Source organism: Agromyces sp. GXS1127 (assembly GCF_050565425.1).
Lineage (GTDB): Bacteria > Actinomycetota > Actinomycetes > Actinomycetales > Microbacteriaceae > Agromyces.
The window spans coordinates 113,323-167,760 of record NZ_JBOCIG010000005.1 but is presented as its reverse complement, the minus strand read 5'-3'; the positions used below and the strand labels follow the sequence as shown (position 1 = coordinate 167,760).

At 72.3% G+C, this 54,438-nt stretch carries 59 protein-coding genes, 2 tRNA genes and 1 pseudogene (2 of these 62 cut by a window edge); 30 read left to right on the top strand and 32 right to left on the bottom strand.

The window, feature by feature from the left end; all coding sequences use genetic code 11:
* The 4 genes from ACQ393_RS11060 to ACQ393_RS11045 form a co-directional block, all read right to left on the bottom strand.
* Positions 1-182, bottom strand: partial view of a glycoside hydrolase family 13 protein gene (locus tag ACQ393_RS11060; RefSeq protein WP_430646877.1) — the 5' end (the start) only. 1,594 nt of this gene lie to the left of the window's left edge; the window shows 182 of its 1,776 coding nt (coding positions 1-182); it begins with the start codon at positions 180-182; its stop codon lies beyond the left edge, outside the window.
* Between the two features lie 185 nt (positions 183-367).
* Positions 368-1,375, bottom strand: coding sequence for a LacI family DNA-binding transcriptional regulator (locus ACQ393_RS11055; protein ID WP_430646876.1), 1,008 nt, complete (start codon positions 1,373-1,375; stop codon positions 368-370).
* Positions 1,376-1,417: 42 nt separating this feature from the next.
* A complete protein-coding gene (locus ACQ393_RS11050) occupies positions 1,418-2,347 on the bottom strand; it encodes an NAD(P)-dependent oxidoreductase (RefSeq protein WP_430646875.1) in 930 nt (309 codons plus the stop codon).
* 382 nt (positions 2,348-2,729) lie between these two features.
* The gene (locus ACQ393_RS11045; RefSeq protein WP_430646874.1) at positions 2,730-3,701 is read right to left on the bottom strand and encodes an EamA family transporter; all 972 of its coding nucleotides are present in this window, start codon (positions 3,699-3,701) and stop codon (positions 2,730-2,732) included.
* Positions 3,702-3,788: 87 nt separating this feature from the next.
* Here ACQ393_RS11045 and ACQ393_RS11040 point away from each other — a divergent pair, with 87 nt between their 5' ends.
* Entirely contained in the window at positions 3,789-4,136 is a 348-nt protein-coding gene (locus ACQ393_RS11040) for a hypothetical protein (protein WP_430646873.1), read from the top strand.
* Positions 4,137-4,197: 61 nt separating this feature from the next.
* On the opposite strand, the gene ACQ393_RS11035 is transcribed toward ACQ393_RS11040, so the two are convergent.
* Complete coding sequence (locus ACQ393_RS11035; RefSeq protein ID WP_430646872.1) at positions 4,198-5,742, bottom strand: FAD-dependent monooxygenase; 1,545 nt, start codon at positions 5,740-5,742, stop codon at positions 4,198-4,200.
* Positions 5,743-5,882: 140 nt separating this feature from the next.
* On the opposite strand from ACQ393_RS11035, the gene ACQ393_RS11030 reads away from it, so the two are divergent.
* Positions 5,883-6,458 (top strand): RBBP9/YdeN family alpha/beta hydrolase, encoded by a 576-nt coding sequence (locus ACQ393_RS11030; protein ID WP_430647022.1) that lies wholly within the window; start codon positions 5,883-5,885, stop codon positions 6,456-6,458.
* Here the strand turns inward: ACQ393_RS11030 and ACQ393_RS11025 are convergent.
* Positions 6,421-7,272 carry a DNA/RNA non-specific endonuclease gene (locus tag ACQ393_RS11025; RefSeq protein WP_430646871.1) on the bottom strand — a complete coding sequence of 284 codons (852 nt, stop codon included), beginning with the start codon at positions 7,270-7,272 and terminating at the stop codon, positions 6,421-6,423. The genes ACQ393_RS11030 and ACQ393_RS11025 overlap by 38 nt on opposite strands.
* A gap of 138 nt (positions 7,273-7,410) precedes the next feature.
* Between ACQ393_RS11025 and ACQ393_RS11020 the strand changes: the two genes are divergently transcribed.
* Positions 7,411-7,629, top strand: a complete 219-nt coding sequence (locus ACQ393_RS11020) for a hypothetical protein (protein ID WP_430646870.1) — start codon at positions 7,411-7,413, stop codon at positions 7,627-7,629.
* Positions 7,630-7,642: 13 nt separating this feature from the next.
* On the opposite strand, the gene ACQ393_RS11015 is transcribed toward ACQ393_RS11020, so the two are convergent.
* On the bottom strand, positions 7,643-8,626 hold the full coding sequence (locus ACQ393_RS11015; protein ID WP_430646869.1) for an acetylxylan esterase: 984 nt from the start codon (positions 8,624-8,626) through the stop codon (positions 7,643-7,645).
* A gap of 134 nt (positions 8,627-8,760) precedes the next feature.
* On the opposite strand from ACQ393_RS11015, the gene ACQ393_RS11010 reads away from it, so the two are divergent.
* Positions 8,761-9,639: a carbohydrate kinase family protein gene (locus ACQ393_RS11010; protein WP_430646868.1), complete on the top strand. Its 879-nt coding sequence runs from the start codon at positions 8,761-8,763 to the stop codon at positions 9,637-9,639.
* 63 nt (positions 9,640-9,702) lie between these two features.
* Here the strand turns inward: ACQ393_RS11010 and ACQ393_RS11005 are convergent, their stop codons facing one another.
* From ACQ393_RS11005 to ACQ393_RS10990, 4 genes are all read right to left on the bottom strand, one after another.
* Entirely contained in the window at positions 9,703-10,125 is a 423-nt protein-coding gene (locus ACQ393_RS11005) for a pyridoxamine 5'-phosphate oxidase family protein (RefSeq protein WP_430646867.1), read from the bottom strand.
* A gap of 74 nt (positions 10,126-10,199) precedes the next feature.
* The gene (locus tag ACQ393_RS11000) at positions 10,200-11,654 is read right to left on the bottom strand and encodes an MBL fold metallo-hydrolase RNA specificity domain-containing protein (RefSeq protein WP_430646866.1); all 1,455 of its coding nucleotides are present in this window, start codon (positions 11,652-11,654) and stop codon (positions 10,200-10,202) included.
* Positions 11,655-11,657: 3 nt separating this feature from the next.
* On the bottom strand, positions 11,658-12,494 hold the full coding sequence (locus ACQ393_RS10995; protein ID WP_430646865.1) for a universal stress protein: 837 nt from the start codon (positions 12,492-12,494) through the stop codon (positions 11,658-11,660).
* Between the two features lie 136 nt (positions 12,495-12,630).
* Entirely contained in the window at positions 12,631-13,548 is a 918-nt protein-coding gene (locus tag ACQ393_RS10990; protein ID WP_430646864.1) for a DNA-3-methyladenine glycosylase family protein, read from the bottom strand.
* 86 nt (positions 13,549-13,634) lie between these two features.
* Here ACQ393_RS10990 and ACQ393_RS10985 point away from each other — a divergent pair, with 86 nt between their 5' ends.
* From ACQ393_RS10985 to ACQ393_RS10970, 4 genes are all read left to right on the top strand, one after another.
* A complete protein-coding gene (locus tag ACQ393_RS10985; protein ID WP_430646863.1) occupies positions 13,635-14,789 on the top strand; it encodes a trans-sulfuration enzyme family protein in 1,155 nt (384 codons plus the stop codon).
* Positions 14,790-14,853: 64 nt separating this feature from the next.
* Positions 14,854-15,381, top strand: coding sequence for a hypothetical protein (locus ACQ393_RS10980; RefSeq protein ID WP_430646862.1), 528 nt, complete (start codon positions 14,854-14,856; stop codon positions 15,379-15,381).
* A 109-nt stretch (positions 15,382-15,490) separates the two neighbouring features.
* Complete coding sequence (locus tag ACQ393_RS10975; protein WP_430646861.1) at positions 15,491-16,498, top strand: hypothetical protein; 1,008 nt, start codon at positions 15,491-15,493, stop codon at positions 16,496-16,498.
* Between the two features lie 9 nt (positions 16,499-16,507).
* Positions 16,508-17,752 (top strand): DNA polymerase domain-containing protein, encoded by a 1,245-nt coding sequence (locus ACQ393_RS10970; protein ID WP_430646860.1) that lies wholly within the window; start codon positions 16,508-16,510, stop codon positions 17,750-17,752.
* Here ACQ393_RS10970 and ACQ393_RS10965 read toward each other — a convergent pair.
* The 5 genes from ACQ393_RS10965 to ACQ393_RS10945 all read right to left on the bottom strand — a co-directional run bounded on the left by ACQ393_RS10965 (position 17,713) and on the right by ACQ393_RS10945 (position 20,831).
* A complete protein-coding gene (locus ACQ393_RS10965) occupies positions 17,713-18,063 on the bottom strand; it encodes a PRC-barrel domain-containing protein (RefSeq protein ID WP_430646859.1) in 351 nt (116 codons plus the stop codon). The genes ACQ393_RS10970 and ACQ393_RS10965 overlap by 40 nt on opposite strands.
* Positions 18,050-18,430, bottom strand: a complete 381-nt coding sequence (locus tag ACQ393_RS10960; protein WP_430646858.1) for a hypothetical protein — start codon at positions 18,428-18,430, stop codon at positions 18,050-18,052. Before ACQ393_RS10960 ends, ACQ393_RS10965 begins: the two co-directional genes overlap by 14 nt.
* A gap of 8 nt (positions 18,431-18,438) precedes the next feature.
* The gene (locus ACQ393_RS10955; RefSeq protein WP_430646856.1) at positions 18,439-19,668 is read right to left on the bottom strand and encodes an NRAMP family divalent metal transporter; all 1,230 of its coding nucleotides are present in this window, start codon (positions 19,666-19,668) and stop codon (positions 18,439-18,441) included.
* On the bottom strand, positions 19,665-20,099 hold the full coding sequence (locus ACQ393_RS10950) for a hypothetical protein (protein ID WP_430646855.1): 435 nt from the start codon (positions 20,097-20,099) through the stop codon (positions 19,665-19,667). The genes ACQ393_RS10955 and ACQ393_RS10950 overlap by 4 nt, the downstream gene beginning before the upstream one ends.
* A 144-nt stretch (positions 20,100-20,243) precedes the next feature.
* On the bottom strand, positions 20,244-20,831 hold the full coding sequence (locus ACQ393_RS10945; RefSeq protein ID WP_430646854.1) for a TetR/AcrR family transcriptional regulator: 588 nt from the start codon (positions 20,829-20,831) through the stop codon (positions 20,244-20,246).
* A 75-nt stretch (positions 20,832-20,906) separates the two neighbouring features.
* On the opposite strand from ACQ393_RS10945, the gene ACQ393_RS10940 reads away from it, so the two are divergent.
* The 3 genes from ACQ393_RS10940 to ACQ393_RS10930 all read left to right on the top strand — a co-directional run bounded on the left by ACQ393_RS10940 (position 20,907) and on the right by ACQ393_RS10930 (position 23,402).
* A complete protein-coding gene (locus ACQ393_RS10940; protein ID WP_430646853.1) occupies positions 20,907-21,998 on the top strand; it encodes an SDR family NAD(P)-dependent oxidoreductase in 1,092 nt (363 codons plus the stop codon).
* Between the two features lie 116 nt (positions 21,999-22,114).
* Positions 22,115-23,131, top strand: a complete 1,017-nt coding sequence (locus ACQ393_RS10935; RefSeq protein ID WP_430646852.1) for an SDR family oxidoreductase — start codon at positions 22,115-22,117, stop codon at positions 23,129-23,131.
* 100 nt (positions 23,132-23,231) lie between these two features.
* Complete coding sequence (locus ACQ393_RS10930) at positions 23,232-23,402, top strand: hypothetical protein (protein ID WP_430646851.1); 171 nt, start codon at positions 23,232-23,234, stop codon at positions 23,400-23,402.
* A 63-nt stretch (positions 23,403-23,465) separates the two neighbouring features.
* Here ACQ393_RS10930 and ACQ393_RS10925 read toward each other — a convergent pair whose 3' ends face one another.
* Positions 23,466-24,650 (bottom strand): low temperature requirement protein A, encoded by a 1,185-nt coding sequence (locus ACQ393_RS10925; protein WP_430646850.1) that lies wholly within the window; start codon positions 24,648-24,650, stop codon positions 23,466-23,468.
* Between the two features lie 159 nt (positions 24,651-24,809).
* Between ACQ393_RS10925 and ACQ393_RS10920 the strand changes: the two genes are divergently transcribed.
* The gene (locus ACQ393_RS10920) at positions 24,810-25,469 is read left to right on the top strand and encodes a DUF305 domain-containing protein (RefSeq protein WP_430646849.1); all 660 of its coding nucleotides are present in this window, start codon (positions 24,810-24,812) and stop codon (positions 25,467-25,469) included.
* A 108-nt stretch (positions 25,470-25,577) separates the two neighbouring features.
* Here the strand turns inward: ACQ393_RS10920 and ACQ393_RS10915 are convergent, their stop codons facing one another.
* Positions 25,578-27,350: an LVIVD repeat-containing protein gene (locus tag ACQ393_RS10915; protein ID WP_430646848.1), complete on the bottom strand. Its 1,773-nt coding sequence runs from the start codon at positions 27,348-27,350 to the stop codon at positions 25,578-25,580.
* Positions 27,351-27,628: 278 nt separating this feature from the next.
* On the opposite strand from ACQ393_RS10915, the gene ACQ393_RS10910 reads away from it, so the two are divergent.
* Positions 27,629-28,351, top strand: a complete 723-nt coding sequence (locus ACQ393_RS10910; RefSeq protein WP_430646847.1) for an SOS response-associated peptidase — start codon at positions 27,629-27,631, stop codon at positions 28,349-28,351.
* Between the two features lie 32 nt (positions 28,352-28,383).
* On the top strand, positions 28,384-28,773 hold the full coding sequence (locus ACQ393_RS10905; protein ID WP_430646846.1) for a DUF2255 family protein: 390 nt from the start codon (positions 28,384-28,386) through the stop codon (positions 28,771-28,773).
* A 43-nt stretch (positions 28,774-28,816) separates the two neighbouring features.
* Here ACQ393_RS10905 and ACQ393_RS10900 read toward each other — a convergent pair whose 3' ends face one another.
* Positions 28,817-29,134: an SHOCT domain-containing protein gene (locus ACQ393_RS10900; RefSeq protein WP_430646845.1), complete on the bottom strand. Its 318-nt coding sequence runs from the start codon at positions 29,132-29,134 to the stop codon at positions 28,817-28,819.
* A gap of 149 nt (positions 29,135-29,283) precedes the next feature.
* Between ACQ393_RS10900 and ACQ393_RS10895 the strand changes: the two are divergent.
* Positions 29,284-29,664 (top strand): annotated as a pseudogene (locus ACQ393_RS10895) (oxygenase MpaB family protein); the annotation flags it as partial.
* Here ACQ393_RS10895 and ACQ393_RS10890 read toward each other — a convergent pair.
* Positions 29,583-30,200: a hypothetical protein gene (locus ACQ393_RS10890; RefSeq protein WP_430646844.1), complete on the bottom strand. Its 618-nt coding sequence runs from the start codon at positions 30,198-30,200 to the stop codon at positions 29,583-29,585. The pseudogene ACQ393_RS10895 and the gene ACQ393_RS10890 overlap by 82 nt on opposite strands.
* 83 nt (positions 30,201-30,283) lie before the next feature.
* Positions 30,284-30,359 (bottom strand) — tRNA-Gly (locus ACQ393_RS10885).
* Positions 30,360-30,507: 148 nt separating this feature from the next.
* Here ACQ393_RS10885 and ACQ393_RS10880 point away from each other — a divergent pair.
* Positions 30,508-30,744 (top strand): ribbon-helix-helix protein, CopG family, encoded by a 237-nt coding sequence (locus tag ACQ393_RS10880; RefSeq protein WP_430646843.1) that lies wholly within the window; start codon positions 30,508-30,510, stop codon positions 30,742-30,744.
* A gap of 4 nt (positions 30,745-30,748) precedes the next feature.
* A complete protein-coding gene (locus ACQ393_RS10875) occupies positions 30,749-31,177 on the top strand; it encodes a TA system VapC family ribonuclease toxin (RefSeq protein ID WP_430646842.1) in 429 nt (142 codons plus the stop codon).
* A 40-nt stretch (positions 31,178-31,217) separates the two neighbouring features.
* On the opposite strand, the gene ACQ393_RS10870 is transcribed toward ACQ393_RS10875, so the two are convergent.
* From ACQ393_RS10870 to ACQ393_RS10860, 3 genes are all read right to left on the bottom strand, one after another.
* The gene (locus tag ACQ393_RS10870) at positions 31,218-32,315 is read right to left on the bottom strand and encodes a hypothetical protein (RefSeq protein WP_430646841.1); all 1,098 of its coding nucleotides are present in this window, start codon (positions 32,313-32,315) and stop codon (positions 31,218-31,220) included.
* A 9-nt stretch (positions 32,316-32,324) separates the two neighbouring features.
* Positions 32,325-34,097 (bottom strand): substrate-binding and vWA domain-containing protein, encoded by a 1,773-nt coding sequence (locus tag ACQ393_RS10865; protein WP_430646840.1) that lies wholly within the window; start codon positions 34,095-34,097, stop codon positions 32,325-32,327.
* Positions 34,098-34,262: 165 nt separating this feature from the next.
* Complete coding sequence (locus ACQ393_RS10860; protein WP_430646839.1) at positions 34,263-34,943, bottom strand: phosphatase PAP2 family protein; 681 nt, start codon at positions 34,941-34,943, stop codon at positions 34,263-34,265.
* 106 nt (positions 34,944-35,049) lie between these two features.
* On the opposite strand from ACQ393_RS10860, the gene ACQ393_RS10855 reads away from it, so the two are divergent.
* Positions 35,050-35,589: a YaeQ family protein gene (locus tag ACQ393_RS10855; protein ID WP_430646838.1), complete on the top strand. Its 540-nt coding sequence runs from the start codon at positions 35,050-35,052 to the stop codon at positions 35,587-35,589.
* A 66-nt stretch (positions 35,590-35,655) separates the two neighbouring features.
* On the opposite strand, the gene ACQ393_RS10850 is transcribed toward ACQ393_RS10855, so the two are convergent.
* A tRNA-Leu gene (locus ACQ393_RS10850) sits at positions 35,656-35,742 on the bottom strand.
* Positions 35,743-35,962: 220 nt separating this feature from the next.
* Here ACQ393_RS10850 and ACQ393_RS10845 point away from each other — a divergent pair.
* The 9 genes from ACQ393_RS10845 to pknB all read left to right on the top strand — a co-directional run bounded on the left by ACQ393_RS10845 (position 35,963) and on the right by pknB (position 48,232).
* Complete coding sequence (locus ACQ393_RS10845) at positions 35,963-36,835, top strand: HAD family hydrolase (RefSeq protein ID WP_430646837.1); 873 nt, start codon at positions 35,963-35,965, stop codon at positions 36,833-36,835.
* Complete coding sequence (locus ACQ393_RS10840; RefSeq protein ID WP_430646836.1) at positions 36,832-39,354, top strand: glycoside hydrolase family 65 protein; 2,523 nt, start codon at positions 36,832-36,834, stop codon at positions 39,352-39,354. Before ACQ393_RS10845 ends, ACQ393_RS10840 begins: the two co-directional genes overlap by 4 nt.
* Positions 39,355-39,452: 98 nt before the next feature.
* Positions 39,453-40,202 carry an FhaA domain-containing protein gene (locus tag ACQ393_RS10835; RefSeq protein ID WP_430646835.1) on the top strand — a complete coding sequence of 250 codons (750 nt, stop codon included), beginning with the start codon at positions 39,453-39,455 and terminating at the stop codon, positions 40,200-40,202.
* Positions 40,199-40,735 carry an FHA domain-containing protein FhaB/FipA gene (locus tag ACQ393_RS10830; RefSeq protein WP_430646834.1) on the top strand — a complete coding sequence of 179 codons (537 nt, stop codon included), beginning with the start codon at positions 40,199-40,201 and terminating at the stop codon, positions 40,733-40,735. The genes ACQ393_RS10835 and ACQ393_RS10830 overlap by 4 nt, the downstream gene beginning before the upstream one ends.
* A 3-nt stretch (positions 40,736-40,738) precedes the next feature.
* Positions 40,739-41,971, top strand: coding sequence for a PP2C family protein-serine/threonine phosphatase (locus ACQ393_RS10825; RefSeq protein ID WP_430646833.1), 1,233 nt, complete (start codon positions 40,739-40,741; stop codon positions 41,969-41,971).
* Between the two features lie 61 nt (positions 41,972-42,032).
* Positions 42,033-43,364 carry an FtsW/RodA/SpoVE family cell cycle protein gene (locus tag ACQ393_RS10820; RefSeq protein WP_430647021.1) on the top strand — a complete coding sequence of 444 codons (1,332 nt, stop codon included), beginning with the start codon at positions 42,033-42,035 and terminating at the stop codon, positions 43,362-43,364.
* On the top strand, positions 43,361-44,815 hold the full coding sequence (locus ACQ393_RS10815; protein WP_430646832.1) for a peptidoglycan D,D-transpeptidase FtsI family protein: 1,455 nt from the start codon (positions 43,361-43,363) through the stop codon (positions 44,813-44,815). Before ACQ393_RS10820 ends, ACQ393_RS10815 begins: the two co-directional genes overlap by 4 nt.
* Entirely contained in the window at positions 44,812-46,503 is a 1,692-nt protein-coding gene (locus ACQ393_RS10810) for a serine/threonine-protein kinase (protein WP_430646831.1), read from the top strand. The genes ACQ393_RS10815 and ACQ393_RS10810 overlap by 4 nt, the downstream gene beginning before the upstream one ends.
* 52 nt (positions 46,504-46,555) lie before the next feature.
* Positions 46,556-48,232 carry a Stk1 family PASTA domain-containing Ser/Thr kinase gene (gene pknB, locus ACQ393_RS10805; protein WP_430647020.1) on the top strand — a complete coding sequence of 559 codons (1,677 nt, stop codon included), beginning with the start codon at positions 46,556-46,558 and terminating at the stop codon, positions 48,230-48,232.
* Between the two features lie 7 nt (positions 48,233-48,239).
* Here the strand turns inward: pknB and ACQ393_RS10800 are convergent, their stop codons facing one another.
* The 3 genes from ACQ393_RS10800 to ACQ393_RS10790 are packed head-to-tail and all read right to left on the bottom strand — an operon-like array spanning position 48,240 to position 49,806.
* Positions 48,240-48,878 carry an anthranilate synthase component II gene (locus ACQ393_RS10800; RefSeq protein ID WP_430646830.1) on the bottom strand — a complete coding sequence of 213 codons (639 nt, stop codon included), beginning with the start codon at positions 48,876-48,878 and terminating at the stop codon, positions 48,240-48,242.
* Positions 48,875-49,033 (bottom strand): hypothetical protein, encoded by a 159-nt coding sequence (locus ACQ393_RS10795; RefSeq protein ID WP_430646829.1) that lies wholly within the window; start codon positions 49,031-49,033, stop codon positions 48,875-48,877. The genes ACQ393_RS10800 and ACQ393_RS10795 overlap by 4 nt, the downstream gene beginning before the upstream one ends.
* 2 nt (positions 49,034-49,035) lie before the next feature.
* On the bottom strand, positions 49,036-49,806 hold the full coding sequence (locus ACQ393_RS10790; protein ID WP_430646828.1) for a class E sortase: 771 nt from the start codon (positions 49,804-49,806) through the stop codon (positions 49,036-49,038).
* 79 nt (positions 49,807-49,885) lie between these two features.
* Between ACQ393_RS10790 and ACQ393_RS10785 the strand changes: the two genes are divergently transcribed.
* Complete coding sequence (locus ACQ393_RS10785) at positions 49,886-50,125, top strand: cell division protein CrgA (RefSeq protein WP_430646827.1); 240 nt, start codon at positions 49,886-49,888, stop codon at positions 50,123-50,125.
* 311 nt (positions 50,126-50,436) lie between these two features.
* Here the strand turns inward: ACQ393_RS10785 and ACQ393_RS10780 are convergent, their stop codons facing one another.
* Positions 50,437-51,294 carry a rhomboid family intramembrane serine protease gene (locus tag ACQ393_RS10780; RefSeq protein WP_430646826.1) on the bottom strand — a complete coding sequence of 286 codons (858 nt, stop codon included), beginning with the start codon at positions 51,292-51,294 and terminating at the stop codon, positions 50,437-50,439.
* Between the two features lie 19 nt (positions 51,295-51,313).
* Positions 51,314-51,853, bottom strand: coding sequence for a peptidylprolyl isomerase (locus ACQ393_RS10775; protein WP_430646825.1), 540 nt, complete (start codon positions 51,851-51,853; stop codon positions 51,314-51,316).
* A gap of 120 nt (positions 51,854-51,973) precedes the next feature.
* Here ACQ393_RS10775 and ACQ393_RS10770 point away from each other — a divergent pair, with 120 nt between their 5' ends.
* Complete coding sequence (locus tag ACQ393_RS10770) at positions 51,974-52,513, top strand: hypothetical protein (protein ID WP_430646824.1); 540 nt, start codon at positions 51,974-51,976, stop codon at positions 52,511-52,513.
* Positions 52,514-53,060: 547 nt separating this feature from the next.
* Entirely contained in the window at positions 53,061-53,297 is a 237-nt protein-coding gene (locus ACQ393_RS10765; protein WP_430646823.1) for a hypothetical protein, read from the top strand.
* Between the two features lie 88 nt (positions 53,298-53,385).
* Here the strand turns inward: ACQ393_RS10765 and ACQ393_RS10760 are convergent, their stop codons facing one another.
* Together ACQ393_RS10760 and ACQ393_RS10755 are read right to left on the bottom strand one after the other, a co-directional pair.
* Positions 53,386-53,829, bottom strand: coding sequence for an NUDIX hydrolase (locus ACQ393_RS10760; RefSeq protein ID WP_430646822.1), 444 nt, complete (start codon positions 53,827-53,829; stop codon positions 53,386-53,388).
* A gap of 53 nt (positions 53,830-53,882) precedes the next feature.
* Positions 53,883-54,438: the 3' portion of a hypothetical protein gene (locus ACQ393_RS10755; RefSeq protein ID WP_430646821.1), read on the bottom strand. The gene runs 242 nt beyond the window's last position; only the last 556 of its 798 coding nucleotides appear in the window; the start codon falls outside the window, past its right edge; its stop codon occupies positions 53,883-53,885.

The window sequence follows — 54,438 nt, the reverse complement described above, 5'->3', positions numbered from 1 at the left end:
CCGGTGCCGTCCCCGTCGGAGTCCGCGAAGCTGCGGACGTACACCTGGTAGATCACGGCGCTCCGCCACCAGAGCGGATCCGCCGTGAGCGCCGTCGGCGCCGGCGCCGGCTCGGTCGTCGCCGGTTCGGCCTGCGGCGCGTTCGCCGGTGCGTCGGCGGCCTCGGTGAGGGGCGTGGTCACGGCGGTCGTGCTCCTGTCGTCGGCTGGTGGCGCGCCGCGTCCAGGAGGACCACGGCGTCGATGCCCGTCAACGTAATGAGAGCAACAGGATGATGCAACTTTTCAACATCTGGACAAAAGTTTGCGACGACTTGCGAGCGATTGCGGGAATCGCTTGCGAGAACCGCGCGAGCATCGCGTGCGGATCAGCGCGGGGCGGGGGCCGTCGAGGCGCGCACGACGAGCTCGGGTGCGAAGAACACCTCGTCGCCCGTCCCGCCGTCGCTCGTCATCTGCCGCATGAGCAGCTCGATGATCATCTTGCCCATCGACTCGATCGGCTGGCGCACGGTGGTGAGCGGCGGCTCGGTGCAGTTCATGAGCGCCGAGTCGTCGTAGCCGATGACCGACACGTCCTCGGGCACGCGCAACCCGGCGCGGCGGACGGCGCGCACCGCTCCGAGCGCCATGGGGTCGCTCGCGCACACGATGCCCGTGACGCCCGCTGCGACGAGCTTCGCGGCGGCCGTCTGCCCCGACTCGAGCGAGTAGAGCGAGTGCACGACGAACTCGTCGGGCAGCTCGACCCCGTGCCGCTCGGCCATCGCGAGCGCCGCGGCGTGCTTGCGCTGCGACGGCACGTGGTCGCGCGGACCCAGGAGGATGCCGATGCGCTCGTGCCCGAGCTGCAGCAGGTGCCCGAAGGCCTGCTCCATCGAGGCGACGTCGTCGCACGACACGGTCGCGAAGCCGAGCCCGTCGACGGGCGCGCTCACGAGCACGGTCGGCAGCTTCAGCTCGCGCAGCCGCTCGTAGTGGTCGTGGTTCGCCTCGGCCTGCGTGTACGCGCCGCCCGTGAAGATGACACCCGACACCTGCTGGTGCAGCAGCAGCTCGACGTAGTCGGACTCGGAGACCCCGCCCGCGGTCTGGATGCAGAGGACGGGCGTGAACCCGTTCTGGGCGAGTCCGCCGCCGATGACCTCGGCGAGCGCGGGGAAGATCGGGTTCTGCAGCTCGGGCATCATGAGCCCGACGAGCCTGGCGCGTTCACCGCGCAGCTTCGTGGGCCGCTCGTAGCCGAGCACGTCGAGGGCGGTGAGCACCGCGTCGCGCGTCGACGCGGAGACGCCGGGCTTGCCGTTCAGCACGCGACTGACCGTCGCCTCGCTCACGCCCACCTTGCGCGCGACGTCCGCCAGCCTCCTCGACACGGCGGCAATGCTAGTCGAGTGAGCGCAAGAACTCGACAGGATTCAGTCGGCTGGCTGGAATCCCGGCGTGCGTCCATCGCGCCCGACGTACTTCACGACGAGGCTGCAGTCGAGGTCGCCGTAGCCCTCCGCGATGAGGCGCGCGAACCGCTCCATCGCGAGCCGTCCCGCGGCGAGATCGAGCCCGGCCGCCTCCCCGGCATCGAGCGCATACGAGAGGTCCTTCTCAGCGAGGCGGGTCGTGAAGGTCGCCTCGAAGTTGCGGTTCGCAGGACTCGTCGACACGACGCCGGGCACCGGGTACCAGGTCCGCAGCGGCCACGAATCGCCCGACGAGACGGTTGCGATGTCGTGGAAGATCGTCGGGTCCAGCCCGAGCGCCTCCGCGAGCCGCGCGCCCTCGGACGCCGCCTGGAGCGTGATGAAGAGCATGAGGTTGTTGGCGAGCTTGGCGGCGATGCCCGCCGTCGGCCCGCCGACGACGAACACGTGGCCGGCCATCGGCGTCACGAGCCGCGCGGCCTCGCCGGTCGCGGCCTCCTCGCCGCCGAGCATGAAGGTCAGCGACCCGGCATGCGCGCCGGCGATCCCGCCCGAGACCGGGGCGTCGACGAACCGGATGCCGCGTGCCTCCGCCGCGTCATGGCACGCGCGCGACGTGGCGACGTCCACCGTCGAGGTGTCGAGCACGAGGGCGTCGCGCCGCACGACGTCGAACACGCCGACCCGGCCGCCCGCTCCCCCGATGAGCACGTCCCGCGAGTGCTCCGATCTCGGCAGCGACGTGAACACGGCGTCGGCGTCACGGGCCGCGGTCGCGGCATCCGTCACGATCCGGACGCCCGCGGCGGCCGCCCGCTCGGCCATGCCCGCGTCGACGTCGAAGCCCACGACCTCGTGCCCCGCCTCGACGAGGTGCGCGGCCATCGGCCCGCCCATGTGCCCGAGTCCGATCCACCCGATCCCGGCCATCGCGTCCTCCTCGACGTCGCTCGCGACGCGTCGTCGCGCCTGCCTCCACGCTACGACGCGTCGCGTGCAGGCGCACGGGTCACTCGTCCCGCCGCCGCGGCGCCCCGGACGAGCGGCGATCGACGCCCTCCGGGCAGGACCGTCGCAGGGGACGCCCCTGTCGCAGGGGCGATGGGCGGACCCGCACGTCCCGAGGGTCACGCCCGTCCCGGGGGCGACCCCGGGTCCGGAGGGGCGACGCCGGTCCGGAGGGCGACGCCGGGTCCGGGAGGGCGATGCGATGACCCGCACGGCGCATCCCGGAGACGACGTCTCCGTCATCTGAACACCGCGATCGACGTGACGTCGTGCGATGACCGCGCCGGGAGCGGCGCGGAGAGCGCTACGGGATCGTCTGCGCCGTCACCTCGAGGTCGGTCACCGGGCGCTCGCGCTGGGTCGCGAGCGCGAGCGCCGCGGCGCCGCACACCACGACGATCGCGAGCGCCTCGATGGGCGTGAACGACTCCCCGAGCAGGAGCACGCCGAAGACCGCGGCGATGACCGGGCCGAAGCTCGTGATGATCGCGTAGAGGCGTGGCGTGATGCGCCGGAGGATGTAGGTGTCGAGGCTGTACGGCAGGGCCGAGCTCAGCACGCCGACGCCGAGCAGCAGGCCGGCCACGCGCCAGTCGATGACCGCGGCGTCGAACGTCCAGACGGCGATGGGCAGCAGCAGCGCGAGGCTCACGAGACTCGCGACCGTGAGTCCCTCGAGCCCCGGAAGCCGGGTCGCCACGCGCCGGGTGAGCAGGATGTACGCGGCCCAGCTGGCCGCGGCGGTCAGCGCCAGGAGCACGCCGATCGCATCGACGCCCGCACCCGCCGACGAGGCCGCGGCGGCGGCATCCGCCTCGCCGATGCCGGGCGCGATGAGGAGGTACACGCCCGCGCCCGCGGCGACCGCGCACGCGACGTCGAGCAGGCGGCGCGAGGTGAACAGCGCGATCGAGAGCGGTCCGAGGAACTCGATCGTGGCGGCGATGCCGAGGCCGAGCCGGTCGACCGACATGTAGAACGTGACGTTCATGACGGCGAGCACGACGCCGAGGGCCAGTGCCGGGCGCAGGCGTCGCCAGGTGAGTTCCGCCCGCTCGGGTCGGTAGAACGGCAGCACGGCGGCCGCCATCACGAGCTGGCGCACGGCGACGACCACGAAGGCGCCCACGACGGGGATCACGAGCCCGGCGAGCGCGGACCCGAAGTTGATCGAGACCTCGGTGCCGAGCTGCGTCGCCGCGCCGGCGACTCGGCGGCGCCGGAGCGCGCCATCGGCATGGTCCGGCGCGGGTGCCGGGTCGGTCTCGTGCGTCACGGAATGACGATACGCGGTGCGCGACTCGCCCCCGTTCCTCTTCCCCGGTCGGCCGCGGCTGTTGTTGGCTGTGGTCAGGGGTGCGCGATGACGAAGCCATTCGGAAGCCTGACGGACGACGAGGTGCAGCACGCGGGACGGGTGGAGCTGCGGCGGGTCGTGGTGACGGACGACGTCGAGTCCTGGGACCTGCTGCTCTACACGGCCGGAGGACTCGAACCGATCGCGGTCGACGCGTTCAGCCTCGACGAGCTGAATCGCACGAACCCGCCCTCGTCGCGCGACCTCGCCGACGGCGTCGCGAAGGTGGTGCTCGGATGCCACGGCCTGCGCCGCACGGAACCGTGGACCATGTCGCGCGACGCGTCGAGCTGGTCCGCGCGCGTCGCACCCGTGCCGGTCGCCGCCTCGGAAGAGGCTCCGGCCGGGAGCTGACGCGGCGGCGCGGCGGCCGGGCGGCCCGTCCCCGCGCCCGGGCCCGCGGGCGGCTGGTCAGTCAGCCGTCGAGCTGCTCGCGGAAGCCCGCCGGCACCGACCCTGCCCGAGCCCGCCGGCCGGCGGCCACGCTCGCCTCGGCCGCGACGAACCCGTCCGGGCGCACGAGGTAGAGCCGGTCCGAGCGCAGTCGTCCCGCCGCAGGCGGGAACACGTGGTGCTCGATCCCGAGCGATTCCGCGACGGCGCGCACGAGGTCGGCCGGCGCACCGTACCCGTGCACCTGCCAGCGGAACGACCGCAGCGCGTTGAGGTTCGAGGGGTCGCCCGCGGCGTACGGCAGCCGCTTGCCCACGATGTCGTCGCGCACCTGCGAGCGGGTCGGCGCGAGCGGCGACATCCGGTACCTGATGCGGATCTGCGAGAGGAAGCCGAAGAGGCGCCGACCGCCGATGAGCCGCGGCACGAGGCGGACGGCCGCCGGCCCGAACATCGGCAGCAGGCGCCCCCGGACGATCCGCGCGGGCCGGGACTCCGAGGTGACCAGTCCGAACAGCCGGTCGGTCGTCGCGACGAGCCGGCGCGCGACGGGCCGGCGCTCGGCCTCGTACCGGTCGAGCCGGCTCGGCGGCATGCCGCCCGCGAGCACGTCGCCGAGCGCGCACGCGAGGTTGTGCGCATCCTGCAGGCCCGTGTTCATCCCCTGCCCGCCGACGGGTGAATGGATGTGCGCGGCGTCGCCGACGAGGAAGCACCGCCCGTCGCGGAAGCGCGCGGCCACGCGGTGGTGCAGGCGGTAGGTCGCGAACCAGGTCGACGACCGGTAGCCCACCGTGAAGCCGCGCGCGATACGCGACCGCACGAGCCGCTCGGGCAGCCGGTCCTGCTCGTCGAGGTCGGCGTCCCGCACCACGCCGAGGATACGGTGGTGCCGCGCCTCGCCCATCGGGAAGGAGAGGAGGATGTCGTCGGGCGACATCCTGATGTTCACGACGCCCTCGACGAGGCCGCTCGCCCCGATCGCATCGGCGACGAAGAACGTGTGCTCGTTCGTCACGCCCTCGAACGGGATGCCGTGCAGCTCGCGCACCGCCGAGTGCGCGCCGTCGGCGCCGATGACGTACCGCGCCTCGACGACGACCGGCCCGTCCGGCCCCTCGAGGGTCGCCGCGACGGACGACGCCTGCGCGTCGAGCGCGAGGAGCCGGTGCCGCCATCGCACCTCGCGGCCGTGCGCCGCGAGCGCGTCGACGAGCAGTCGCTCGTTGCGGCTCTGCTCGTAGACGGTGACGTCCGGGAACGGCGTCAGCCCCTCGGCGAAGCTCCGGAGCGGCACGCGACCGAGCACGCGATGCCGGAACGCGAGGATCGCGCCGACCGCCGCCCCGCGCTCGGCGAGGATCCGCTCCGCGAGGCCGAGCTGGTCGTACAGCTCCATCGAGCGCGCCTGCACGACGAGCGCACGCGACTCCCGGGTCGGGCCGTCCTTGCCGTCGACCACGATCGCATCGACGCCGCGACGAGCGAGCACGTTCGCCGCCATGAGGCCGCTCGGCCCGGCGCCCACGACGAGCACGTCGGTGCGCAGGACCTCGGGCTCCGCCATGCACCCAGCCTGTCACCGCCCGCACGATGACGGAATGCGTCGACGCGGCGCGGCCCGGGATGCCATGCTGAGGCGGTCACCGCGTCCGACGGCCGCACCGGCACGCGTCCACCGTTCCGCGCACCTCCGAGGAGGCCGCCCTGTCCCATTCGCTCGTCATCGTCCCCGGCATCGGCGGTTCGGGACCCGACCACTGGCAGTCGCACTGGGAGGCCGCCCTTCCGGGCACCCTCCGGATCGCCCCGGCATCCTGGGATCATCCGGCACTCGACGACTGGGTCGACGCCGTCGACCGTGCCGTGACGGCGAGCGCCGCCCCGCCCGTGCTCGTCGCGCACAGCCTGGGCTGCCTCGCGGTCGCGCACTGGGCCCTGCGGGCGGATGCCGCGGCGGCCCGCATCTCGAGCGCCTTCCTCGTCGCCCCGCCCGATCCGGCCGGCCCGGCCTTCCCCGGCGCCGCCGCCTCCGGCGGGTTCACGTGCCCGACCCGGCCACTCGGCATCCCGGCGACGGTGCTCGCCTCCTCGGACGACCCCTACTCCGACCTTCCGCGGAACGCGGCCGTCGCCGCGTCGTGGGGCGCGGGGTTCGTCGACCTCGGCCCGCGCGGGCACGTCAACGCGGCCGGCGGCCTGGGCGAGTGGCCCGAGGGCCTGCAGCTGCTGGAGGACCTCGCGACTAGCGGACCCCGAGCAGCAGGTCCTCCGGCCGCGTGACCTGGCGCGGTCCGGCGGCGGCGAGCGCCTGCGGCATCCGATCGGCGGCGACGAGCGCCGGCATCTCGAGCCCGGTGATCGCGGCGATGTCGGCGACCGGGACCTGGAACGTGCGGAACGGGCCGAGGTCGGGCACCTCGCCGGCTCCGGCGGCGAGGCGGGCGCGCTCCCGGGCCGCGATGCCCGCACTGCTGCGGAACGGGTCGTCGAGGTCGACGACGGGCGACTGGTCGAGGAGGAAGCCGGCCGATGCGAGCTCGTCGCCGGAGCGCCAGGCCACGACCTTGACGAAGCGCAGCGGCACCTGGATGTCGCGGTACGGCGGATCGCCGGCGTCGAGGACGGGCGCGGTGAACACGCTGAGGCGCTGCGCGTGCACGCGCGCGAACTCGAGGACGTGGTCTTCGAGCCCGTTCCACAGCTCGAGCGACTGGTTGAACTCGGCCTGCTGCGGCGCGGCGTTCGGATAGCGGAAGGTCTCGGCGTTGGCTCGCGCGGCGACCTCGGGCGGGCCCCACACGGGGTCGCGGCGCCGCACGAGGTGCCCGCGGTCGAGGTCGTTGCGCGCGTAGACCTCGGGGCCGGCCTGCCAGTCCTCCGGGATCCGCGCGTCGTAGCGCCAGTCGTCGCCGCGCTCGACCTCGACGAGGGCGGCGCCGTCGACGTTGACGCCAGTGATGCGCGCGAACCGCCGGCGCGTGTCGAGCACGATCGTGAAGTGCAGGTAGTCGAGGGCGACGGATGCCGCGGCATCCGCCTCGGGCACCGCCGGCATGGGGGCCTCGAGCCCCAGGAACTGCGCATCGAACCCCATGCGCCCAGCGAACCACGCTCCGCCGACACCGGCCGGGGCGCGCTGTCAATGCCTCGACGGATGCCGCGGGCTCGACGAGCATCGACCGTGGCACGCCGATCGGCGGCCGGCCGATCGGCGGCCGGAGGAGGGACGCGCATGACCGAGACACCGGGAACCCAGGACGCCCCCATCGAGGACGGCGCGGGCGACGCGACCCGCACGGAGCAGATCCGCGGGATCCTCGTCCAGGTGCGTGAGGACCTGCGCCTGGGCAACGCCACCGACGAGGCCGACGAGCTCCGCCGCCGGTTCGCCGACGCCGGCATCGCGGTCTCCGACGAGGAGATCGAGCGGTACGCCGCGCACGAGATCTGAGGCGCGGCGCCGGTCAGCCGGCGTCGCCGGCCGCGAGCCGCGCGGCCAGCCAGGTCGCCTGGCGCTGCCAGTGCACGCCCTGTCCGCCCTCGTGCTCGTTGAAGGCGTACTCCACGACCTCCGCCCCGACCGCGTGGTGGTTCGCCGCGGCGTACACCGTCGAGGGCGGGCAGACCGGGTCCATGAGCGCGACCGAGACGAGCGCGGGTGCGCCGGCGCGCTTGGCGAAGTTCACGCCGTCGAAGTACGAGAGCGTGCGGAAGACGGCGGGCGCGGCATCCCGGTGGATGGCCAGGTAGCGCACGATCTCCTGGTACGGATCGCGGTCGGTCAGGCCGACCGAGCGCTCGAAGCAGCAGAGGAACGGCACGTCGGGCATCGCCCCGACGAGACCGTCGGCGAGGCCGGCCGCGGCGAGCGCGATGCCGCCGCCCTGCGACCCGCCGGTCACGGCGACCCGTGTCCCGTCGACCGCGTCGAGCGAACGGACGGCGTCGATCGCGAGCACCGCGTCGGTGAACACGCGCCGGTAGTAGTACTCGGCCGGGTCGTCGATGCCGCGCGTCATGAACCCCGGGAACGACGGACCGGCGCCGTGCGGGTCGGGCGTGCCGCCGCCGGTCCCCCACGCGCTGCCCTGCCCGCGCGTGTCCATGAAGAAGTACGCGTACCCGGATGCCGCCCACTGCAGCCGTTCGTGCGGGAGGCCGCGGCCGCCGCCGTAGCCGTTGTACTCGACGACCGCGGGCAGCGGCCCCGAGGCATCCGCCGGCACCAGGAACCAGCCCTTCACGGGGTCGCCCGCGTACCCGGAGAACTCGACGTCGTACACCTCGACGAGCGCGAGCGGCGAGTCGACGCGCGTCAGGCGCGGCGGCGCCGCGACGGCGCGCGAGGAGGCGAGGGTGTCGGCCCAGAACGCGTCGAAGTCCGCCGGCTCGGCGACCTCCGGGCGGAACGCGCGGAGTTCGGCGGCGGGCAGGTCGAAGAAGGGCATGCGGGCTCCTCGCTGAGCAGCGGCTGGGGACGGACGCCAGCGTACCGGCGAGGTCCGGACCGCGCGCGCCGCGGCCCGATTCCCCGGCAGGATGGGACGGTGCCGCGACCCGCGCGGCCGGACGGGAGCAGTACGTGAGCGGCAGGGTCGTGGTCTCGGGACCGGCGTCGTGGAACCGGATCGTGCAGGTCGAGCACCTGCCCGATCCCGTGCCGCACATGCAGTTCGCGCTCGGCGACCACGAGACCGTCGGCGGCACGTCGGCGGGCAAGGCGCTCGGGCTCGCGGCGCTCGGCCGGCCCGTGCTGCTGTCGACCCTCATCGGGTCGGACGCCGACGGCGAGCGCCTGCGCGGCATCCTCGAGCGGGTCGACGGGCTCGACCTCGACGTGGTCGACGGCCTGCGCACCGAACGGCACCTCAACCTGATGACCCCGCTCGGCGAGCGCGTGTCGATCTACCTCTCCACGCCCGACGACCGGAGCGCGCCGGCCGACGCGCGCCTGACCGCCGCCATGCAGGATGCCGCGGCGATCGTCCTCGACCTCTCCGAGCGCTCGCGCCGGCTGATCCCCGACGCCCGCGCCGCGGGCCGGCCGATCTGGACCGACCTCCACGACTACGACGGCGAGGCCGAGTTCCACCGCCCGTTCCTCGACGCCGCCGACGCGGTGTTCCTCAACGCCGACCGGCTGGGCGGCGACCCGATGCCGTTCCTGCGGCGCGTGGTCGACGAGGGCGCCCGGCTCGCGGTCTGCACGCTCGGGGCCGAGGGCGCCGTGGCGCTCAGCGCGGCGCGCGGCGTCGGCAGCGTGACCGAGCATCGGGTCGACGCGGTGCCCGTCGACGTGCTCGACGCGAACGGCGCCGGCGACGCGTTCATGTCGGGCGTCCTGCACGCGATGCTCGACGGGGCCGGCGTCGACGCCGCGCTCGAGGTCGGCGCGCAGCACGCGGCGTCCGTCCTGGTGACCCGGCACCTGCACCCGACCCTCGACGATCTCGTCGACTGAGCCGGGATGGTCGACTGAGACGAGGGCGGATGCCGCGGCATCCGCCCTCGCTCGGGAACCCGTCTAGCGCTGGAACTCGCGCCCGCGCACCTCGGTCGGCTGGATCCGCACCCAGCGGTCCTTCTCCTCCGGCGCCCACGGGTGCACGCCGAGCGTCTCGGCGTGCTCGATCTCGCTCCGGCGCTCGAGCTGGCGCGCCTCGCCCTTGACGACGACGCTGAACGCGTCGGCGTCGGTATAGCCGTCGACCTCGAATGCGACGTGGGAGTGGATGGTCAGCTCGAGCAGCTTGGTCCCCGCCGAGGTGCGGAACACGAGCGCTGGCGCGTCGACGCCCTCGCGGTCCACCATGTGGTTCACCGGGAAGATGTCGACCTCGCCCGCGGCGAACACCGCGATGCGGCCGAACGGCGCCGCCTCGATGCGCTTCCAGCACTCCTCCTCGCTGAGCTGCTGCGTGGGGGGTCGCTCGTCCTGTCCGTCCATCGCGGCTCCTTTCTCCGTGGTTCGAGCTTGGCAGGGTTCGGATGCCTCCGACCAGCCCTCCGGCCGGCCCTCCGTCAGATCGACGCGTCGATCGCCGCGACCGGATCGAGTGGTTCCGCGGACCCGGGCGCAGGCCCGTGCCCGGGCCCGGGCTCCGGTCGTCGCGCGATCCCGGCGACCTGGCCCTGCTCGGGCACGCGGGCCGGCCACCCCAGCTCGCGCCTGATGCGCGCCCGGAGGGTGTCGGCTGCGTGCGCCTCGCCGTGCACGACCCAGGTCATGCCGGGCGGCTCCGGAGCTGTCCGCATCCAGGCGAGCAGCTGCGCGGCGTCGGCGTGCGCCGACATCGACTCGATCATGACGACCTCGGCGCGGATGGGCAGGTCGCGCCCGAAGAGCCGCAACGTCCGTTCGCCGGCCTGCAGTGCGGCACCGCGCGTGCCGCCGGCCTGGAAGCCCGTGAGCACGATCGCGTTCCGCGGGTCGGAGCCGTACGCCTCGAGGTGGTGCAGGATCCGCCCGCCCGTCAGCATCCCGCTCGCCGAGATGATCACGAGCGGGCCGCCGCGGAGGTTCAGGAGCTTGGAGTCGTCGACCGTCGAGACCCGCCGGGCGAGCCCGTACATCCGCCGCAGTTCGTCGCCGCCGAGCCGGTGCTCCTCGGGGTGGCCCTCGTAGATCGCGGCGGCGTCGACCGCCATCGGGCTGTTCAGGTAGATCGGCACGTCGGGCAGCTCGCCGCGGTCGGCGAGGCGCGAGAGGTGCAGCAGCACGGCCTCCGTGCGGCCGACCGCGAACGCCGGGATCATGACGACGCCGCCGCGGCGCGTGACCCGGCGGATCACGTCGCCGAGCGCCCGCTCGGGATCGTCGGTCGCGTGCACGCGGTCGCCGTAGGTCGACTCGACGACGAGCACGTCGGTCGGCTCCAGCGCCTCGGGCAGTCGCATCAGCGGGTCGTCGGCCCGGCCGAGGTCGCCCGTGACGTGCACGGTGGCGCCGTCGACGTCGAGGCGCGCCTGCGCGGCGCCGAGGATGTGGCCGGCGTGCACGAGGCGCACGTCGATGCCGGGAGCAGCGCGGCGCGACTCGTGGAAGTCGAGCGGCTCGAAGCGCGGCATGGCCCGGCGCACGTCCTCTGCGGTGTAGAGCGGGCGCGGGTCGGCGTGCTTCGACCAGTGGCGGGATGCCGCGTGCCGGGCCTCCTCCTCCATGAGGTAGGCGCTGTCGGCGAGCAGGATCCCGGCGAGCTCGATCGTGCCCGGGGTGGCGAGGATGCGGCCGGCGAACCCGTCGCGGACGAGCGCCGGCAAGTAGCCCGAGTGGTCGAGATGGGCGTGCGTCAGGACGACCGCGTCGATCGAGGCCGGCTCGACGGGGAACGGCCGGCGGTTGCGGGCGCGCAGCACCTTGTAGCCCTGGAACAGGCCGCAGTCGACGAGCACGCGGGCGCCGTCGGACTCGACGAGGTGCCGCGACCCGGTGACGGTGTCCGCCGCGCCGAGGAAGCGGATGCTCCGACCGCCCATGGCCTAGCCGACGTCGCTGACGACGATGACCGGGCCGGTCGCGCGCAGCAGCAGGTCGTGACTGACCGACCCGAGCAGGAAGCGCGCCATGCCGCCGGCGGTGTGGCTCGCGACGATCACGACGCTCGCGGACTCGGTGGCCTCGGCCAGGATCGCGGCCGCCGCTCCGCGCTCGAGGCGCCCCTCCGGTTCGGCGGAGTGCTCGCGCGCGAACGCCAGCGCGTCGTCGAGCACGTCCCGGCGCATGTCCTCCATGAGCGAGACGTCGCTGAGGTACTCGATGTAGGCCGAGTTCCAGCTCGTCGGGACGACCCAGGCGTGCACGAGCTCCAGCGGCTCGTCGAGCCGCACGGCCTCCTCGATCCCGAAGCGCACCGCGTCCTTCGCCCGGGCGGACCCGTCGACCCCCACGACGACGCCCCGCCGCTCGGCGGCCTCCCAGTCCGGCGGGATCACCGCGACGGCGCCGCGGCCCCGACGGCCCGCGAGGCGCGCACCGAGGGTCCAGGCCGTCTCGTGCCCGCTCTGGGATGCCCCGACCACGACGAGCGCGCCGCCGTCGAGGTACGCGGCGAGCTCCTTGTCGGGCCGGCCGTGGACGGTGATCGTGTCGATCGTGCGGCCCGGGCGCTCGGAGCGGAGTCGCGCGGCGCGATCGATGAGCGCGACGCGCGCCTCCGGCAGGTCGCCCGTCGCGGCGAGGTACTCGCTCGACGTGTCCTGTCCCGGGAGGGTGTGCACGATGAGCAGCGGCGCGGCGTCGCCGCGCGAGGCGGCCCATCGCAGCGCCGCCTCCGAGTTCGGCGATCCGTCCCATCCGACGACGACCTGCGTGAACACCTTCGATCACCCCTCCGCGGCACTGCCGACTGCCTGACCCCAGCCTCGCGGAGGGGGGTCGCGGCATCCGGGCCGAAGGTCACTCGGGCGGCGCGCCGGCGATGGATGCCGCGTGGCGGGGCGTCGGCGCTGCGCCTCAGCGTCCCCGGTTGTCGACGAACGACATCCGCGGACCGCGGCGCGGACGCCCCCGGAGGCCGGCGGCCATCATCAGCCGGATCACGCGGTAGCGCTGCCCGGCCCACGGCACGAGCGCCTCGAGCATCTCGTCGTCGGTCATGTCGCGTCCGTAGAGCGCATGGCCGACGTAGTTCGACAGGTGGTAGTCGCCGACCGACACCGCATCCGGGTCGCCGAACGCGCGCTGCGCGACCTCGGCGGCCGTCCACGCGCCGATGCCCGGGAAGAGCATGAGCCGGGCCGCGGCGTCGGCGTGCGAGAGTCCGGCCGCCTCCTCGACGCGATCCGCGCGCGCGGCGACGCGCTGGATCGCGGCCGCGCGCTTGGGGTCGACGCCGGCGCGGTGCCATTCCCAGACCGGGATGGCGCGCCATCCGTCGGCCGAGGGCACGACCCGCATCGGACGCGGCACGGGGCCGGGCGCCGGCGCGCCGAACGCGAGCACGAGGCGCCGCCACGAGGCGTGCGCCTGCAGCGTGATCACCTTCTGCTCGAGGATCGCGGGCACGAGCGACTCCATCACGCGCGCCGTGCGCGGCACGCGGAGGCCCGGATTGCGCCGGTGCGCCGCGTCGAGCTCCTCGATGCCGGTGCGGAACCCCGTGGTGTCGTCGCGCTCCCCCAGCATCGACGGCGCGAGCGCCACCGCCGCCTCGGCGCCCGGCCCCCACGCCTCGATGTGCACGAGATCGGCTCCGCGCTGCACGACCCGCAGCGTCGCCGCGCCCCCATCGGTGAGCGTGGTGCGCCAGATCGCGCCGTCGGCCGCGCGCGTGAACGTCGGGTCGCCCGGACCCCGCCGCAGCACGCCGAGCGTCTGCGCGACGTCGGTCTCGTGCGGGGCGCGCCAGTCCAGCGCGAGGTCGGGGCTCACCCCTCCAGTCTGCGCCCCGCCGCCGACGCCGGCGACCCGCCGCCTCTGCGAGGATCGAGGGACCGCCGCACCACGAGGAGCACCGCATGCACGACCAGTCCGAGGCGTCCGCCCCGCACGACCACCTGCACCCCGACACCGTCGCCGTGCACGCCGGCCGCCCGCCTCGCGAGCCCGACGGCCCGATGAGCACGCCCGTGCACCTCGCCTCGACCTTCCACGCGGGCGGGCCGAACGCGTACGGACGCTACGGCAACCCGTCGTGGACCGCGTTCGAAGAGGCCCTCGGCGCACTCGAGGGCGGCGAGTGCGTGGCGTTCGCGTCGGGCATGGGCGCGATCTCCGCCGTGCTCGCGCTCGTCCCGACGGGCGGCACGGTCGTGGCGCCGCGCCACTCGTACACGGGCACGATCGGCCTGCTCGACGACCTCGTCGCGACGCGCGACGTGACCGTCAGGTACATCGACGTCCGCGACGCCGGCTCGGTGGCGGATGCCGCGCAGGGCGCCGACCTCGTCTGGGTCGAGTCGCCCACCAATCCCGCGCTCGAGGTGGCCGACCTCGACGCGATCGGCCGCGCCGCGCGTGAGTCGGGTGCCCTGTTCGCGGTCGACAACACCTTCGCGACGCCGCTCCTGCAGCGACCGCTCGAGTCGGGCGCCGACCTGGTCGTGCACTCGGCGACGAAGTCGATCTCGGGCCACAGCGACGTCATCATGGGCGCGGTGATCGCACGCGACGCCGAGCTGCGCGGCCGAATCGTCGCCCGCCGCAGCCTGAACGGCGCGATTCCGGGCGCACTCGACGCCTTCCTCGCCCTCCGCGGACTCCGCACGCTGCCCGTCCGGCTCGAGCGCGCCCAGGCGACCGCCCGCGAACTCGCCGTCCGCTTCGCGGAGCACGCCCGGCTCGACGAGGTCCGCTACCCCGGCTTCGGCTCGATCATCTCGATCGTCGTCGCGGGCGGGGCGGATGCCGCGGAGCGGGTCGCCGCGGCGACCCGCGTGTGGGTGCACTCGACGAGCCTCGGCGGCGTCGAGTCGCAGCTCGAGCGCCGTCGCCGCTGGCCCGCCGAGGCCGACACCATCCCCGACGGGCTCATCCGCCTGTCGGTCGGCCTCGAGCACGTCGACGACCTCGCGCGCGACCTCGAGCAGGCGCTCGACCGCGCGGCCGATCCGGACGCCCCGACGACGGGCACCGCGGCCGGTCCGATCGCGCCCGAGGCATCCGGCTACTGATCCCGCGAGCGGGCGGCGGCATCCGGGTGACCTTCGACCTGCGCCCCGCCGCGCGGACCGGATCATGCTGGTGCCGACCCGGCCGATGGCGAAGGGGGTGGTGCGCATGACCGTGCAGGGACTCGCGCGCCTGGTGCTGCTGACCGTCCAAATCTTCGTGGGCATCACGAGCGTGCTCGGCGGGGCGGCGCTCGTGCTCGGCGGAGTGATCGACTTCAGCGGGACGGCGCTCGCGATCCCGCTCGACTACCTCGACGGCTCGCCGTTCACGTCGTTCCTGGTGCCGGGCCTCGCGCTCGCGATCCTGGTGGGCGGGACGCACCTGGTCGCGTTCTCGATGCTCGCGCGCCGGATGCGCTGGGCCATGATCGCGTCGGCGACCGCGGGGTTCGCGATGCTCGTCTGGGTGTTCGTGCAGATGGTGTTCATCCCGTTCAGCCCGCTGCAGGCGATCTACTTCGGCCTCGGCCTCGCGGAGCTCGCGGCGACGCTCGTGCAGCTCGACATCCTGCACCCGTGGGCGCACGCGATCGTGCACCGCGACCGAGCGAACGTCGACCTCGCGACGCCGGACGCCGCACGACCGTCCTGAGCCGCATCCGCAACGGGTTCCGCCGACCCGGGATCCGTGCCATGGTGGGCTTCAGGGCCACCGGCCGGCGGAGGAGCGCCGCCTGCTGGCGGACACGAGATGAGGTCGCATGACCGAGACGCCGCGGAGCGGAGTGCTCGCCGGGCGGCGCGCCCGCGCCGGCGCGTCGTTCCTCGCCGTCGCGGTGATCCTCGCGGCGACGAGCGTCTCGGTCGACCTCGCGGCGATCGGCTTCTCCCCTGCGGCGCAGCCGGTGCTCGTCGAGGCGCTGTCCGACGTGCTCGAGGTCGTCGCGGTGTGGGGGGCGCTGCCGCTCGGCCTGCTCCTGCTCCTCACGGCCGGCGATGCCCGGGCGTGGCGCCGCTGGGCCGCCGTCGCCGCCGCGATCGGCGCGCCGATCGCCGTCCAGCTGACCGGCGCCGCGGACTCGCCGTTCCTGATCCTGCTCGCGCTCGCGGCCGCGGTCGGGGGCTACGCGCTCATCGCGCTCGGCCTGTCGGAGCACCGCCGCGACCCGATCCGGCCGGGCCGGGTGAGGGCCGCCGTGATCGTCCTCGCCGCGGCGGAGGTCGCGGTGATCGTCCTGGGCCTGCTGCACCTGCTCGTCTGGAATCCGCTGGCAACCGTGCCCGAGCTCTCGCTGACGCAGATCTACGCGATCCTCGTCGAGCGCGTCGGCGTGATCGACGGCGGGCCCTTCGTCTGGGCGCTCGGTGCGTCGCTCGCCACGGCCGCGGGAGCGATCGTCGCCCTCCAGGGCGCGCGCCGCGGCTTCGTGACGACCCACGCCGTCATCACGGTCGGACTCGTGCTCATCCACGTCACGACCTTCTTCCTCTGGTGGGCGGGCTTCGCCCTCGGACTCAACCTGGCCGACGCCTTCGCGACCGCCGGCGGGGACGTCTCCTCGGTCGGCTCGCTGCTCGCGCTCGTGGGGGCGTCGTGCCTGTCGGCGGCGATCCTGCTCCAGCTGCGTCGCGCACCCTTCGCCGACGCGGATGACGCGATCGACGTCGAGGACGACGACACGATGGAGCGCGCCGCGCCGTTCCCGGCCGGGCGGCCGGTCGACCCGTCGGGCGGCGCGGCAGGCTCCGTCGAACGCGTGACCCCCTAGCGTGGTGTCATGGCTGCACGCAGCGACGACGCCGTGGTGCTCGAGGTCGGCGGGCACGAGGTCCGGGTGAGCCATCCGGGCCGGGTCGTCTTCCCCGAGCCCGGGCTCACCAAGCTCGACCTCGTCGAGTACTACCTGGCCGTCGCCGAGGGGGCGCTGCGCGGGGCCGGCGGGCGCCCGATGGTGCTCAAGCGGTTCGTGAAGGGCATCGGCGCCGAGCCCTTCTTCCAGAAGCGCGTGCCGGAGAACCATCCCGACTACATCGACACCGCGACGCTGCAGTACGCGCGCGGCACGTCGGCCGAGGAGGCGGTCGTGCGGGATGCCGCGGGGCTCGCGTGGGTCGTGAACCTCGGATGCCTCGACCTCAACCCGCACCCCGTGCGCGCCGAGGACCTCGACCATCCCGACGAACTGCGGGTCGACCTCGACCCGATGCCTGGCGTCGACTGGTCGCAGATCGTGGACGTCGCGCTGATCGCGCGGGACGTGCTCGAGGACCACGGGCTCGTCGGCTGGCCGAAGACCTCGGGCTCGCGCGGCATGCACCTGCTCGTGCGCATCGCGCCGCAGTGGGACTACGCCGACGTCCGCCTCGCCGCCGAATCGCTCGCGCGTGAGGTCGAACGGCGCGCTCCCGGGCTCGCGTCGGCGCGCTGGTGGAAGGAGGAGCGCGGCGAGAGCGTCTTCGTCGACTTCAACCAGAACGCGAAGGACCGCACCGTGGCATCCGCCTACTCGGTGCGGCCGCTGGCCGACGCCCGCGTCTCGACGCCGCTCGACTGGGACGAGGTCCGCTCGCGGCGGCCGGAGGAGTTCACGGTGCCCACCGTGCTCGAGCGCTTCGGCGAGCGCGGCGATCCCCACGCGGGCATCGACGACGCCGTCGGCTCGCTCGCGGGCCTGCTCCGCCTCGCGGAGGAGCTCGGACCCGCCGAGAAGGCCCCGCGCGGCGCCGCGCGCGGCGACGGATCGGGCCGCCGCGTCTCGACGATGCCGCTCATCGAGGTCGCCCGGACCGAGACGAAGCCCGAGGCGCTCGACGCGCTCGAGCGCTGGAAGAGCGCGAACCCGGGCGTCGTGCCGCACCTCAGCCCGGCCGACGTGCTGTTGGACGGCATGCGCGGATCGAGTTCGCTCTGGTATCGCGTGCGCGTGAACCTGCAGCACGTGCCCGAGGCCGAGCGGCCCGAGCAGGGCCCGCTGCTCGCCGACTACGACCCGTGGGAGGCGGCGCGCAATCGCGGGTCGTGACGCGCGTAGCCGTCGCGGAGCACGACCCTCCCTGCTTCGATGAGGTCGATGTCCTTCCAGGCGGCCAGGAACAGTCCGCGGTGCACGCGACGAAGGTAGTGCGCGATCGGCCACGGCGCCGACACGTCGGTCCGCTCGTACCCCCACATCGAGGTCCGGCTCCGGGGGCTCACGAGCAGGCCGACGAGCCGGGGTTCGGCGAGCAGTTGGCCCGGAGCACCGTCGATCGCGAACCGCGCGTCGACCACGGCGCCGACGTGCGCGCCCGACGCGTCCACGACCTCCGAGCCGAGGATCTCATTCAGGATCATGGCGACCTCCCGGGATCCGTCCGACGATGTGCCGGCTCACCCAGCGCTCGACCCAGGTGGCGTCGAGGCTCCCTCCCGCGACCCCGACCGTGAGGACCGTGCCGACGTCGGAGACGAGGCGCCAGGGGATGCGCATCCGCCGCGAGGGCGGCGGGCGGCCGCCGAAGATGCGGGTCGGCAGTTCCATGCCGACGAGGAGGTCCGCGACCGTCGGCGGCGCCGCATCCGCTTCGATCGGTCGACCGGGCTCGATGCCGGTGAGCTCCAGGTCCGCGACGACCGAGACGGGCACGCCCTCGCGGTCCAGGACCTGCCGGTCGAGCAGGTGCAGCTGGGCGTCGAGCACGCGCCCGGCCGGCTGCGGCATCCGTCGGTTCATGCTCCGGCCCCCGTCACGATCAACAGCGGGATGGCGGCGAGCGCCGCCGCCATGATGACGACGAGGTACACCATCGCGATGGCGTTCATGCCGCGGCCGTTGACCTCGTCGCCCATGTACTCGGGGTCGTTGGCGACGAGGAGGATCGGCAGGTAGGTCAGCGGCAGGGCGACCGCCGAGAACACGACCGAGATCTCGGTCACGGCGATCGGGTCCACGCCGGTCGCGAGGATGCCGACGGCGACGAGGAGCACGACGATCATCGCGACGTGGAACCGCGCCGCCTGCGCGGGCCGTCGGAACTTGCCCCACGACCACCCGAGGTACTGGGCGAGCGTGTATCCCGTCGAGAGGGTCGTCTCGAGCGCGGCGCCGAACGTCGCCGCGAGGATCCCGACGATCGCGAAGCTCAGCAGCAGCGGGCCGCCCGCCTCGGCGACGGGGAGCACGACCTGACTGAGCGAGGTCACCGCGATCGATTCCGGCAGCAGCACGACGGCGGCACATCCCGCGATCGCGATCGAGAGCAGTCCGCCGAGCGGGAAGCCGACGAGGACGTTGGCGCGCGAGGTCGCGAGGTCCTTCCGCGTCCATCGCTCCTCGATGGCGCCGGAGGAGAAGAAGAACACCTCGTACGGGGTCATCGCCGCGCCGAACAGGGCCACGGCGTAGAACCAGTAGGTCGCGACGGGCTCGCTGTCCGGCACGGCCGGACGCACGGCCTGTTCGACGAGCGCGCCCCAGTCCGGCGCGAGTAGGAACAGGGCGACGGCGAACGCGATCAGCGCGAGACCCAGCAGTCCCGTCACGTTCTCGAGCAGGTCGAACTTCGCGCGCCACACGACGATCCACACGCCGAAGGCGGCCACCGGGATCCACCAGCCCGGTCCGACGCTCGTGGCGAGCTGGAGTGCGAGCGCGACGCCGCCGACCTCGGCCGTCACCGTGAGCAGGGTGATGAGGAAGGATGCCGCGAGGTTCGCCAGTCCGGCGCGTGAGCCGAGCCGCTCCCGGATGACCTCGAACGTCGCCCGGCCGCTGACCGCGGCCACCCGGCCGGCCATCTGCGCGTACACGCAGATGCCCACGACCCCGAGCACCACGACCCATGCGAGGCCCAGCCCGAACCGGGATCCCACGACCGCGTTCGTCACGAGGTCGCCGATGTCGACGAACCCGCCGATCGCGGTCAGGATGCCGAGCGCGACGGCGAAGAGGCGCTTCACGGGGAGCCCTCGTGGGCGAGGGAGCGCAGCGCGGCCTCGGCATCGGCCACGCGGTCGGCGGCGTCGCCCGGGTCGCCGATGCCGGAGAGGGCGTCGACTGCGGCGCCCAACGCCAGCACCGCGCCGTCGAGCGCGTCGAGCGCCTCGACCCGCCGGCCGGCCTCGATCCCGTCGCCGGCGTCGAGCTCCGCCACGGTCCGGGCGGCCGCGGCCGCTTCCCGGCGTGCGTCCCGAGCCGCGGTGACGGCCGTCGTGCGGAAGCTGCTGCCGTCGGCGTCGAGCTCGAGTGCGAGTCGCCCCGTCGCCGTCGCGGCGACCGCCTGGTCGATCGCGTCACCGACCCGGTCCGCGGTGCTCGTGCATGCGGTGAGCAGCAGCGCGGCGACGGCGAGGACCGCTGCCGGAGTCGCGCGCGCCCGATGCCCGGACATACCGCTCCGTCGGCCCCGTCGTGCGCCACGGTGTCCACTGCTGGGCGAGCTGTCCGGTCCCACGTCGTGACGCTAACGCGCTTCGGCCTCGGGGGCGGGGGGATTGACGCGGGCTCCGGACGGGGTTCGGGTCGGCCACGACGCTCAGGCGGATCGCGGAGTGAACGCCGCGTGCAGCAGGGCCCACGCCCGCTCGGCCGTGCCGGCGCGGTCGGCGGGCTCGCTCCGGGCGACGATGCCGGCGAGCATCGAGATCGCGAGGAGCACGTCGTCGGCGTCGACGTGCGCGCCGAACCGGCCCGCCGCGCGCTCGTGGTCGACCGCGGCGACCGCGATCTCGCGCACGCGTGCCCCGAGCCGCTCGACGCGGGCGTCGTGCGGGTTGGCCGAGATCAGGTCGATCAGGGCGGTCGAGACGAGCGCCTGCGCGATGACCCCCCGCAGCAGTTCGTCGAGGCCCGCCTCGGGCGGCGCCACCGCGGCCTCGAGCTCGTCGAGGTTCTCCTCGTAGACCGCGATCGCGAGCGAGAGCCGGTCGGGGAAGTGCCGGTAGAGGCTGCCCTGGCCGACTCCCGCACGCTTGGCGATGGCGCTGAAGGGCGCGGCGAGCCCCTCGGCCGCGAAGATCTCGCGCGCCGCGGCGAGCAGGGCGCGGCGGTTCGCGGGGCCGGCACTGGGGCCCAGGTTCGGCTTGCGCGGCCTGGGACCTTCTCCCCGTCGACGCTCGGACATGGGTGTTAGGTTACTACCGGACAGAGATGTCCGGTGTGCTGGACAGGACACCACCGAGAAGCAGAAGGACACCCCATGAGCACCCGCAAGCCCCTCACCGGCGACTCCTCCATCAAGACCTGGCTCGAGGACCCCGTCGGCGGCCCCATCATCCGCGACCTCCTCACCCAGTCCGGGCAGGACCCCGACGTGCTGCGTCCGGTCCACCGCCTGGCGCTCAAGCGCCTCATCAAGCTGAGCAAGGGCCAGTTCTCGCAGGAGATGGTCGACCAGCTCGTCGCGCGCGCAGCGGCGGGCGACGTCCCGGCCGGCGCGGCCGCGGCATCCGCCCCTGCGACCGAGGCGACCACGGCCGAGGCCGCGCCCGAGGTCGAGTCCGTCGAGCGTCCCGAGTGGGTCGAGCGCATCGACCAGGGCCGCTTCACGGGCAAGACCGTGATCGTCACGGGCGCCGGCTCGGGCATCGGACGCGCCACGGCGTCGCGCATCGCGCGCGAAGGCGGAACGGTCGTCGCCGTCGACGTCTCGCAGGAGCGCCTGGACGCCCTCGCCGATGAGCTCAGCTCCGCGGAGCACGACGGGGCCGAGGTCGTGACGGTCGTCGCCGACATCACCGACGACGCCAAGATCGCCGAGATCATCGCTGCGGCCGGCGGCCGCATCGACGGCCTCGCCAACATCGCCGGGATCATGGACGACATGACCCCGATCGGCGACCTCACCGACGCCGTGTGGGACCGCGTCATGCGGGTGAACGTCGACGGCACGATGAAGCTCATGCGCGCGGTCGTCCCCGGCATGGTCACCCAGGGCTACGGCTCCATCGTGAACACCGCGTCCGAGGCCGCGCTGCGCGGCTCCGCGGCGGGCGTCGCCTACACCGCGTCGAAGCACGCCGTGGTCGGCCTCACCAAGTCGACCGCGTTCATGTACGGCCCGAGCGGCCTCCGCGTGAACGCCGTCGCTCCCGGCCCGACCATCACCAACATCGAGGCCTCCTTCGCCTCGCCGCTCGGCGCGCAGCGCGTGCGGCAGGCGATGGCGCTGCTTCCGGATGCCGCGGAGGCCGAGGCACTCGCCGCGTCGATCACCTTCCTGCTCTCCGACGACGGCGTGAACATCAACGGCGTCGTGCTCGCGTCGGACGGCGGCTGGTCGGCCGCGTGATCCCTCCGGCGGTCGAGTAGGGCGCGGAGCGCCCGTATCGAGACCTCCCCCGTGGTCTCGATACGGGCCTCCCCGCGACCCGACCGCCGCCGGCAGCCCCATGACAGCATGGTGCGATGGGCACCAACGCGAAGCGCATCCTGTTCATCGGCGGCAGCGGCGTCATCAGCTCGGCGTGCGTCCGGCGGGCCGTCGCGGTCGGGCACGACGTGACCGTGCTGAACCGAGGCGGCTCATCCGACCTCAGGCCGCTGCCGGCCGACGTGCGGCAGGTGGTCGGAGACATCCGCCGCCCCGACGCCGTGCGCGACGCGCTCGGGCACGGCACCGGCGACCCGCTCGAGTTCGACGTGGTGTGCGAGTTCCTCGCGTTCACGCCCGAGCACGTGCAGGCCGACCTCGACCTCTTCGAGGGGCGCGTCGGCCAGTACGTCTTCATCAGCTCGGCGTCGGCCTACCAGACGCCGCCGAGCCGGCTGCCCGTGACCGAGTCGACCCCGCTCGTGAATCCCGAGTGGCAGTACTCGCGCGACAAGATCGCGTGCGAGCAGCTGCTCGTCGACGCCGTCCGCGACCGCGGGCTCCCCGCGACCATCGTGCGGCCCTCGCACACGTACGACGCGACGCTCATCCCCACGCTCGGCCACTGGACCGACCTCGCGCGCATGCGCGCCGGCCGACCGGTCGTCGTCCACGGCGACGGCACGAGCCTCTGGACGATCACCCACCACGACGACTTCGCGGTCGCGTTCGTCGGGCTCCTCGGCAACCCGATGGCCGTCGGCGACGCGTTCCACATCACCGGCGACCATGCCCCGACCTGGAACCAGATCTACCGATGGCTGGCCGAGGCCGCCGGTGCGCCCGGCGTGGAACTCGTGCACGTGGCTTCCGAGACCATCGCGGCCGTCCATCCCGAGTGGGGGCCGGGCCTCCTCGGCGACAAGGCGCACTCGATGGTGTTCGACAACGCCAAGGTCAGGGCGCTCGTGCCCGAGTTCAGCACCACGGTCACGTTCGACGAGGGCGCACGACGCATCGTCGAGTTCTACGACGCGCACCCCGAGCTGCAGGTCGTCGACCCGGTGGCGGATGGCGCGTTCGAGCGGATCCTCGCACTCCCCCGCCGATGAGTGGGAGGTTGCTGCGACCCGGTTCCCTCGCGACGGAGCCGGGTCTAGCCTGAGGGCACGCGGTCGCCGTCGCCCGGACCGGCCGCCGGAAGGGGATGCCATGACCAGCTTCGTCGATCCGCTCGAGGGTCCGTTCAGCCGCGGCCAGGAGGCCGAGGTCGAGTACGAGGAGGAGCTCGAGGCGGAGGGCGTCGGCGAGGACGACGTCGAGTACGTGATGGAGGACGTCGCCGATCCGGAGGACGACCAGGAGGAGTTCGGCGGGCGCTGAGCCGTTCGGCGGGGCGCCGAGCCGCCGGACCGGACCGGTCCACCCACCCGCGCAACCGCCCGTTCAGCCGCCCTCGGGCACGCGGCGCCGGTACCGTTCGACCGTCTCGCCGATCGCCGTGCCGACCAGCACGAGCGCGGCGAGGCCGCCGGTCGCGAGCGGGTCGAGCAGCGGCGAGAGCCCGGCCACCGCGGCGAGCCCGACGACGCCCCCGAGCTGCGCCCGCAGCCAGCGTCGTTCGAGGACCCGCCGGAACAGCAGGGTGCCGGTGAGGAAGAGCAACGGCCCTCCGAGCACGGTGACGGCGACGGGGAGGCTCTGCTCGTGCGGATGCGCGAGCAGCTCCTTGTCGCCCACGCTGAGCAGCACGATGCCCGCGACGATCAGCAGGTGCACCCAGACGTAGGCGGTCCGCGCCATCCGCCCCGGCGCGCCGGCAGCCTGCAGCGCCTCGGAACCGATCCGCTCGCCGTGGTCGAAGTAGATCCACCAGCAGGCGGCCGCGGCGACGAAGGCGATGAGCATGGCGAGGACGCGGTCGACGGTCGCCTCCTCGCCGGCGAACTCGAACCCGGTGACGAGGAGCCCCTCGCCGAGCGCGATGAGCACGAACAGCGCGCTCCGCTCCGCGAGGTGGCCGCCCGAGACATCCCAACGGTCGATCTCCATGCGACTGCGGCCCGGCAGCGGATACCCGCGGACGCTGCCGACGAGTTCGAGGCCGAGCGCCGCCGCCCAGAACGGCAGCTGGAACGACAGGGGCAGCAGCGCGCCCGTGATCCAGAGCACCGACGCGGCGAGCGCCCACACCAGCACGTTGCCGAAGTCGTGCGCCACGCGCTCGTCGTGCCGCCGCGTCGCCCAGACCATGAACACCGCCCGGCCGAGCTTCAGCACGACGTAGGCGAGGGCGAACGCCCACGCGCGGTCGCCGAACGCCTCGGCGATCGCCGCGCTCATCACGAAGGCCGTGAACGCGAGCGCGAGCACCACGAGCCGCACCGGCAGCTTCACGGGGTCGAGCCAGTTGGTGACCCATGTCGTCGACACCCACACCCACCACAACGCGCAGACCATGATGACGCCCTCGAGCGCGCCGAGCGGTGTCTGGTTGTCCGCGAGGTACGACGCGAGCTGGTTGAGGCCGAAGACGAAGACGAGGTCGAAGAAGAGCTCGACGTAGGCGACGCGCTCCGCTCGATCCGTGTCCGCCGGGCGCAGCACGTCGGCGCGCAGTCCGAAGGCCATGCGCCCATCCTGCATCAGGCTCCGGCGTCGATGGCGGATGCCGCGTGCGCACGGTTCGCGAACGCCGGGGTTTTGACGTTAGATGAAGGGAACCCGGCGACGGCCGCTCTCGGCCGCGCCGGGTCCACGGAGACTCATCGACGAAGACGAGGTACTGGGATGACGGCGCTGCCGTGGAGGACCTGCGCGTTCGGCGCCACAGCGGTGCTGGCGCTCGTGCTGACCGGCTGCACGAACGAGGGCGACGACGCTCCGCAGTCGACGAGCCCGACCGTGCAGCTCGGGGCGCCGGGCGAGCCGAACCGCACCCTGTCGCCCGACGAGGCCGCCGGCATCGAGCAGCCGGAGCACACGGAGGCCGACGTCGCCTTCATGCAGATGATGATCGTGCACCACGACCAGGCCGTGACGATGACCGAGTGGGTCGACGATCGGACGACGGATCGCGAACTGCGCCTGCTCGCGGAGCGCATGCGGATCAGCCAGGAGTCGGAGATGGAGCTCATGGCCGGCTGGCTGCAGGACCGCGGGACGCCGCTGCGCGGCGACCACGCCGACCACGCGGCCGGCGCGATGCCCGGCATGCTCACCGAGGAGCAGCTCGATCGACTCGAGGACGCCACCGGCGAGGAGTTCGAGCGGCTGTTCCTCGAGTACATGATCCAGCATCACACCGGCGCGCTCGAGATGGTGGCGGATCTCTGGGCCGAGGGCGGCGGCAACGAGATCGAGATCGGGCGGTTCGCCCGTGACGTCGAGGGCGACCAGGGCATCGAGATCGCCCGGATGCAGCAGATGCTCGCCGAACTCGGCGCCTGAGCCCCGCGCCGGGCCGGGCCCTCCAGCACGATGCCCGGCGGTCGCAGGACCGCCGGGCATCGTCATGCGCGAGTGGGGAGGCCGGTCGCCCGGCCTCCCCACCGCCGATCAGCTGAGCGTCGCCTTCAGGGCGACGATCGCCTCGACGACCGCCGAGTCGGCGGAGGCGCCCGACTTCTTGATCGCGTTGTCGAGCTGCGCCAGCACGGCGCGGCTGCTCGAGCCGTCGGCGACCAGCGCCTCGGCCTCGGCGAGGTGCTTGCGCACCTGCGCCAGCTGCTTCGCGCTCAGGTCGCCCGCGCGCTCGGCCTGGTCGACGTACGAGCCCGCGACCGCGAAGCTCGGCGCGTGGACGAGCATCGACTGGGACTGGGCGTTGAAGACGTCCAGCTGGATCTCGCCGGCCGCCTCGATCTCGTTCGCCGACAGCAGGTCGCTCGCCGCGAGCGCCATCACGTCGAAGCCGCGCGCGATCTCGCTGCCGACCACGTTGCCGTTGTACCAGTACGTCGACCAGTAGCCGCCGAGGACGAGCCCTGCGGGGTTGATCGGCCCGCGGTCGAGGTATGCGATCTCGACCGGGTTCGCGGTGTCGGTGAAGTCGATGATCGACACGCCGCCCTGGTACCAGGCCTGCACCATGATGTCGCGACCGGGAACCGGGACGATCGACCCGTTGTGCGCCACGCAGTTCTCGGCGGTGGTCTGCGCCGCCGGGAGCTTGTAGTAGCTCGCGAACTCGAGCTTGCCGTCGACGATGTCGAACAGTGCGTCGGCCCCCCACGACGGGTCGTGCTCGGCGAGGCAGCGAGCACCGCTTCCGCCGCCCCACTCGTCGGTGAAGATCACCTTGGAGCCGTCGTTGCTGAACGTCGCCGAGTGCCAGTACGAGAAGTTCGGGTCGGCGACCGCGTCGATGCGCACCGGGTTCACCGGGTCGCTGATGTCGACGAGGATGCCGTTGCCCTGGCAGGCTCCGGCGAGGAGCCCGATCTCGGGGAACGCCGTGACGTCGTGGCAGGTGTTGGTGTTCGGAGTGGGGCTGTAGAAGCTGCCGCTCGGGTGCCGCTCGGTGCCGGGGAGCGTATTCTGCAGGCCGTTGTAGGCACCCGTCTCGACATCGGTGAAGATGCGGGGCTGGCTGACGATCGCCGCGGTCTCGGGCGCCGCGAGCGGCACCTTGATGACGTCGATTCGCCACTGCGTCGGATTGCCCTCGGTGACCGGGTCGGTCGTCAGCGCCGCGTTCTCGCACCCGGCGAGCTCGAGGGCGGAGCGCACGCCCGAGGTGCCCGAGTTGTAGATGTACACGTGCTCCGCGTCATCCGGGTCGGTGACGAGCGTGTGGGTGTGCGAGCCGCGGCAGGTCTGCACGCCCGGCAGCTGCACCGGGTTCGACAGGTCGCTGATGTCGAAGATGCGGACGCCTCGGAAGCGCGCGGGGTCGACGGTCCCGCTCGTGCCCTGCGTGCCGCAGTCGATCCGGCCGTTCGACGCCTCGACGGACATGAAGAGCAGGTCGCCGTGCACCGACACGTCGCCTTGGCCGCCGGGACAGACGAACGCCGTCTCGAGGACCGGAGCGGCCGGATCCGAGATGTCGAACACCTGGAAGCCGGCGTAGCTGCCCATGATCGCCTTGTCGCCGGTGAAGGCGAGGTCGGAATTGATGACGAAGCCTGCCGGGATCGGCAGGCTCTCGAGCAGGTCGACGCCGCTCGCGGCGATCTCCGCGTCGTACAGGCCTCCGCCGAGGCCCTCGCGCGGGTCGTCGCCCGCGGCGGCGGCGGTGGCCGTCATCAGCGACGCCCCGAGCAGCAGTGCTCCGGATGCCGCGAGCGCACGTCTGCGCCATCGGACGGGCGGGTGTTGGGTTCTCATCGTCGGGTCCTTTCACTTCATGAAACGCGGTTCCACGTGCGATCGACGCCCTCCGACGAGCGGGCCGCACGACGTCGTGCACCCCGCCGGCCCCGGACGGGCCGATCTCTGGTCTCACGGTACCGACCGCAGCGCGATCGCAACAGGATGCGTTTTCCGAGATGTGCGACCGAGGCTGCCACGGGCACCCGATGCCCCCGGTCGTAGGCCCGGGGTTCACGCCGTCGGCGGCCCCACGTAGGCTCGAGGGCATCCGGATCCGGGAGGGGGCACCCCGCATGTGCGGACGCTTCGTGGTCTCGCAGCAGGCCGACGACCTGACCGCGGTCTTCGACGCGGAGAACGACTTCGCCGACTGGCGCCCCGCGTACAGCCTTGCGCCGACCGACACCGTTCCGATCGTGCGCGAGCGCGCTCGGAGCGACACCGGCGAGTTCGTGCGTCGCCTGGAGCCGGCACGATGGGACTTCCACCCGGCATTCATGAAGGAGTCGAAGCGGCCGCAGTTCAACAGCCGCATCGAGACGGTCGCCACCAACGGCCTCTGGAAGGGCGCGTTCGCCGCCGGGCGGTGCATCGTGCCGATGCGGGGCTACTACGAATGGACGGGCGAACCGGGCCGGAAGCGTGCGCACTACCTGCACGGCCCCGACGACCTGCTCGCCGCGGCCGGCATCTCGACGGCCCGCAAGCTCGACGACGGCTCGTGGGAGGTGTCGACGTCGATCATCACCCGCGAGGCGCGCGACGCATCCGGTGAGGTGCACGACCGGATGCCGGTCTACCTGCCGTTCGACGCGATCGACCACTACCTCGACCCGGAGAAGCTCTCCCCCGCCGACGCCGAGGCGATGGTCGACTTCCTCGTCGCGCAGTCCGATCGGGTCGCACCGACGATCGGCGAGTACGAGGTCGATCCCCGCGTGAACAACCATCGACGGATCGACCCCCACGATCCGACGCTCATCGAGCCGCTCGGCGAGGCGCCGACGCTCGCGTGACATCCCCGCTCCACCCGAGAGAGAGGACCGACATGACCGGCTGGACCGCAGACCAACTCGACCGCGTGGGCGAGGCCGAGCAGCTCGAGGTGGCCTCGGAACGACCGGACGGCTCGTTGAATCCGTTCCGCACGGTCTGGGTCGTCCGGGTCGACGACGAGCTCTTCATCCGCTCGGCGTACGGCCCGAACAACGGGTGGTACCGCCGCGCGAGGTCCACCGGGACCGGGCGCATCAAGGCGGGCGGCGTCATCCGCGACGTCACCTTCGCGGACGTGCCGGCGGAGGACCTCGAACTGCACGCGGCGCTCGACGCGGAGTACACGCGGAAGTACGGTCCGAATCACGCCCCGCACGTCATGGCGACCGTGCTCGGCGACGAGGTCCGCGAGGTGACCCTGCGACTCGACGCGCAGGACTGAGCCGGAGGCGCCGCAGGACTCAGCCGGGGCGCCGGGGACGGGCTCAGGCCGGCCCGCTCCGGCGGCCCTCGTCCAGCACGGCGGAGAGTTCGCGGAACTGCTCCGGCGTGATCTCGCCGCGAGCGAGGCGTTCCTCGAGGATGCGCTTGGCGGTGTCCCCCTGGGGATGGCCGGCTGGACCGGCGCCGGCGCCGGCGCCGTACGCGCCGCCCGAGCCGCTCGGGCCGCTCCGTCCGCCGCTCGCCGAGCGCACGAACAGCACGATGAGGACGATGATCCCCGCGATGACGAGGCCGCCGAACACGATCCCGGGCAGCCACATCCACCACCCGCCGAAGCCGTAGCCGTAGTCCCACATCATCCGCGCCACCTCCCGGTCGCAGCCCGACCGCCCGGTCGGGCACGACTCCAGCCAACCCGACTCCGCGACCGGCCGCCGGGTCCTTCGACCCGGGGAGTCGACGCGCGCCGCGACGGTGAAGTGCCCCCTGAACGGAGGCAGACGAGGGCCGCGCCGGGGTGCAGTACTACCGGCGCCTCGGCCGGCTCATGGGCATCCGCGACATCCCGGAGACCTACGAGGCGTTCGCCGAGTTCATGGACGCCTCCGAGGCGGAGCACTTCCGCCCTGATCCCGGCGCGTCGGACGCCGCAGTACGCCCGCGACCTGAAGCGCATCCGGAGCTACCCCGGCGGCTACCTCATCGAGCAGCTCGGCACGTGCTCGCCCGAGGAGCGCGCCGCCGAGGCATCCGTCACCCACGCCGCATCCCCGGCCAGCTGACGGTGCCGCGGCGCGACCCGTCGCCTCAGAACACCTCGGGCAGCGTCGACCGGTCGAAGCGGAACACGCCCGCGAGGTCGATCCCGCGGACAGTGCCGTCGGCGTAGTAGGCGATGCCCCACTCGTCGATGAACGACCCGTCGGCGAAGGTGCACGGCGCCACGACGGGGTCGTCCGGGTCGTCGGGCGCGGTGAGCCCGCCGCCGTCAGCGCTCGAGCCGAAGCTCGAGGTGCCGCCGAGCGAGGCGCAGAGGGCGGACGCCGGGTTGCCGGGCGGATCGTCGGGGACCTCGGTCCGGGAGAGGTACGCGAGCGCGGCGAGCGTCGGCTCGTCCGAGCTGATCGTGACCAAGTCGACGTAGATCCGCGAATCCGCGTCGTCGTCGAGCGTCTGGAACCGGCATACCGCGACCGGGTCGCCGAGCGGCACCCAGTCCTCCTCGTCGAGGTTCGTCGCCCAGGCCGGCTGGCGCTGCTGCACCTCGCCGCCCTTCTGCTCGCAGTGGGCGGCGGCCTCGGCCAGATCGGCAGCGGATGTCGCGGGGTCGCTCGCCGTCGGCGGCGACAGGGTCTCCGAACACCCGGCGAGCGCCAGCGCGCCGAGCAGCACGGCGCCGATGGTCCAACGGTTCCGTGTGCGCATGCGCGGTCCAATCTCGATCGCGAACATTCGTCCGGCCAGCGTATGGCGAACGGGCACCGGTCGACGAGACCTTGACAGGGAGTTGGAGCGGATGACGGGGTTCGAACCCGCGACCTTCACCTTGGCAAGGTGACGCGCTACCAGCTGCGCTACATCCGCGTGGGGCGGCTCCGCCGCTCCGGTACCGGTCGTTCGGACCGGCTGGACGAGCCTACCCGACGCACGGGTCATCCGATGACCGCCGCTCCCGCGGCATCCCGGAGCGTGGAGCGAACATATCGTCGCAGACCGGCGTATGCTCAGACATATGCGGACCACCATCATCCTCCCCGACGAGTTCGCCCGCGCCGTGCGCGAACGCGCCAGAGCGGAGGGGCGGACGTTCACCTCGTTCCTCGAGGAGGCGCTCCGGGAGCACCTCTCTCGCCTCGACTCGCGCGACGAGTCGCGCCGGTTCGCCGTCACTCCGTTCGAGGGCAGCGGGCTCCGCCCGGGCGTCGACCTCGCCGACGCCGCCGACCTCCTCGACCGGATGGAGCGGTGAGCCCGTGCTCATCCCCGACGTGAACGTGCTGGTCGGCGCCTACCGCACCGACGCGCCCGATCACGATCGGCTGCGCTCGTGGCTCGAGTCCGCCGTCGCGGGGCCCGAGGCGCTCGGGCTCACCGACGCCGTGCTCGCGGCGTTCGTCCGCATCGTCACGCACCCGCGCGTGTTCCTCGACCCGACCCCGCTCGAGAGCGCGCTCGCGCAGGCAGACGCGCTTCGCGGCGCGCCCGGCGTGCTCCGCGTGACGCCCGGAGCCCGGCACTGGCCGATCTTCCTCGAGCTCTGCCGGGGCGGTTCCGCTCGCGGCAACCTCGTCGCCGACGCCGCCCACGCGGCCACCGCCGTCGAGGCCGGCGCCACCTGGATCAGCCTCGATCGCGACTTCGCTCGCTTCCCGGGCCTCGTGTGGCGGTCGCCGCTGGACTGATCAGCCGCCAGTCGCCCGCTCCTCCGTCGACGCGGCGGCGTCAGGCGACCGGACCCGGTGCGGCGCCGTCACCTGGCGCTCTCCCGCCCGACGGCAGCTCACCCTGAGCACCCTCGCCCGAGGCGCGCTCGAACGCACGCTCCCACTCCTGGAGTTCCTTGCGCCCGCCGATGAGGCCGTCGAGCGACACCTGGAAGTGCAGCCCGCGCCGCGCGTTGACCTGCTTGATGTTGTGCACGAGCTCGCCGGAGACCGCACCGACCGCCTCTCGCACCTCGCGCACCCGCTCGTCGGGATCGTCCCAGAGGTGCGGGTGGGTGAGGATGTCGAGCAGGTAGTCGCGGTCGAGGGCCGCGGTCAGCTTGCGGAGCGTGTCGTCGTACTCGATCGCGGCGATGCCGCGCTGCCCGCCGGCCTGCCCGGCGCCGGCGCGGTCGATCCTGACGAAGAGTTCCTCGACGTTCTCGGCGATGCCCACCATGTCGTTCGCGGTCTGCGCGGCGACGGCGTTTCCGCGTGAACCGACCTGCGCGTACTCGACGGCGAGCGAGCGGAGCGTGGCCACGTGCCGGCGGATCGGTTCCGGAAGCTTCGCGTCGACTGCGCCGTGTCCGCGGCGCCGGCGCGCCCGGATCCCCCAGGTCACCGCCCCCGCCGCGGCGACGAGCACCGCCAACGCGATCACGAGGCCGAGGCCGAAGTCGCCCCCACTGCCGTCGTCGCCGCCTCCGACGAGCGGCGGCGGTTCGGCCGCCGCCTGCACGCCCTGGACGGTCTCGGTGAGCGCTCCGTCGAGGCTGTCGGCGCCGGATTCGGCCTGGTTCGCGATCTGCATCGCCTCGCCCGCGTCGAGGACGCGCGACCCGGCCGACAGGTCGTCGCCGACGGCGACGATGATCGTGTCGTACCCGGTCGCTTCAGCGAGCTGGGTCACGATCTCGGGTCCGGATGCCTCCAGCGCGGCGTTGTCCGAGAACACGGCGACGCCGATCGAGTCGTCGCCGACCTGCGCCAGCAGCGCTCCCTGCAGGGCCGACGCCCCGTCCACCTCCGACGAGACGTAGACCGGGGTCGACTGGAGCGCCTCGGATGCGTCGTCGACGTATCCGTCCGCTGCGGCGAAGAACAGGGCACCCATCCGTCGCCCCTAGAAGTTGTTGATGACCGAGGCGAACACGAGGTCGATCTTCGCGGCATCCGACGCGTCGAACCACTGGCCGCCGGTCGCCTCGGCGATCCGCTGGAGCGAGCCCGTATCGGCGCCCTCGCCGTAGGCGATCGGGAAGATCCGCACCGGCGCCGCGTCGCCGCCCTCGCCGGAGGATCCGCCGATCTTCGCGATCAGCGAGTCGATCGAGATCGACGAGTCGGTGTCCTGTCCGTCCGAGAGCACGACGATGGCGTTGATGCGGCCGGGCTCCGCGCGCGCGACCATCTCGTCGTACGCGACGGCGACCGCGTCGTACAGCGGCGTGCCCTCGCGGTTCGCGTACCGCAGGTCGTCGATCGAGGCGCTCAGCGTCTCGCGGTCGGACCCGAGCGCGGTGACATCCCGCAGCACGATCAGGTTCTCCCCCGCCGACGAGTCCACGCCCGTGGTGAACGCCCACATGCCGACCTCGTCGGTGCCGCGGAAGTGGCCGAGCGTCGCCTGGGCGCCCTCGATCGCGCCGTCGAGCTTCGACCGGCCGTCGCCGATCGGGTCGTCCATCGAGCCGGAGACGTCGATGAGCTCGAGCACCGACGAGGGCTTGCGGATCTGCGTCCACTGGTCGAGCGCCGCCGACACGACGTCGACGGCCGGCCGGGGCAGCGTGATCGCCGGGCCGGCGGGGTCGACGCCGTACTGCTCGGTGAAGAGGTCGCCGAGCGGCACCGACTCGTCGAGCGGCCGGAACCCGTACTCGGGCAGGATCCGCTGGGCCGGCTCGGTGGCGAGGAACTCGACGAACGCCTGCCCGGCGGTGCGCTGGACGTCGGTCACCCAGTCGGCGCCGAGCACCGTGATCGGGTTGTCCGACCACATCGACCCGCCCGACGGGTAGATCGCGACGAGCTTCTCCTTCGGCGGCGTCAAGGTCTCGCCGGGCTGCACGGTGTGCGAGTCGGGGTTGCCCAGGTTGTAGTTCAGCATCGAGGTCTCCTCGAGCGCCACGGCGGAGACGTAGCCGGAGCCCCCGGCGCCGTTCTGCGTCTCGTCGTACAGCGTCGTGAGCACCTTGCCCGTCGTGTCGCCGTAGTGGATCACGCACTCCTCGAACACCCGCGAGAACTCCTCGGCGCCCGCGACATCCGCCGCCGTGAGATCGCTCGTCTTGCCGGACGCCTCGTACGACTGCATCAGGATGGCCGACAGGCCCGTGGTCGACGTGTTCGGGTTGGTCTTCGAGATCTTGAACGAGCCCCAGATCGGCTTGCCCGCGCTGCTCCACCCGTCGGGGTCGGCGCACAGCGCCTCGAAGTCCGAGATGCCGATCTCAGCGTCGGGCCAGCCGAGGGCCTTCGCCATCGTCTCGGGCATCGCGAAGATGACCGGCGTGTGGGTGAACGACACGGGTTCGCCGACGAGCGAGGCGGATGCCGCGGCCGCGACCCGCTCGGTCCACACCGTCGAGGCGGGCGACCAGAGGGTCGGCCATCGCCGGGTGTCCTCGTCGGGCCAGTCGCCACCCGCGGTGAGGAACCGCGTCGCGTCGCCCGACGAGACGTTCACCGGCCGAACCGTCGCGCACTCGTCGAGCCCCGCGTGCTCCGGCGACTCCTTGAACGCGGCGGCCAGGGCGTCGAGCATGTTGACCTTCTCGGAGGAGGTCGCGACGACGACGCTCGTGCAGCCGTCGTCGGCGAAGTCGCCGCCGTCGATCGGGCCGGAGTCGACGTCGTCCTGGCCGAACGTGCACGCGCTCAGTGCGAAGGCCATCGAAGCGACGACCGCCACCGCGAGTCCGCCACGAACCCCCCGCCGAGACGTCGACGTGATCGCGGATCGAGCGGCCGTGCGCCGCGGAACGGGTGCCATGTGAACAGGGTAGGTCCCGCGAATATCGAACGCATCACGGTCCGGAGACTCGTGTCCGCGACGACGTCAGAGCAGCTCCCGCCGCACGACTCCGGCGCTCCACCGCCCGAGCAGTGCGCCCGCGACCGTGTCCGAGATGTGGTGCTGCCCGCGGTGGATGCGCGAGAACGCGATGGCCCCCGGAATCACGTACCGCAGCACCGGCCCGAGCACCCTCGAGCCGCGGACTCCGTGCAGGTCGAGCAGGTCGGCGAGCGTGGTGTGCAGGGCGACGGATGCCGCGGTGTGACCCGACGGGAACGACGACGTCGCGTGCGGCGGCTCGGGCCGCCACACGCCCTGCGGTCGCGGCCGACCCACGAGGGCGGCGGAGGCCGTGAAGCAGGCGGTCTCGAGCGCGAGCGCCGCGGCGGGCGCGACCGCGGCGCGCGGGTTGCGCGTGAGCACCCAGGTCACGGCGCACCAGATCGCCCCGTTGGCGATCGTCTGCGGCACGCCCGAGTACCACGAGAGCGGGCCGGTGATCCGGTCGAGCGGCCCGCGTGGTTCGGCAGGGACGATCGGCGCGTCGCCCGCGCTCCGGCCCTCGCCGTCGGGCCGGTGGCCGGACGCGGCCTGGAGTGCGCGAACCGCACGGTCCTCGGCAGGGTCGTCGCCGCCGACGAGCCGCACCGCGCGGCCGGCCACGGCGAGCACCGCGATCGCGCCGACCGCCGGGAGGACGAACGATCGGAGGATCCAGCGCATGCCCCGCAGCCTAGTCATCCGCCTGCCGCCTCCCGTGCCGCTCCCGCGACCATCGCGACGCCGACGACTGCGCGATCGGACCCCGGCGCCCGTAGGCTCGGGGACCATGGCCCTCGGAGCGACGATCCACACGTTCGACGTGCAGCTCGCGGACGTCGACCGCGGCGTGTACGAGGGCCTGACGCTCCGGATGGCCCGGCACCCCTCCGAGACGGAGGCGTTCATGGTCACCCGCCTGCTCGCCTACTGCCTCGAGTACGAGGAGGGCATCGCGTTCAGCGAGGGGATCTCGGCCACCGACGAGCCCGCCGTGCTCGTGCGCGACCTGACCGGCCGCACGACCGCGTGGATCGAGGTCGGCGCCCCGGATGCCGAACGCCTCCACTTCGGCGCCAAGCTCGCCGGCCGCGCCGCCGTCTACACGCACCGCGACCCGACCAAGGTCGCCGCGGCGTGGGCCGGCAAGCGCATCCATCGCGCCGATGAGATCCCCCTGATCAGCTTCGACCCCGGATTCGTCGACGACGTCGCCGCGGCGCTCGAGCGCCGGAACACGATGACCCTGTCGATCACGGAGCGGCACGCCTACCTCGAGCTCAACGGATCGAGCTTCAGCACCGCCATCCACGAGCAGCGCGCGGGCTGACGCCCCGAACCACCGCCCCGTTGAACGAGAGAACGGCCCGAACCCCTCCGGGATCGAGCCGTTCTGTGGTGCGCAAGGGGGGAGTTGAACCCCCACGCCCTCACGGGCACACGGACCTGAACCGTGCGCGTCTGCCTATTCCGCCACTTGCGCATACCGCTTCGCACGGGGTGCGAACCAGCCAACAGAGACTAACACAGGTGGTCGACGCGCCCGAATCGAGCGGATGCCTCGCGGCGGGCCAGGATCGTGCGGTGCCCACCCTTGGCATCCGCTCAGAACCACCGCCGCACCTCGCGCCGCCGCCGACCGCGGGCATAGCCTTGCACCACGGCACCGGCGCCCGACCGACCTCCGACCGAAAGGATCGCCCGTGACCCACCCTCGTGACGCGCATGCGCCCGTCGAGCCGCACGACGTCGACCTCGGCGGCATCCGCGGCTGGCTGTTCGACCTCGACGGGGTGCTGACGCCGACCGCGGTCGTCCACATGCACGCGTGGGCCAGGCTGTTCGCGCCGTTCCTCGAGGCGCACGGCGCCGAGCCGTACCGCGACTCCGACTACTTCGCGTACATCGACGGCAAGCCGCGCTACGACGGCGTGCGGTCGCTGCTCGAGAGCCGCGGCATCCGCCTGCCCGAGGGCGAGGTCTCCGACGCGCCGACCGAGAAGACCGTGCACGGCCTCGGCAACCGCAAGAACGAGGCGTTCAACGCGACCCTGGCCGAGGAGGGTGTCGAGCCGTACCCCGCGAGCGTTGCGCTGCTCGACGCGATCGAGCGTGCGGGCGGGGATGTCGCAGTGGTGTCGAGCTCGAAGAACGCGCCCGCCGTGCTCGAGGCGGCGGGCCTCGCCGAGCGGTTCGAGGTCGTGGTCGACGGCGCGGTCGCGGCTCGCGACGGCATCGTCGGCAAGCCGGCGCCCGACATGTTCGTGCGCGCGGCAGAACTGCTCGGCCTCCCGCCCGAGGAGTGCGCCGTGATCGAGGATGCGGAGTCGGGCGTCAAGGCCGGTGCGAGCGGACCGTTCGCCCTGGTCGTGGGCGTCGACCGCGGCGTGGGCCGCGAGGCCCTCACCGAGCTCGGGGCCGACGTGATCGTCGACGAGCTCGACGAGCTGATCCCGGCGCTCGAGCGCGCGGGCGAGACCTCCGCGATCCTCAACGACGCCGCCGACCCGCAGACCCCCACCCCCGCCACCGGCCTCACCACCGGCACCGCACCCGAACAGGAGGACCGCGCATGAGGTTCGCCGACACCGATCCGCTGAACCGCACGATCTTCCCCGTCGACGAGTGGGCGCTCGTCGAGACCGAGTTCAGTCCCGACGACATGGGCCGCACCGAGACGCTGTTCGCGGTCGGCAACGGATACCTCGGCCTCCGCGGCAACGTCGAGGAGGGCCGTGACGGCCACGTGCACGGCACGTTCATCAACGGCTTCCACGAGACCTGGCCGATCCGCCACGCCGAGGAGGCGTTCGGGTTCGCCCGCGTCGGTCAGACGATCGTCAACGCACCGGATGCCAAGGTCATCCGCCTCTACGTCGACGACGAGCCCCTGGTCATGACCGAGGCCGAGACGATGGCGTACGAGCGACGGCTCGACTTCCGCCTCGGGGTGCTGAGCCGGCGGATCGAGTGGCGCACGCCGTCGGGCAAGCGCGTGCTCATCACGAGCCGCCGCATGACGAGCTTCACCGACCGCCACCTCGGCGTCATCGACTACGAGGTCGAACTGCTCGACGCCGACGCCGCGGTGACGATCTCGAGCCAGATCCTGAACCGCCAGGACGGCCGAGACGAGTACCGCGGCGGCGTGACCGAGTCGCCGGGCGCGTTCGACCCGCGCAAGGCCGAGACGTTCACCGAGCGCGTGCTGCAGCCGCGCGTGCAGCGCCGCACCGAGGACGGCCGGTTCATCCTCGGCTACCAGACCACCAACTCGAAGATGGCGATCGCCGTCGGCGCGCAGCACTTCGTCACGACCGACAACGACGTCACCGAGTCGGGCTCGATCGGCGACGACCTCGCGAAGCAGATCTACAAGGTGAGCGCGCGGCGCGGCGTCCCGATCCGGATAACGAAGCTCATCAGCTACCACACCGCGCGCAAGGTGCCCGCGCGCGAACTCGTCGACCGCTGCGACCGCACGCTCGACCGCGGGGCCGAGATCGGCCTCGCCGACCTGTTCGCGCAGCAGCGCGCCTGGCTCGAGGACTTCTGGGCGCGCTCCGACGTCGAGATCGCCGGCCAGCCCGAGCTGCAGCAGGCGGCGAGGTGGAACCTGTTCCAGCTCGCGCAGGCCACGGCCCGCACCGACGGCGGCGGCGTCGCCGCGAAGGGCGTGTCGGGCTCCGGCTACGGCGGTCACTACTTCTGGGACTCCGAGATCTACGTCATGCCGTTCCTCAGCTACACGGCGCCGATCGTGGCCCGCAACGTGCTGCGGTTCCGACAGCGGATGCTCGAACCCGCCCGTGCCCGGGCGCTCGAGATGAACCAGCGCGGCGCGCTCTTCCCGTGGCGCACCATCAACGGCCTCGAGTCGAGCGCGTACTACGCCGCGGGCACCGCGCAGTACCACATCGACGCGGACATCTCCTACGCGCTCACGCAGTACGTGGCGGCGACCGGCGACGAGGACTTCCTCGCCCGCGGCGCGATCGACATCCTCGTCGAGACGGCGCGCATGTGGGAGGACCTCGGCTTCTGGCGCACCAATGCCGACGACGTGTTCCACATCCACGGCGTTACCGGCCCCGACGAGTACACGACGGTCGTGAACGACAACCTCTACACGAACGTCATGGCGCGCGCGAACCTCGCGGCCGCGGCATCCGCCGTCGACAACCTGCAGGTGCTCGACCCGCACTCGCACAAGAAGCTGGTCGAGCGCCTCGGCGTCACCCCCGCCGAGGTGGCCGGATGGCGCCGCGCAGCGGCCTACATGCACATCCCCTTCGACGAGAAGCTCGGCGTGCACCCGCAGGACGCCGCGTTCCTCGAGAAGGAGCTGTGGGACCTCGAGCACACACCCGACAACCGGCTCCCCCTGCTGCTGCACTACCACCCGCTCGTGATCTACCGCTTCCAGGTCCTCAAGCAGGCCGACGTCGTGCTCGCGCTGTACCTGCAGGGCGACCGGTTCACGACGGAGGAGAAGCTCGCCGACTTCGAGTACTACGACCCGCTCACCACGGGCGACTCGACGCTCTCGGCGGTCGTGCAGTCCATCATCGCCTCGGAGGTCGGCTACCACGAGCTCGCGCTGCGGTACTTCCGCTCGGCGCTGTTCGTGGATCTCGCCGACCTGCACCACAACGCCGCCGACGGCGTGCACGTCGCCTCGACCGGCGGGGTGTGGGCTGGGCTGGTGTCCGGTTTCGGCGGCTTCCGCGACCACAACGGCCGGTTCACCTTCGATCCGCGCCTGCCCGACGGATGGGACCGGCTCACCTTCCGGCTCACGATCCGCGGCTCGCGCGTGCGGGTCGACCTCACCGAGGGCGCCATCCGGTTCACCCTCGAGACGGGTGGGGCGGATGCCGCGCTCCCGCTCGAGGTGCGCGGACGGGAGATCGTGGTGACCGGCGGCGCGCCGGTCGAGGTGCCGCTCGACGGCCATGGCGCGCGTCGCGTGGGCGCCCCCACGATGCAGAACGTGCGCGGCGCGCGCCGCGCCGACGGCACGCTGCTCACGGCGTCGATCCCGACCCTGTCGATGGACCTCGACGAGGACGAGCAGGCCTCGGTCTTCGACTGAGGCCTGCTCTCGGAACCGCATCGTTCCACCCCGCGCCCGGCGCGTTCGCACGGGCTGCCGTTAGCATGTGAGTCGGAAACGCACCGGACGGGAGACCTGTGGGCCTACTGGACAACTTCGAGAAGGGTCTCGAACGCGCGGTCAACGGCGCGTTCGCGAAGACCTTCCGCTCGGGGCTGCAGCCCGTGGAGATCACCGCTGCCCTGAAGCGCGAGATCGACACGAAGGCCGCCGTCGTCTCGCGCGACCGCGTGCTCGTGCCGAACCGCTTCATCGTGCGGATGTCTCCCGCCGACCACCAGCGCATGGAGTCCCTCGGGCCGGCGCTCATCGACGAGCTCACCGACCTCGTCCAGAAGCACGCGGCGGCCCAGCGGTTCCAGTTCGCCGGCGGCATCACGATCGCGTTGCATCCCGACCCGAGCCTCACCGAGGGCATGGTGCAGGTCGAGTCGCAGAACGTGAAGGGCCGCGTCGCATGGACGCCGGTGCTCGACGTCGACGGCAAGCGCCACCCGATCCTGAAGGGCCGCACGGTCATCGGTCGCGGCAGCGAGGCCGACCTCACGCTCGACGACTCCGGAGCATCGCGCCGGCACGCCGAGGTCCAGTGGGACGGCCAGCGCGCCCGCGTGCGCGACCTCGGCTCCACCAACGGCACCCAGCTCGACGGCGCGCCCGTGAAGGAGTCGGTGCTCGAGCCCGACTCCGTCATCACGATCGGCCGCTCGCGTATCGTGTTCCGGGTGCTCGCCCAAGCCGACCCCACCGACACCGCGGCCGCCCGCCGCGCCGACCCGGCTCCTGAACGTCGCGACGGCGGCGGATTCTGGGGGCCCGAGCGATGAGTGAACTGACGCTGCTCGTCCTCCAGCTCGGCTTCCTGCTGCTGATGTGGGTGTTCGTCTTCGCCATCGTGTACGCGCTGCGCAGCGACCTGTTCGGCCAGCGCGTCCGCAAGCTCCAACCGGATGTCGCGGCCGCAGCGGCATCCGCCCCCGCACCTGCCGCGGGCCCCACCGCGCCCACCGCCGCGGTCTCGAAACCCGCTCCCGCTCCCGCCGCCGACGGCGGCGACGCCACCGCCGAGAACGCGTCGCGCCTCGTCATCACCTCGGGCGCGAAGTCCGGCGTGGAGTTCCCGCTCGGGCGCGACGAGATCACCATCGGCCGTTCGAGCGACTCGGCGATCATCATCCGCGACGACTACACGTCGACGCACCACGCCCGCCTGATGCTGTGGAACGGCCGCTGGATGATCCAGGACCTCGACTCCACGAACGGCACGTTCCTCAACGGCTCCCGAGTCACCGTGCCCACGCCCATCCCGCTCGGAGCCACCGTCAAGGTCGGAGCGACGACGTTCGAGCTGCGGCGGTAGCCGATGGCGAGCGTCAAGGCGAGCGCGGCGGTCTCGCACGTCGGCCGGGTCCGCGCGAGCAACCAGGACTCCGGGTACGCCGGTCGACGGCTGTTCCTCGTCGCCGACGGCATGGGCGGCCACGCGGGCGGCGACGTCGCGAGCGCGATCGCCACGCGCCGGATCGCCGAGGCCGACGCCGACTACGGCTCGTCGGCGGATGCCGCCGCCGCACTCGAGGACGCGCTGCTGTCGGCGAACCGGAACCTCGAGGAGACGGTCGCCGAGCACTCCGAGCTCACCGGCATGGGCACGACGACCAGCGCGATGCTCGTGCAGCAGGACCGCGTCGTCATCGCCCACATCGGCGATTCGCGCGTCTACCTCTTCCGCTCCGGCGAACTCAGCCAGGTCTCGATCGACCACACGTTCGTGCAGCGCCTCGTTGACGCCGGCCGGATCACGGCCGAGGAGGCCATGGTGCACCCCCGCCGGTCCGTGCTCATGCGCGTCCTCGGCGACGTCGAGGCCTCGCCCGAGATCGACACGATGGTGATCGACACCCACCCCGGCGACCGGTGGATGCTCTGCTCCGACGGGCTGTCGGGCGTGGTCTCCTTCGACGACATCCACGAGATGCTCTCCGCCGACGCCGGTGCGAAGCAGGTCGCGGACCGGCTCGTCAAGGCCTCCCTCGACGGCGGCGCCCCCGACAACGTCACGGTCGTCGTGGTCGACATCGGCGATCCGCCGGCTCCCGAGACGCCGCCCCTCATCGTGGGTTCGGCGGCCGCGCCGCTCGCGTTCGGCGTCGCGCCGGAGCCGGTGCGACGACCCGGCATCCGACTGACGCCGTTCCGCCCGCACCCCGTTCAGGAGACGCACTTCGAGCCGGATTCGGAGGAGTACTTCGACGAGCTCATCGAGGAGGACGAGCGGCGGCGCCGGCGGCGGCGCATCATGTGGGGCGTCTGGATCGCACTCCTCGTCGGGGCGATCGTCACGGTCACCGCACTCGGCTACCAGTGGACGCAGACGCGCTACTACGTCGGCGAGTACAACGGCCGCGTCGCGATCTACCAGGGCATCCAGCAGGACCTCGGCCCGATCTCGCTGCACCACCTGCACTCCGAGACGTCCGTCGACATCGCCGACCTGAAGGTCTACGACCAGCAGCGCGTCGAGCAGACGATCACGGCGGGCACGCTCGAGGAGGCCCACCGGATCGTGGACCGATTGGAGGAGTCCGTTGAGTGACCGAGGCGCGGCCCGCGCACCCGAGCGCGCCCCCGCGACGGCGAGCGTGCGACGCATCCGCATGCCGCAGAAGCTGCGCAACCTCGAGCTCGGCCTGCTCATCGTCGCGTGCATCATCAACGCGGGCGCCATCGTCCTCGTCCAGCTCGGCGCGCTCGGCCGCGTCGACACGCAGCTCGTCCTGCTCGGCGCCGGGTTGTCCGCGCTGGTGTTCGGGCTCCACATCGCGATGCGCTTCGTGGCGCGCGACGCCGACCCGTTCCTGCTGCCCGTCGCGACCGTGCTGAACGGCCTCGGCATCGCGATGATCTACCGCATCGACATCGCCGAGGGCGATGCGGGATGGGACAGCGCCGCCGTCCGCCAGATCGTCTGGAGCGTCATCGCGATCGTCGCGGCGCTCGCCACGATCCTGATCCTGCGGAACCACCGCACCCTGTTCCGCTACACGTACCTGTCGGGCCTCATCGCGATCGTGCTGCTCCTGCTCCCGCTCGTCCCGGGTCTCGGGCAGACGCGCGGCGGCGCCCGGGTCTGGATCGGCATCGGCGACCTCGTGACCTTCCAGCCCGGCGAGATCGCGAAGATCGCCCTGGCGGTGTTCTTCGCCGGCTACCTCGTGCGCAATCGCGACTCGCTGTCGATGGTCGGGCGCACCTTCCTCGGCATGCGGTTCCCGCGCGGCCGCGACCTCGGGCCGCTCCTCGTGGTCTGGGCCCTGTCGATGGCCGTCATCGTGTTCCAGCGCGACCTCGGAACGGCGCTGCTCTACTTCGGGCTCTTCCTCGTCATGCTGTACGTCGCCACGAGCCGGTTGTCGTGGGTCGTGCTCGGGCTGAGCCTCTTCTTCGCCGGCGCGATCATCGCCAGCCAGACCCTCGACTACGTCAACGGCCGCTTCCAGAACTGGCTCAACGCGTTCGACCCCGCGGTCTACGAGGCGCAGGGCGGATCGTTCCAGCTCGTGCAGGGGCTCTTCGGGCTCGCCAACGGCGGCCTCATCGGCACCGGCCTCGGCCAGGGCCGTCCCGACCTGACGCCCGTGCCCCAGTCGGACTACATCATCGCGAGCCTCGGCGAGGAACTCGGGCTGGCCGGGCTCTTCGCGATCCTGGCGCTCTACGTGCTGTTCGTCGCGCGCGGGTTCCGCATCGGCTTCGCGGGCCAGGACGACTTCGGCAAGCTGCTCGGCGTCGGACTCTCCTTCGTCGTCGCCCTGCAGGTGTTCATCGTCGTCGGCGGGGTCACGCGCGTGATCCCGCTGACCGGCCTGACGACGCCGTTCCTCGCCGCCGGCGGCTCCTCGCTCGTGGCGAACTGGATCATCGTCGCGCTGCTGCTCCGGCTGTCCGACACGGTCCGCAACCACCCGAGGCTGGTGATCGACGGATGAATCGCGAACTCAAGCGGGTGACGATCGTCTCCCTCCTCATGTTCCTCACCCTGTTCGTCGCCTCGACGGTGATCCAGTACGTGCAGGCCGACAACCTGGCGGCCGATCCGCGCAACGCGCGGACGCTGTACCAGAGCTACTCGGTCGAGCGCGGTCCGATCCTCGTCGGCGGCGAGCCGATCGCGTTCTCAGAGCCGTCGGACGACGACTACAAGTTCCAGCGCATCTACGCGAACGGGCCGCTGTACGCGCCCATCACCGGCTTCATCCCGGTGAACGGCGAGGCGACCGGGCTCGAGGGCTCGCTGAACGCCGAGCTCAGCGGCACGTCCGAGTCGCAGTTCTTCGATTCGCTCAACCGGCTCATCTCCGGGCAGGACCCGATGGGCGCCTCGGTCGAGGTCACGATCGACCCCGTGGCGCAGCAGGCGGCGTGGGATGCGCTCGGGGACTACAGCGGCGCGATCATCGTGACGCGGCCGAGCAGCGGCCGCATCGTCGCGATGGTCACGAAGCCCACGTACGACCCGAACTCGCTGGCCGTGCACGACGGCGAGGAGGTCGAGCAGACCTACCAGAGCCTCCTGGACGACCCGGGCGACCCGCTCTTCAATCGTGCGACGGGCGGCGACATGAACCCGCCCGGCTCGGTGTTCAAGCTCGTGATGACGGCCGCGGCGCTCGAGTCGGGGCAGTACACGCCCGACAGCACGTTCCCCAACCCCGCCGAGTTCACGCTCCCGCAGACGAGTTCGGTGGTCCGCAACTCCAGCGGCGGCACGTGCGGCGGCGGATCAGAGGTGACCCTCGCGACGGCGCTCCGGCTCTCGTGCAACATCCCGTTCGCGGAGCTCGCGCTCGAGCTCGGCGACGACGCGATCCGCGCCCAGGCCGAGAAGTTCGGGTTCAACTCCGACTTCACGATCCCGAACCCCACCGAGATGAGCACGTACCCTGCCAACCCCGACGAGCCGCAGACCGCGCTCACCGGCTTCGGGCAGGGCGACGTCCGCGCGACGCCGATGCAGATGGCCATGGTGTCGGCGGCGATCGCGAACGGCGGCATCGTGATGGACCCCGACCTCGTCGAGTCGATCACGGCCCCCGACTTCCGCCCGATCGAGGAGTTCGAGGGCGTCGAGTTCGGGCGTGCGATCAGCGAGTCGACGGCCCGGACGATGACCGAGATGATGGTCAACGGCGTCGAGAACGGCGCCGCGAGTAATGCAAGAATAGACGGCGTCAGCGTGGCCGGTAAGACGGGTACAGCGGAGAACGGCGAGGACGATCCCTATACCTTGTGGTTCACAGGTTTTGCCCCCGCCGACGACCCTCAGTATGCGATCACGGTGCTCGTGGAAGACGGCGGAGGGCTTGGTCAGGAGGGGTACGGCAATCTGATTGCCGCGCCATTGGCGAAACAGGTACTAGAGGCGGTGCTGAACAAATGAGACCGAGTGCTGGGCTCACCTTCGGTGGACGGTACGAGCTGCAGTCCCGGATCGCCATCGGCGGCATGGGCGAGGTGTGGCAGGCGACCGACCTGGTCATCGGCCGCCAGGTCGCGCTGAAGATCCTCAAGGACGAGTACCTGGGCGACCCGGGCTTCCTCGAGCGCTTCCGCGCCGAGGCGCGCCACGCCGCACTCGTGAACCACGAGGGCATCGCGAACGTCTTCGACTACGGCGAGGAGGAGGGCAGCGCCTACCTCGTCATGGAGCTCGTCCCCGGCGAGGCCCTCTCGACGATCCTCGAGCGCGAGCACGTGCTCTCGACCGACAAGGTCCTCGACATCGTCGCCCAGACCGCCGCGGCCCTCCAGGCCGCGCACGCGGCAGGGCTCGTGCACCGCGACATCAAGCCCGGCAACCTGCTCATCACGCCCGACGGCCGCGTCAAGATCACCGACTTCGGCATCGCGCGCATCGCCGACCAGGTGCCGCTCACCGCGACCGGCCAGGTCATGGGCACGGTGCAGTACCTCTCGCCCGAGCAGGCCTCCGGCCACCCGGCATCACCGACGACCGACATCTACTCGCTCGGCATCGTCGCCTACGAGTGCCTCGCCGGCCGTCGCCCCTTCACGGGCGAGTCGCAGGTCGCCATCGCCATGGCGCAGATCAACGAGACGCCGCCCGACCTGCCCGTCACGGTCTCCGAGCCCGTGCGCAACCTCGTCTACTCGTGCATCGCCAAGAACCCGGCCGATCGGCCGCAGACGGCCGCGCACCTCGCGCGCGCGGCGACCGCGCTGCGGCGCGGCGACGTGCAGGCGGCCGCGGCGGCGGTGCCCGCCGTGCTCGGCGCGGCGGCGGGTGCGACCGCCGCCACGATGCTCATGCCGCAGGCCGGCGCGAACACCGCCGCGACCACGGTGCTGCCCGCGGGCGCGCCCCTCCCCGACGGCGAGGAGGAGCAGCCCGCCGAGCGCAAGCGCAGCCCGTGGACGTGGCCGCTGATCGTGCTGATCATCCTGCTCGCGCTCGTGCTCATCGGCACGCTCATCGCGCTCGCCCTCAACAGCGGCAACCGGGCGCCCGAGGAGTCCTCGTCGAGGCCGCCGTCGTCGTCGACGCCGCCGTCCAGCGCGCCGCCGAGCACCACGAGCGAGGCGCCGCCCGAGCCCACGACCGAGGCGCCGACCACCGAGCAGGTCGACCGTGCCGCGTACATCGGCCGGAACGTCGACGAGGTCCGCGGGGAGCTCGAGGGCCTCGGCTTCGTCGTCAGCACCCAGGAGGGCGCCGCCGCGACCAGCCCGGACCAGGCGAACACCGTCTCCGACGTCAACCCGAGCGGTCCCGTCCCCATCGGATCGACGATCACCGTGACCTACCTCGGAGCGCCCGAGACGCCGAGCGCCCCGGCGAACGCGCCGACGGTGAACCCCGCCGAGGTCGCGTCGGGCGGCATCGTCCAGGTCAGCTGGCCCGCGGCCACCTGCCCGTCGGGCCAGCAGCTCAGCGGCTACGAGGTCGCGGTCACGAACGACGCGACGGCGCCGAGCCCCGTGGGCGCCGGCACCACGAGCGTCAACGTGCAGGCCGGAACGCAGTCGTTCGAGGTGACCTACCGGTACTTCTGCGGCCAGCTCGACTCGCCGTTCTCGCCCGCCGCGCCGGTGACGGTCCAGCCCTAGCCCTCGGAACGAGCCCGACACGAACGGAGACACCGTGAACGACGACGAACGCATGCTCGCGGGCCGGTACCGCGTGGGTGCGCTCATCGGGCGCGGCGGCATGTCCGACGTTCACGTGGGCACCGATTCCCGGCTCGGCCGACAGGTCGCGATCAAGCTGCTGAAGCCGCAGCTCGCGACCGACCCGGCGTTCCGGATGCGGTTCCGCCAGGAGGCGCAGTCGGCCGCCAGGATGGCGCACCCGACCATCGTCCGCGTCTTCGACGCCGGCGAGGAGACCGTGCTCGACGCGTCGGGGCACGAGGTGCAGCTCCCCTTCATCGTCATGGAGTACGTCGAGGGGCGCCTGCTCAAGGACATCATCCACGACGGGCCGCTCGACCCGCCCGCTGCGGCGCGCGTCATCGACGGCGTGCTCACCGCGCTCGAGTACTCCCACCGCGCCGGGGTCGTGCACCGCGACATCAAGCCGGGCAACATCATGATCACCACCGGCGGCCAGGTGAAGGTCATGGACTTCGGCATCGCCCGGGCGGTGTCGGACTCGGCGACCACGGTCGCCCAGACCACGGCGATCCTCGGCACGGCCTCCTACTTCTCGCCCGAGCAGGCCAAGGGCGAGACGGTCGACGCGCGGACCGACCTCTACAGCACCGGCGTGGTGCTGTTCGAACTCCTGACCGGTCGCCCGCCGTTCCGCGGCGACACCCCGGTCGCCGTGGCCTACCAGCACGTCAGCGAGCGCCCGGTCAAGCCGAGCGTGATCAACCCGAAGGTCTCCCCCGCGCTCGACGCCGTCGTGATGCACGCCCTCGCGAAGGACCGCACGACCCGGTACCAGACGGCGGCCGAGTTCCGCGCCGACGTCGAGGCCGCGGCATCCGGTCGCGTTCCCGTGCAGAAGAAGACCGACGAGACCGCGCTCTTCTTCGGCACGCCGACCGCGGCCCTCTCGACCTCCGAGCTCGCCCTCCGCCAGCTCACGGAGGACGACACCATGACGCGGACGCAGCGCCGGCCGCCCGCGATCTGGATCTGGTCGGGCATCATCGCGGTCGTCGTGATCGTGGTCGCCGTCATGTACTGGGCGTTCAACCTCCAGCCGGCCGACACCATCCCCTCCAACGCGCGCGAGGTCCCGGTCCTCACCGGTTCCACGTGGGAGGAGGCGGCCAACGAGCTCCAGGCGCTCACGCTGCCGCCGACGCGGATGGACCGCGTGAGCGACGACGTCCCGGCCGGCGAGGTCATCGGCACCGAGCCGGCCGCGGGCGAGATCGTCGACACCGGCACGCCGATCAGCGTGTACGTCTCCACCGGCCGCGAGGCGGTCTCGGTGCCCGACGTCGTCAACATGCAGCTCGACCAGGCGAAGACGGCGATCTCCGACGCCGGGCTCTCCCCGGGGAGCGAGACGAGGCAGAACTCGCCGACCGTCGCCGCCGGCGTGATCATCTCGACCGACCCCGAGGGCGGGTCGTCGGTCGACCAGGGCAGCACGGTGAACTTCACGATCTCGTCGGGGAACGTCACGCTGCCCGACCTCACGGGGCAGTCGCTGCAGGCGGCCTCGTCGTACCTCGGCACCTCGTCGCTGCAGCTCTCGCCGAAGCCCGTGCCCGACGCGAGCTGCGCGTCGCAGCCCGGCTCGCCGGTCATCCGGCAGTCGCCGGCCCCGGGCGACGTGCCGCAGAAGTCCGAGGTCGAGCTCGTCTACTGCGCGGGCTGAGCCGAGGTCAGCTCGCGCGGACCAGCGGGTTCAGCGTCTGCGCGCGCTCGCGCGCCTCGGGCAGGCCGGCGAGGGCCAGCCAGTTGCCGAGCATGCGGTAGCCGCCCTCGGTGAGCACCGACTCCGGGTGGAACTGCACGCCGAGGATCGGCGCGGTCGCGTGGCGGAGGCCCATGATGACCCCGCCCTCGGTGCGGCTCGTGACGACGAGGTCGTCGGGCACCGTGCCGTCGACGACCGCGAGCGAGTGGTACCGGGTGGCGGTGAAGTGCTGCGGCACGCCGTCGTAGAACGGGCTGTCGTCGTGCACGACCTTCGACGTCTTGCCGTGCATGAGCTCCTCGGCGTTCGTCACGGTCGCGCCGAACGCCTCGGCGATCGCCTGGTGGCCGAGGCACACGCCGAGGATCGGCTGGCCGGAGGCGAGCGCCGCCTCGACGACGGGGATCGAGACGCCCGCGTCGGCGGGCTTGCCCGGGCCGGGCGAGATGAGCACCGCGTCGTACTCGGCGATGCGCTCGGCGACCTCGTCGGCCGGGATGTCGTCGTTGCGGACGACCTCCGTCTCGGCGCCGAGCTCCTGGAGGTAGCCGTTCAGCGTGTAGACGAAGCTGTCGTAGTTGTCGATGACGAGGATCCGGGTCATTGCTCCACCGTGACGTCGATTGGGTTGACGATCCCGTCGACCCAGGGGAACACCCAGGTGAACAGGACGAAGATCACGCCGGCGAGGATCCCCAGCATGAGGATGACGCGGAACCAGACCGGTCCCGGAAGGATACGCCACAGAGCCGCGTACACGCTCATCGCCCCCAAGCGGCGACGGCGTCGGCGATCTCGTCCGGCGGTCCGTCGGCGGTCGGACGCCACGTCTCGAGCACGCCGTAGGCGATGATGCGCTCGGCGGTCGAGTACAGCGGATTGCAGGTGGTCAACGTGATGATCCGATCGGTCGGGGCGAGCTCCGGGTGGTGCGGCACCGGTGCGAGCACGCCGACGGTGTCGGGCGTGACGTACTCCAGATCGCGGAACCGGTAGGTGTACCACCCGTCGCTCGTCTGGATGTAGATGCCGTCGCCGAGCTGGAGCCGGTCGATCTCGTGCATCCCGCCGCCGTAGGCGCTGCGATGCGCGGCGATGGCGAAGTTGCCGACGGCGCCCGGCATCTGCGTGCCCTCGTAGTGTCCGACCCCGGTGTCGGCATCGTTCAGCACGTCGAGGCCGGTGCCCTCGGCGACGGTACGCTGCGAGTCGTCACCGAAGCGCGGCACGTACATCACGGCGAACGCGTCGCCGTACGCGCGCTCGCTCGCGTCCACGTACGGCTCGGCCGCGTCGGACGGGGTCTCCGCGCTCGGCGGCTCGCCCCGGACGCGCTCCGCCTCCTGCCATCCGGTCGAGAGGTCGGATGCCGCCGCGGACTGCCGCGCGCCGGTGATCGCGTCGTTCCACCAGAGTTGCCAGCCGAGGAAGAGCAGCACGACGGCTCCGGCGGTCAGGAGCAGTTCTCCCAAGACGCCCACCACGCTCACGCGTCGGCGCTCCGAGCGCCGCGGCGTGGATGCATCGGGCATGCACGCGAGTCTATTCGGCGGCCCCGTCCGTGCGGATCCGCGGATCACGCGCAGAATCAGGTGCAGTAGAATCTCCGGCATGGCACGCACTGATTCTTCGAAGCCCGCGCGCGCGGAGCAGCCGAGCGGCGAGGACGCGCCGAATCCCGTCTGGTTCAAGCCCGTGATGTTCGGCTTCATGCTGCTCGGCCTCGTCTGGATCATCCTGTTCTACGTGAGCCAGGGCGCGCTCCCCGTCGCCGCGCTCGGTTCCTGGAACATCCTCGTCGGCTTCGGCATCGCCTTCATCGGCTTCCTCATGACCACCCGCTGGCGCTGACGCCGGCTCGAACGACCTCGAAGCGGGGCGGATGCTGCGGCATCCGCCCCGCTTTCCTCATCTCTGCACAGTGTTATCCACACCTTCCACAGGTTTCTCCACATACTCCACACCCTGTGGAGACATGGAAAGCGCGGAATTCCGGACATCGTGCGGAATCACACCCGTGTAACTCTCCCCAACTGTGGACAGCGTTGTGGATAACCGCTCGGCTCCGCCCACAATGACCGGGTTTGGCGGTGTCGGAGCGGCGCCGAGGCACGCCGAACCGGCCCGCGCGGCGGGACGCCGGCGTGCGAAGGAACGTCGCCTCAGAAGAGCGGCAGGTAGAAGTACCGCAGGCTCAGGATGAGGAGGACGACCACGAGTCCTCCGAGCAGGATCCACTGGAGCCGCTGCTGGTCGCGCTTGCGCGTCTCGACGAAGATCAGCCCGACGATCGCTCCGCCGACGAGTCCGCCGAGGTGCGCCTGCCAGGCGATGTTGAAGCCCGGCACGAACCCGATCACGAGGTTGATGCCGACGAGGATGAGGAGTTGCGTGGCATTCCCACCGAGTCGGCGCTGGATCACGAGGAACGCGCCCATGAGTCCGAAGATGGCACCAGAAGCGCCGACGACGCTCGTGTTCGGGTCGGACAGCCAGATCACGCCGACTGATCCTGCGAGTCCGGAGATGAGGTACAGCGCGAGGAACCGCCATCTACCGAGAACGTTCTCGAGCAGCTGTCCGAAGATCCACAGCGTGTACATGTTCAGGGCCACGTGGAAGATCAGGTCGGTCGAGTGCACGAGCATGGTGGTGAAGAGGCGCCACGGCTGGAATGCCACCTCGCTCATCGCGAGCGGGGTGAAATACAGCCAGTTGGTGACGCCGAGCCCCGGGATGAGCTGGAGCACGTACACCGCGAGGGTGATGCCGATGATGGAATACGTCACCACCGGGGCGCCGCGTCGGGCGGCGGAGCGGACGCGCGTCAGCGCCGGGGGCTTGGTCCGCGGTGCCGACGCGCGCTGCTCGCGCATGCATTCGGGGCAGATGACCCCGACGGGAGCCGGGGTCTGGCACTCCCCGCAGATGGTGCGGCCGCAGCGCTGGCACAGCACGAAGCTCTGCCGGTCGGGATGCCGATAGCAGGTGCTCGCGCGCTCGGGCGCCGGGTCGCTCACCGGGGGGCGGGGATCCGGCTCAGGCCTGCTCGACGGTGATCTTCTCGATCACGACGTCGTCGAGGGGGCGGTCGCGGCCGTCGGTCGGGACGGACGCCAGCTTGTCGACGACCTCGCGGCTGGCGGCATCCGTCACCTTGCCGAAGATGGTGTGCTTGCCCTGCAGCCACGTGGTCGGGCCGACCGTGATGAAGAACTGGGAGCCGTTCGTGCCCTTGCCGCCCTGGATGCCGGCGTTCGCCATCGCGAGGATGTAGGGCTCGGTGAAGTCCAGCTCGGGGTGGATCTCGTCGTCGAAGCGGTAGCCCGGCCCGCCGATGCCCTGGCCGAGCGGGTCGCCGCCCTGGATCATGAAGCCGGGGATGATGCGGTGGAACACGACGCCGTCGTAGAGCGGGTCGGTGGTGGTCTGGCCCGTGCCCGGGTGGGTCCACTCGATCTCGCCGGTCGCGAGGCCGACGAAGTTCTTCACCGTCTTCGGTGCGTGGTTGCCATAGAGGTCGACCTTGATGTCGCCGTGGTTGGTGGTGATCGTCGCGACTGCGGTGGGATTCGGCATACCGACGATTCTCTCATGCACGATTCGGCACGGTGCTGGCAACCCCCGTGCTTCCCACCCCACATCCAGCCGGTTCGGTGGCAGGATGGAGGAGTTCGCTGCACAACGATGGAGGTCGAGATGAGCCTGTCACGCAAGCGCCGGAAGGAACTCAAGCGGCTGCGCAGCAGTGCAGAGGAACTGTGGGGGACCCAGCAGGACGTGCTGGATCACGCGGGCAAGGTCGCGCGTGAGGCGAGCCGACAGATCAACCTGCTGACCCAGGAGGAAGTCGTTCCGCGCGTGCGTACGGGGTACCAGACCTACGTCCGCCCGGGCTTCGACCAGGCACGGAGCTACGCCCGCACTGCGGGCGATCAGGTCGAGCGGTCGCTCGGCAGTGCGCTCGGCTCGCTGCTGTCGATCGGCGACATCGCCAACGACACGCGTGTGCGTCGGGCGATCGAGCGGGTCTCACCGCGGGCCGCGGCCGAGATCAAGCGCAAGCAGGGCCCCGGCGTGGGCACCTACCTCGCGATCGGCGCCGGCGTCGTCGCGGCGGTCGGCGTCGCGTACGCGGTCTGGCAGACCTTCCGCGCCGACGACGAGCTCTGGGTCGCCGACGAGGAGCCGGGCACCGTGTCCGGCTCGGACGGCTCCGCCCCGTCGCCCGTCATCTGATCCCACGGTTTCCACGGCCCCCATCCGCACGCGGATGGGGGCCGTCGCCGTTTCGACGCCCCTCGGGTCAGGGGTGGCACTGATTTCCCTCCGATTCCGGATTCCCTCTTGCGGGTGATGAGCGAACGACGCTATGGTCGTGACTCGGCCCCACCGATCACGGTCGGGCCCGGCACAGGAGAGGAGGCGAGACCCCATGATGATGCAGCGAATCCAGACGCCCATCCGGCCGGCGGTCGCCTTCCTCGGCGCCCCCTTCGCGGCCTGCTAGCTCGCGCGTTCCCGCGCTGACCGCTCGTTGCAGGTCCACCGCCTGACGCGCCACGCCTGCACCGTGGGCCGACGCCCGTCCATCCGGCACCGGATCACCTGATCCGCGACATCCGCCCCGCTCGGACCGCCGATCCTCTCCCGCCACTCGTGCGCCCTCGCACCCTCGCCTCGTCGCGACGGATGCCGCGGCGCGACGTCCCGGGAGCCCGCACCCGTCACCTCCCGGCGCGTCGCATCCGCGCGCGCCATCCGCCATCCCGATGAAGGAATCACCGTGAACACCACACTCACCGCATCCCGCTCGACCGCGCAACAGGCAGCGGCCGGCGCAGGCCGCCTGCAGGAGCGCCTGGCACGACGTGCCGGGCTCGCGCTGCTCGCCTGGAGCCGTGCCGCAGCAGCGCGTCGCGCACGAACCGAGCTCGCGCGCACCGCCGGGCTCCAGCACCAGGCCGGTCGCCTCCGCGAGGAGAACTTCACCACCCTCGCGCTCGTGGCCCGGACGCTCTGATCACCATGAGCGCCGTGTCCGGACCGACCACGACGGCCCCGTCCGCTCGCCGGACGGGGCCGTCGCCCGTCTCCGGCACCGGCTTCGCTCAGGCGCGCGGCGGCGCGCCGTCCGCCGGCTCCTCCGCGTTCATGCGCAGCGCGATGTCGAGCAGGCTCACCCGCGTGAGCGAGGCGACCTCGCCCAGCGGGAACCAGCGCGCCTCGTCGCTCGAACCGCCGACCTCGTTCTCCAGCCGGCCGCCGACGACGCGCGCGCGGTACACCACTCGCATCGCGTAGAGCGGCGCCGACCCGTGGTGCCGTTTCGCCGCCGGCACCACCATGGTGTCGATGCCGAGCAGTCGATCGATCTCGGCGTCGTAGCCGGTCTCCTCGCGGATCTCGCGACGGGCCGCCTCGATCGGATGCTCCGCCCCCTCGATGCCACCGCCGGGCAGGGTCCAGGCCGACCGGCCGTGCTCGTTCCAGTGGGAGAGCAGGATCTCGCCGTCACGGATGATCACCCCGTACGCGGCGATGCGGATGTCCATCCCGCCACTGTATTACCCCGACCCGGCGATGACGCCGCCCCGGCCGCGGCCGATCACCCCGACGCGGCCACGAGCTCGAGCACGCCGCTCCGGGACTCGTTCGGCCGATGCACGAGCGGGCGCCAGCCCGCGGCGCGGGCCTCCCCGGCCGCGACCCGGAGTTGCGGAGCGCCGAGCTCGAGGAGCATCGACCCGCCATCGGCCAGCCACGCTCGTCCGTCGACGATCAGCCGGCGCACCTGATCCAGCCCGTCCGCCCCGCCCCCGACGAGCGCCGCCGCAGGCTCGTGCTCCCGGGCCTCGCGCGGCATCAGGCCGAGGTGCGCCTCGGGGACGTACGGCGGCACGGCCGCGATCGTCGTGATGCGCCCGCGCAACCCGTCCGGCACTCCGTCGAGCACGTCGGCTCGGTGCACGCCCGCTCCCGCGGGCAGGTTGCGGCGGGCGAGGGCGAGTGCGGCCGGATCCCGGTCCGCGGCGTGCACCTCCGCGTGGGCGGCGGCATGCGCGACCGTCGCCGCGAGCGGCGCCACGCCCGAGTACGGCTCGAGCATGACGGGCGCGACCGTCGCACGCACGCGCCGCACGGCGAGCCGGGCCAGCCGCAGG

Bases quoted from the DNA above. Each gene is read 5' to 3' on its own strand.
- ACQ393_RS11050 (WP_430646875.1), bottom strand. From the start codon at position 2,347: ATGGCCGGGATCGGGTGGATCGGACTCGGGCACATGGGCGGGCCGATG.
- ACQ393_RS11040 (WP_430646873.1), top strand. From the start codon at position 3,789: ATGACGAAGCCATTCGGAAGCCTGACGGACGACGAGGTGCAGCACGCG.
- ACQ393_RS11035 (WP_430646872.1), bottom strand. From the start codon at position 5,742: ATGGCGGAGCCCGAGGTCCTGCGCACCGACGTGCTCGTCGTGGGCGCC.
- ACQ393_RS11025 (WP_430646871.1), bottom strand. From the start codon at position 7,272: ATGGGGTTCGATGCGCAGTTCCTGGGGCTCGAGGCCCCCATGCCGGCG.
- ACQ393_RS11020 (WP_430646870.1), top strand. From the start codon at position 7,411: ATGACCGAGACACCGGGAACCCAGGACGCCCCCATCGAGGACGGCGCG.
- ACQ393_RS11015 (WP_430646869.1), bottom strand. From the start codon at position 8,626: ATGCCCTTCTTCGACCTGCCCGCCGCCGAACTCCGCGCGTTCCGCCCG.
- ACQ393_RS11005 (WP_430646867.1), bottom strand. From the start codon at position 10,125: ATGGACGGACAGGACGAGCGACCCCCCACGCAGCAGCTCAGCGAGGAG.
- ACQ393_RS11000 (WP_430646866.1), bottom strand. From the start codon at position 11,654: ATGGGCGGTCGGAGCATCCGCTTCCTCGGCGCGGCGGACACCGTCACC.
- ACQ393_RS10985 (WP_430646863.1), top strand. From the start codon at position 13,635: ATGCACGACCAGTCCGAGGCGTCCGCCCCGCACGACCACCTGCACCCC.
- ACQ393_RS10980 (WP_430646862.1), top strand. From the start codon at position 14,854: ATGCTGGTGCCGACCCGGCCGATGGCGAAGGGGGTGGTGCGCATGACC.
- ACQ393_RS10975 (WP_430646861.1), top strand. From the start codon at position 15,491: ATGACCGAGACGCCGCGGAGCGGAGTGCTCGCCGGGCGGCGCGCCCGC.
- ACQ393_RS10970 (WP_430646860.1), top strand. From the start codon at position 16,508: ATGGCTGCACGCAGCGACGACGCCGTGGTGCTCGAGGTCGGCGGGCAC.
- ACQ393_RS10965 (WP_430646859.1), bottom strand. From the start codon at position 18,063: ATGATCCTGAATGAGATCCTCGGCTCGGAGGTCGTGGACGCGTCGGGC.
- ACQ393_RS10960 (WP_430646858.1), bottom strand. From the start codon at position 18,430: ATGCCGCAGCCGGCCGGGCGCGTGCTCGACGCCCAGCTGCACCTGCTC.
- ACQ393_RS10950 (WP_430646855.1), bottom strand. From the start codon at position 20,099: ATGTCCGGGCATCGGGCGCGCGCGACTCCGGCAGCGGTCCTCGCCGTC.
- ACQ393_RS10945 (WP_430646854.1), bottom strand. From the start codon at position 20,831: ATGTCCGAGCGTCGACGGGGAGAAGGTCCCAGGCCGCGCAAGCCGAAC.
- ACQ393_RS10940 (WP_430646853.1), top strand. From the start codon at position 20,907: ATGAGCACCCGCAAGCCCCTCACCGGCGACTCCTCCATCAAGACCTGG.
- ACQ393_RS10935 (WP_430646852.1), top strand. From the start codon at position 22,115: ATGGGCACCAACGCGAAGCGCATCCTGTTCATCGGCGGCAGCGGCGTC.
- ACQ393_RS10930 (WP_430646851.1), top strand. From the start codon at position 23,232: ATGACCAGCTTCGTCGATCCGCTCGAGGGTCCGTTCAGCCGCGGCCAG.
- ACQ393_RS10925 (WP_430646850.1), bottom strand. From the start codon at position 24,650: ATGGCCTTCGGACTGCGCGCCGACGTGCTGCGCCCGGCGGACACGGAT.
- ACQ393_RS10920 (WP_430646849.1), top strand. From the start codon at position 24,810: ATGACGGCGCTGCCGTGGAGGACCTGCGCGTTCGGCGCCACAGCGGTG.
- ACQ393_RS10915 (WP_430646848.1), bottom strand. From the start codon at position 27,350: ATGAGAACCCAACACCCGCCCGTCCGATGGCGCAGACGTGCGCTCGCG.
- ACQ393_RS10910 (WP_430646847.1), top strand. From the start codon at position 27,629: ATGTGCGGACGCTTCGTGGTCTCGCAGCAGGCCGACGACCTGACCGCG.
- ACQ393_RS10905 (WP_430646846.1), top strand. From the start codon at position 28,384: ATGACCGGCTGGACCGCAGACCAACTCGACCGCGTGGGCGAGGCCGAG.
- ACQ393_RS10900 (WP_430646845.1), bottom strand. From the start codon at position 29,134: ATGATGTGGGACTACGGCTACGGCTTCGGCGGGTGGTGGATGTGGCTG.
- ACQ393_RS10890 (WP_430646844.1), bottom strand. From the start codon at position 30,200: ATGCGCACACGGAACCGTTGGACCATCGGCGCCGTGCTGCTCGGCGCG.
- ACQ393_RS10880 (WP_430646843.1), top strand. From the start codon at position 30,508: ATGCGGACCACCATCATCCTCCCCGACGAGTTCGCCCGCGCCGTGCGC.
- ACQ393_RS10870 (WP_430646841.1), bottom strand. From the start codon at position 32,315: ATGGGTGCCCTGTTCTTCGCCGCAGCGGACGGATACGTCGACGACGCA.
- ACQ393_RS10865 (WP_430646840.1), bottom strand. From the start codon at position 34,097: ATGGCCTTCGCACTGAGCGCGTGCACGTTCGGCCAGGACGACGTCGAC.
- ACQ393_RS10860 (WP_430646839.1), bottom strand. From the start codon at position 34,943: ATGCGCTGGATCCTCCGATCGTTCGTCCTCCCGGCGGTCGGCGCGATC.
- ACQ393_RS10855 (WP_430646838.1), top strand. From the start codon at position 35,050: ATGGCCCTCGGAGCGACGATCCACACGTTCGACGTGCAGCTCGCGGAC.
- ACQ393_RS10840 (WP_430646836.1), top strand. From the start codon at position 36,832: ATGAGGTTCGCCGACACCGATCCGCTGAACCGCACGATCTTCCCCGTC.
- ACQ393_RS10830 (WP_430646834.1), top strand. From the start codon at position 40,199: ATGAGTGAACTGACGCTGCTCGTCCTCCAGCTCGGCTTCCTGCTGCTG.
- ACQ393_RS10825 (WP_430646833.1), top strand. From the start codon at position 40,739: ATGGCGAGCGTCAAGGCGAGCGCGGCGGTCTCGCACGTCGGCCGGGTC.
- ACQ393_RS10820 (WP_430647021.1), top strand. From the start codon at position 42,033: ATGCCGCAGAAGCTGCGCAACCTCGAGCTCGGCCTGCTCATCGTCGCG.
- ACQ393_RS10815 (WP_430646832.1), top strand. From the start codon at position 43,361: ATGAATCGCGAACTCAAGCGGGTGACGATCGTCTCCCTCCTCATGTTC.
- ACQ393_RS10810 (WP_430646831.1), top strand. From the start codon at position 44,812: ATGAGACCGAGTGCTGGGCTCACCTTCGGTGGACGGTACGAGCTGCAG.
- pknB (WP_430647020.1), top strand. From the start codon at position 46,556: ATGCTCGCGGGCCGGTACCGCGTGGGTGCGCTCATCGGGCGCGGCGGC.
- ACQ393_RS10800 (WP_430646830.1), bottom strand. From the start codon at position 48,878: ATGACCCGGATCCTCGTCATCGACAACTACGACAGCTTCGTCTACACG.
- ACQ393_RS10790 (WP_430646828.1), bottom strand. From the start codon at position 49,806: ATGCCCGATGCATCCACGCCGCGGCGCTCGGAGCGCCGACGCGTGAGC.
- ACQ393_RS10785 (WP_430646827.1), top strand. From the start codon at position 49,886: ATGGCACGCACTGATTCTTCGAAGCCCGCGCGCGCGGAGCAGCCGAGC.
- ACQ393_RS10775 (WP_430646825.1), bottom strand. From the start codon at position 51,853: ATGCCGAATCCCACCGCAGTCGCGACGATCACCACCAACCACGGCGAC.
- ACQ393_RS10770 (WP_430646824.1), top strand. From the start codon at position 51,974: ATGAGCCTGTCACGCAAGCGCCGGAAGGAACTCAAGCGGCTGCGCAGC.
- ACQ393_RS10760 (WP_430646822.1), bottom strand. From the start codon at position 53,829: ATGGACATCCGCATCGCCGCGTACGGGGTGATCATCCGTGACGGCGAG.